The 54,258-nt window shown below is 74.6% G+C and carries 50 protein-coding genes and 2 pseudogenes (1 of these 52 running past the window's edge); 31 read left to right on the plus strand and 21 right to left on the minus strand.

The window, feature by feature from the left end:
- From kdpB to ABGB16_RS11935, 5 genes are all read right to left on the minus strand, one after another.
- Window positions 1-1,836 carry the 5' portion of a potassium-transporting ATPase subunit KdpB gene (gene kdpB, locus ABGB16_RS11915; RefSeq protein ID WP_347668063.1) on the minus strand. Its footprint begins 372 nt before the window's first position, so only the first 1,836 of its 2,208 coding nucleotides appear in the window; its start codon is at window positions 1,834-1,836; the stop codon falls past the left edge of the window.
- A gap of 20 nt (window positions 1,837-1,856) precedes the next feature.
- A complete protein-coding gene (gene kdpA, locus ABGB16_RS11920; RefSeq protein ID WP_347668064.1) occupies window positions 1,857-3,512 on the minus strand; it encodes a potassium-transporting ATPase subunit KdpA in 1,656 nt (551 codons plus the stop codon).
- Window positions 3,512-3,601, minus strand: a complete 90-nt coding sequence (gene kdpF, locus ABGB16_RS11925; RefSeq protein ID WP_347668065.1) for a K(+)-transporting ATPase subunit F — start codon at window positions 3,599-3,601, stop codon at window positions 3,512-3,514. The genes kdpA and kdpF overlap by 1 nt, the downstream gene beginning before the upstream one ends.
- A 259-nt stretch (window positions 3,602-3,860) precedes the next feature.
- A complete protein-coding gene (locus tag ABGB16_RS11930; protein WP_347668066.1) occupies window positions 3,861-4,967 on the minus strand; it encodes a CapA family protein in 1,107 nt (368 codons plus the stop codon).
- A gap of 101 nt (window positions 4,968-5,068) precedes the next feature.
- Entirely contained in the window at window positions 5,069-5,974 is a 906-nt protein-coding gene (locus tag ABGB16_RS11935) for an ABC transporter substrate-binding protein (RefSeq protein WP_347668067.1), read from the minus strand.
- A 266-nt stretch (window positions 5,975-6,240) separates the two neighbouring features.
- Here ABGB16_RS11935 and ABGB16_RS11940 point away from each other — a divergent pair, with 266 nt between their 5' ends.
- Together ABGB16_RS11940 and ABGB16_RS11945 are read left to right on the plus strand one after the other, a co-directional pair.
- Entirely contained in the window at window positions 6,241-7,179 is a 939-nt protein-coding gene (locus tag ABGB16_RS11940) for a hypothetical protein (protein ID WP_347668068.1), read from the plus strand.
- Window positions 7,176-8,027 (plus strand): hypothetical protein, encoded by an 852-nt coding sequence (locus tag ABGB16_RS11945; RefSeq protein ID WP_347668069.1) that lies wholly within the window; start codon window positions 7,176-7,178, stop codon window positions 8,025-8,027. The genes ABGB16_RS11940 and ABGB16_RS11945 overlap by 4 nt, the downstream gene beginning before the upstream one ends.
- A gap of 776 nt (window positions 8,028-8,803) precedes the next feature.
- On the opposite strand, the gene ABGB16_RS11950 is transcribed toward ABGB16_RS11945, so the two are convergent.
- From ABGB16_RS11950 to ABGB16_RS11965, 4 genes and pseudogenes are all read right to left on the minus strand, one after another.
- Entirely contained in the window at window positions 8,804-9,613 is an 810-nt protein-coding gene (locus ABGB16_RS11950) for a response regulator (protein WP_347668070.1), read from the minus strand.
- Window positions 9,614-9,722: 109 nt separating this feature from the next.
- Complete coding sequence (locus ABGB16_RS11955) at window positions 9,723-10,175, minus strand: ATP-binding protein (RefSeq protein WP_347668071.1); 453 nt, start codon at window positions 10,173-10,175, stop codon at window positions 9,723-9,725.
- A gap of 66 nt (window positions 10,176-10,241) precedes the next feature.
- The gene (locus tag ABGB16_RS11960) at window positions 10,242-10,952 is read right to left on the minus strand and encodes a DUF305 domain-containing protein (RefSeq protein ID WP_347668111.1); all 711 of its coding nucleotides are present in this window, start codon (window positions 10,950-10,952) and stop codon (window positions 10,242-10,244) included.
- Window positions 10,953-11,084: 132 nt separating this feature from the next.
- Window positions 11,085-11,362, minus strand: a pseudogene (locus tag ABGB16_RS11965) (lytic polysaccharide monooxygenase); the annotation flags it as partial.
- 897 nt (window positions 11,363-12,259) lie between these two features.
- Here ABGB16_RS11965 and ABGB16_RS11970 point away from each other — a divergent pair.
- The 9 genes from ABGB16_RS11970 to ABGB16_RS12010 all read left to right on the plus strand — a co-directional run bounded on the left by ABGB16_RS11970 (window position 12,260) and on the right by ABGB16_RS12010 (window position 21,085).
- Window positions 12,260-13,591 carry an aminotransferase class I/II-fold pyridoxal phosphate-dependent enzyme gene (locus ABGB16_RS11970; RefSeq protein WP_347668072.1) on the plus strand — a complete coding sequence of 444 codons (1,332 nt, stop codon included), beginning with the start codon at window positions 12,260-12,262 and terminating at the stop codon, window positions 13,589-13,591.
- Window positions 13,588-14,754 (plus strand): MFS transporter, encoded by a 1,167-nt coding sequence (locus tag ABGB16_RS11975; protein WP_347668073.1) that lies wholly within the window; start codon window positions 13,588-13,590, stop codon window positions 14,752-14,754. Before ABGB16_RS11970 ends, ABGB16_RS11975 begins: the two co-directional genes overlap by 4 nt.
- Window positions 14,751-15,794, plus strand: coding sequence for a sulfotransferase (locus tag ABGB16_RS11980; RefSeq protein WP_347668074.1), 1,044 nt, complete (start codon window positions 14,751-14,753; stop codon window positions 15,792-15,794). Before ABGB16_RS11975 ends, ABGB16_RS11980 begins: the two co-directional genes overlap by 4 nt.
- Window positions 15,795-15,799: 5 nt before the next feature.
- Window positions 15,800-16,627, plus strand: coding sequence for an SDR family oxidoreductase (locus ABGB16_RS11985; RefSeq protein ID WP_347668075.1), 828 nt, complete (start codon window positions 15,800-15,802; stop codon window positions 16,625-16,627).
- Between the two features lie 156 nt (window positions 16,628-16,783).
- Window positions 16,784-17,623 carry a methyltransferase domain-containing protein gene (locus tag ABGB16_RS11990; RefSeq protein WP_347668076.1) on the plus strand — a complete coding sequence of 280 codons (840 nt, stop codon included), beginning with the start codon at window positions 16,784-16,786 and terminating at the stop codon, window positions 17,621-17,623.
- Between the two features lie 76 nt (window positions 17,624-17,699).
- Window positions 17,700-18,575: a family 3 encapsulin nanocompartment shell protein gene (locus tag ABGB16_RS11995; protein ID WP_347668077.1), complete on the plus strand. Its 876-nt coding sequence runs from the start codon at window positions 17,700-17,702 to the stop codon at window positions 18,573-18,575.
- Window positions 18,576-18,585: 10 nt separating this feature from the next.
- The gene (locus ABGB16_RS12000; protein ID WP_347668078.1) at window positions 18,586-19,887 is read left to right on the plus strand and encodes an FAD-dependent oxidoreductase; all 1,302 of its coding nucleotides are present in this window, start codon (window positions 18,586-18,588) and stop codon (window positions 19,885-19,887) included.
- Window positions 19,884-20,588, plus strand: a complete 705-nt coding sequence (locus ABGB16_RS12005) for an aspartate/glutamate racemase family protein (protein WP_347668079.1) — start codon at window positions 19,884-19,886, stop codon at window positions 20,586-20,588. Before ABGB16_RS12000 ends, ABGB16_RS12005 begins: the two co-directional genes overlap by 4 nt.
- Before the next feature lie 290 nt (window positions 20,589-20,878).
- A complete protein-coding gene (locus ABGB16_RS12010) occupies window positions 20,879-21,085 on the plus strand; it encodes a hypothetical protein (protein WP_347668080.1) in 207 nt (68 codons plus the stop codon).
- A gap of 25 nt (window positions 21,086-21,110) precedes the next feature.
- Here ABGB16_RS12010 and ABGB16_RS12015 read toward each other — a convergent pair whose 3' ends face one another.
- The 7 genes from ABGB16_RS12015 to ABGB16_RS12045 form a co-directional block, all read right to left on the minus strand.
- On the minus strand, window positions 21,111-21,854 hold the full coding sequence (locus tag ABGB16_RS12015) for a dihydrofolate reductase family protein (protein WP_347668112.1): 744 nt from the start codon (window positions 21,852-21,854) through the stop codon (window positions 21,111-21,113).
- A gap of 77 nt (window positions 21,855-21,931) precedes the next feature.
- Window positions 21,932-22,585 (minus strand): GTP cyclohydrolase II, encoded by a 654-nt coding sequence (gene ribA, locus ABGB16_RS12020; RefSeq protein ID WP_347668081.1) that lies wholly within the window; start codon window positions 22,583-22,585, stop codon window positions 21,932-21,934.
- A gap of 12 nt (window positions 22,586-22,597) precedes the next feature.
- The gene (locus ABGB16_RS12025; protein ID WP_347668082.1) at window positions 22,598-23,563 is read right to left on the minus strand and encodes a lysylphosphatidylglycerol synthase transmembrane domain-containing protein; all 966 of its coding nucleotides are present in this window, start codon (window positions 23,561-23,563) and stop codon (window positions 22,598-22,600) included.
- Window positions 23,560-24,399, minus strand: coding sequence for a methyltransferase domain-containing protein (locus tag ABGB16_RS12030; protein WP_347668083.1), 840 nt, complete (start codon window positions 24,397-24,399; stop codon window positions 23,560-23,562). Before ABGB16_RS12030 ends, ABGB16_RS12025 begins: the two co-directional genes overlap by 4 nt.
- A gap of 64 nt (window positions 24,400-24,463) precedes the next feature.
- Window positions 24,464-25,504, minus strand: a complete 1,041-nt coding sequence (locus tag ABGB16_RS12035; RefSeq protein WP_347668113.1) for a glycosyltransferase family 4 protein — start codon at window positions 25,502-25,504, stop codon at window positions 24,464-24,466.
- Window positions 25,505-25,542: 38 nt separating this feature from the next.
- Complete coding sequence (locus tag ABGB16_RS12040) at window positions 25,543-25,941, minus strand: 6-carboxytetrahydropterin synthase (RefSeq protein ID WP_347668084.1); 399 nt, start codon at window positions 25,939-25,941, stop codon at window positions 25,543-25,545.
- Between the two features lie 4 nt (window positions 25,942-25,945).
- Window positions 25,946-26,947 (minus strand): dehydrogenase, encoded by a 1,002-nt coding sequence (locus tag ABGB16_RS12045; RefSeq protein WP_347668085.1) that lies wholly within the window; start codon window positions 26,945-26,947, stop codon window positions 25,946-25,948.
- Between the two features lie 109 nt (window positions 26,948-27,056).
- Here ABGB16_RS12045 and ABGB16_RS12050 point away from each other — a divergent pair.
- Window positions 27,057-29,563, plus strand: a pseudogene (locus ABGB16_RS12050) (CDP-alcohol phosphatidyltransferase family protein).
- Between the two features lie 47 nt (window positions 29,564-29,610).
- On the opposite strand, the gene ABGB16_RS12055 reads toward ABGB16_RS12050, so the two are convergent.
- Window positions 29,611-29,928 carry a hypothetical protein gene (locus ABGB16_RS12055; protein WP_347668086.1) on the minus strand — a complete coding sequence of 106 codons (318 nt, stop codon included), beginning with the start codon at window positions 29,926-29,928 and terminating at the stop codon, window positions 29,611-29,613.
- A 317-nt stretch (window positions 29,929-30,245) separates the two neighbouring features.
- On the opposite strand from ABGB16_RS12055, the gene ABGB16_RS12060 reads away from it, so the two are divergent.
- Window positions 30,246-31,538, plus strand: coding sequence for a DUF1343 domain-containing protein (locus ABGB16_RS12060; RefSeq protein ID WP_347668087.1), 1,293 nt, complete (start codon window positions 30,246-30,248; stop codon window positions 31,536-31,538).
- Between the two features lie 73 nt (window positions 31,539-31,611).
- Here the strand turns inward: ABGB16_RS12060 and ABGB16_RS12065 are convergent, their stop codons facing one another.
- Complete coding sequence (locus tag ABGB16_RS12065; RefSeq protein ID WP_347668088.1) at window positions 31,612-32,355, minus strand: GntR family transcriptional regulator; 744 nt, start codon at window positions 32,353-32,355, stop codon at window positions 31,612-31,614.
- A gap of 272 nt (window positions 32,356-32,627) precedes the next feature.
- Between ABGB16_RS12065 and ABGB16_RS12070 the strand changes: the two genes are divergently transcribed.
- From ABGB16_RS12070 to ABGB16_RS12100, 7 genes are all read left to right on the plus strand, one after another.
- On the plus strand, window positions 32,628-33,734 hold the full coding sequence (locus ABGB16_RS12070; protein WP_347668089.1) for an ABC transporter substrate-binding protein: 1,107 nt from the start codon (window positions 32,628-32,630) through the stop codon (window positions 33,732-33,734).
- A gap of 52 nt (window positions 33,735-33,786) precedes the next feature.
- Complete coding sequence (locus ABGB16_RS12075; protein WP_347668090.1) at window positions 33,787-35,415, plus strand: sugar ABC transporter ATP-binding protein; 1,629 nt, start codon at window positions 33,787-33,789, stop codon at window positions 35,413-35,415.
- Window positions 35,412-36,371 carry an ABC transporter permease gene (locus tag ABGB16_RS12080; protein WP_347668091.1) on the plus strand — a complete coding sequence of 320 codons (960 nt, stop codon included), beginning with the start codon at window positions 35,412-35,414 and terminating at the stop codon, window positions 36,369-36,371. The genes ABGB16_RS12075 and ABGB16_RS12080 overlap by 4 nt, the downstream gene beginning before the upstream one ends.
- Window positions 36,371-37,390: an ABC transporter permease gene (locus tag ABGB16_RS12085; RefSeq protein ID WP_347668092.1), complete on the plus strand. Its 1,020-nt coding sequence runs from the start codon at window positions 36,371-36,373 to the stop codon at window positions 37,388-37,390. Before ABGB16_RS12080 ends, ABGB16_RS12085 begins: the two co-directional genes overlap by 1 nt.
- Entirely contained in the window at window positions 37,383-38,267 is an 885-nt protein-coding gene (lsrF, locus tag ABGB16_RS12090) for a 3-hydroxy-5-phosphonooxypentane-2,4-dione thiolase (protein ID WP_347668093.1), read from the plus strand. Before ABGB16_RS12085 ends, lsrF begins: the two co-directional genes overlap by 8 nt.
- Window positions 38,268-38,333: 66 nt before the next feature.
- A complete protein-coding gene (locus ABGB16_RS12095) occupies window positions 38,334-39,995 on the plus strand; it encodes a glycerol-3-phosphate dehydrogenase/oxidase (protein WP_347668094.1) in 1,662 nt (553 codons plus the stop codon).
- Window positions 39,992-41,521: an FGGY-family carbohydrate kinase gene (locus tag ABGB16_RS12100; RefSeq protein ID WP_347668095.1), complete on the plus strand. Its 1,530-nt coding sequence runs from the start codon at window positions 39,992-39,994 to the stop codon at window positions 41,519-41,521. The genes ABGB16_RS12095 and ABGB16_RS12100 overlap by 4 nt, the downstream gene beginning before the upstream one ends.
- Before the next feature lie 116 nt (window positions 41,522-41,637).
- On the opposite strand, the gene ABGB16_RS12105 is transcribed toward ABGB16_RS12100, so the two are convergent.
- Window positions 41,638-42,201 (minus strand): snapalysin family zinc-dependent metalloprotease, encoded by a 564-nt coding sequence (locus ABGB16_RS12105; RefSeq protein ID WP_347668096.1) that lies wholly within the window; start codon window positions 42,199-42,201, stop codon window positions 41,638-41,640.
- Between the two features lie 332 nt (window positions 42,202-42,533).
- On the opposite strand from ABGB16_RS12105, the gene ABGB16_RS12110 reads away from it, so the two are divergent.
- From ABGB16_RS12110 to ABGB16_RS12120, 3 genes are all read left to right on the plus strand, one after another.
- Window positions 42,534-42,890, plus strand: a complete 357-nt coding sequence (locus ABGB16_RS12110) for a hypothetical protein (protein WP_347668097.1) — start codon at window positions 42,534-42,536, stop codon at window positions 42,888-42,890.
- The gene (locus tag ABGB16_RS12115) at window positions 42,890-43,543 is read left to right on the plus strand and encodes a nucleotidyl transferase AbiEii/AbiGii toxin family protein (protein ID WP_347668098.1); all 654 of its coding nucleotides are present in this window, start codon (window positions 42,890-42,892) and stop codon (window positions 43,541-43,543) included. Before ABGB16_RS12110 ends, ABGB16_RS12115 begins: the two co-directional genes overlap by 1 nt.
- Before the next feature lie 179 nt (window positions 43,544-43,722).
- The gene (locus ABGB16_RS12120; protein WP_347668099.1) at window positions 43,723-43,881 is read left to right on the plus strand and encodes a hypothetical protein; all 159 of its coding nucleotides are present in this window, start codon (window positions 43,723-43,725) and stop codon (window positions 43,879-43,881) included.
- Between the two features lie 115 nt (window positions 43,882-43,996).
- On the opposite strand, the gene ABGB16_RS12125 is transcribed toward ABGB16_RS12120, so the two are convergent.
- Window positions 43,997-44,704 (minus strand): RraA family protein, encoded by a 708-nt coding sequence (locus ABGB16_RS12125; RefSeq protein ID WP_347668100.1) that lies wholly within the window; start codon window positions 44,702-44,704, stop codon window positions 43,997-43,999.
- 200 nt (window positions 44,705-44,904) lie between these two features.
- On the opposite strand from ABGB16_RS12125, the gene ABGB16_RS12130 reads away from it, so the two are divergent.
- Together ABGB16_RS12130 and ABGB16_RS12135 are read left to right on the plus strand one after the other, a co-directional pair.
- Window positions 44,905-45,315, plus strand: coding sequence for a VOC family protein (locus ABGB16_RS12130; RefSeq protein WP_347668101.1), 411 nt, complete (start codon window positions 44,905-44,907; stop codon window positions 45,313-45,315).
- 132 nt (window positions 45,316-45,447) lie between these two features.
- Window positions 45,448-47,598 carry a glycogen debranching N-terminal domain-containing protein gene (locus tag ABGB16_RS12135; RefSeq protein ID WP_347668102.1) on the plus strand — a complete coding sequence of 717 codons (2,151 nt, stop codon included), beginning with the start codon at window positions 45,448-45,450 and terminating at the stop codon, window positions 47,596-47,598.
- Between the two features lie 139 nt (window positions 47,599-47,737).
- On the opposite strand, the gene ABGB16_RS12140 is transcribed toward ABGB16_RS12135, so the two are convergent.
- Window positions 47,738-48,091: a helix-turn-helix domain-containing protein gene (locus ABGB16_RS12140; protein ID WP_347668103.1), complete on the minus strand. Its 354-nt coding sequence runs from the start codon at window positions 48,089-48,091 to the stop codon at window positions 47,738-47,740.
- Between the two features lie 95 nt (window positions 48,092-48,186).
- Between ABGB16_RS12140 and ABGB16_RS12145 the strand changes: the two genes are divergently transcribed.
- From ABGB16_RS12145 to ABGB16_RS12170, 6 genes are all read left to right on the plus strand, one after another.
- Window positions 48,187-49,458: a sugar ABC transporter substrate-binding protein gene (locus ABGB16_RS12145; RefSeq protein WP_347668104.1), complete on the plus strand. Its 1,272-nt coding sequence runs from the start codon at window positions 48,187-48,189 to the stop codon at window positions 49,456-49,458.
- A gap of 1 nt (window position 49,459) precedes the next feature.
- Entirely contained in the window at window positions 49,460-50,392 is a 933-nt protein-coding gene (locus tag ABGB16_RS12150) for a sugar ABC transporter permease (RefSeq protein ID WP_347668105.1), read from the plus strand.
- Window positions 50,393-50,402: 10 nt separating this feature from the next.
- A complete protein-coding gene (locus ABGB16_RS12155) occupies window positions 50,403-51,299 on the plus strand; it encodes a carbohydrate ABC transporter permease (protein ID WP_347668106.1) in 897 nt (298 codons plus the stop codon).
- A gap of 11 nt (window positions 51,300-51,310) precedes the next feature.
- Window positions 51,311-52,870 (plus strand): glucoamylase family protein, encoded by a 1,560-nt coding sequence (locus ABGB16_RS12160; protein WP_347668107.1) that lies wholly within the window; start codon window positions 51,311-51,313, stop codon window positions 52,868-52,870.
- 218 nt (window positions 52,871-53,088) lie between these two features.
- Window positions 53,089-53,682, plus strand: a complete 594-nt coding sequence (locus ABGB16_RS12165) for a hypothetical protein (protein ID WP_347668108.1) — start codon at window positions 53,089-53,091, stop codon at window positions 53,680-53,682.
- A gap of 242 nt (window positions 53,683-53,924) precedes the next feature.
- Entirely contained in the window at window positions 53,925-54,188 is a 264-nt protein-coding gene (locus ABGB16_RS12170) for a hypothetical protein (protein ID WP_347668109.1), read from the plus strand.
- Window positions 54,189-54,258 lie beyond the last annotated feature (70 nt).

Consider the following 54,258-nt stretch of genomic DNA (forward strand, 5'->3'; position numbering starts at 1 on the left):
CTCGATCAGTTTGGTCGGGTCGGAGTCGAGGTCGACCATGTTGCCGGCCTCCTTGGCGGCCGACGTGCCGGTGTTCATCGCCACGCCGACGTCGGCCTGCGCGAGGGCGGGCGCGTCGTTGGTGCCGTCGCCGGTCATGGCGACCAGCCGGCCCCCCTCCTGCTCCCTGCGGATCAGCGCGAGCTTGTCCTCCGGCGTCGCCTCGGCGAGGAAGTCGTCCACGCCGGCCTCGTCCGCGATGGCCTTCGCGGTGCGGGGGTTGTCACCGGTGATCATCACGGTCCGGATCCCCATCCGGCGCATCTCGTCGAACCGCTCCCGCATGCCGGCTTTCACCACGTCCTTGAGGTGGACGACCCCGAGCGCCCGGGCCGGCTCCCCGGCCACGTGCTCGGCCACCACCAGCGGCGTGCCGCCGATGCCGCTGATCTCGTCCACCAGCCGACCGACCTGCTCGGTCGGGTGACCGCCGTTCTCGCGTACCCACTTCAGCACCGCGGCGGCGGCACCCTTGCGGATCCGCCGCGCGGGTCCGGTGGCGCCTCCGCCGGCGGTCGCGTTCGGGGTCAGGTCGACGCCGCTCATCCGGGTCTGCGCGGTGAACGGGACGAAGGTGGCGTGCGGAATCAGGCCGGGCTCGCGTTCCCGCAGGCCGAACTCGCGCTTGGCCAGCACCACGATCGAGCGTCCCTCGGGGGTCTCGTCGGCCAGGCTGGACAGCTGCGCGGCGTCGGCGACCGCCGCCGCCCCGAGACCGTCGACCGGGAGGAACTCGGCGGCCTGCCGGTTGCCCAGGGTGATCGTTCCGGTCTTGTCCAGCAGCAGGGTGTTGACGTCGCCGGCCGCCTCGACGGCGCGGCCGCTCATCGCCAGCACGTTGCGCCGCACCAGCCGGTCCATGCCGGCGATGCCGATCGCGGACAGCAGCGCCCCGATGGTGGTCGGGATGAGGCAGACCAGCAGGGAGGCCAGCACGACGCCGGTGACCCCGGCGTCGGTGATCGCGCCGGTGTCCGGCGCGGCGGCCTGGAAGTTCTTGGCGGAGATCGCCAACGGCTGGAGGGTGACGACGGCCAGCAGGAAGACGATCGTCAGCGCGGCCAGCAGGATGTTCAGCGCGATCTCGTTCGGGGTCTTCTGCCGGTTGGCGCCCTCGACCAGGGCGATCATCCGGTCGATGAAGCTCTCCCCCGGCTTCTGGGTGATCCTGACGATGATCCGGTCGGAGAGCACCCTCGTGCCGCCGGTGACCGCGCTGCGGTCCCCGCCGGACTCCCGGATGACCGGGGCGGACTCGCCGGTGACGGCGGACTCGTCGACGCTGGCGATGCCCTCGACGACGTCCCCGTCGCCGGGGATGATCTCGCCGGCCGCGACCACGACGATGTCGCCCTGCCGCAGCTGTGGCGCCGGGACGCTCTCGGTGCGGCAGGCGCCGGGCGCGGCGCCCGCGGTCCAGTCGGGGACGCGGGTGGCGACGGTGTCCGTCTTCGCCCTGCGCAGGGCGGCGGCCTGGGCCTTGCCGCGGCCCTCCGCGACCGCCTCGGCGACGTTGGCGAAGACGACCGTCAGCCACAGCCAGACGGTGATCGCCCAGGCGAACACCGACGGGTCGGCCACCGCGAGGACCGTGGTGAAGGCCGCGCCGATCTCGACGATCAGCATGACCGGGTTGTGCCACAGGGTCCGCGGGTCGAGCTTGCGCAGCGCGTCCGGCAGGGACCGGACGAGCTGCGCCGGGTCGAGCAGCCCGCCACCCCGGCTGCCCCGGGTGGCCGGCGTGCCGGCGGTCGCCGCGTCGGCGGTGCCGTGCGGCGCCGGCGTGGAGGTGGTCATGTCCTTCTCTCTCACGGTGGTCACAGCCCTTCGGCCAGGGGGCCGAGCGCGAGGGCGGGCAGGAAGGTCAGCGCGACGAGGATCACCGTGACGCCGACGACCATCCCCACGAACAACGGCCGGTGGGTCGGCAGAGTGCCCTCGGAGGCGGGGGTGGGCTGCTGGCGGGCCAGGGAACCGGCCAGCGCGAGCACGAGGACGATCGGCAGGAACCGGCCGAGCAGCATGCACAGCCCCAGCGCGGTGTTCCACCACGGCGTGCTCACCGTGATGCCGGCGAACGCGGAGCCGTTGTTGTTGCTCGCCGAGGTGAACGCGTAGACGACCTCGGACAGGGCGTGCGGGCCGGTGTTGAGCGCGGTGGAGTTGTTGCCGGTGGCGACGGCTGCCGCCGCGCCGATCAACACCAGCGCGGGAGTGACCAGGAAGTACAGCGAGGCCAGCTTGATCTCGCGCGCGCCGATCTTCTTTCCGATGTATTCCGGGGTCCGGCCGACCATCAGGCCCGCGACGAACACGGTGGTCACCGCGAGGATCAGCAGGCCGTAGAGGCCGGCACCGACGCCGCCGGGGGCCACCTCGCCGAGCATCATGTTGACGAGCGGCATCATCCCGCCGAGCGCGGTGTAGGAGTCGTGGAACGAGTTCACCGCGCCGGTCGAGCTGAGCGTGGTCGCGGCGGCGAAGGTCGCCGAGCTCGACACGCCGAACCGGACCTCCTTGCCCTCCAGCGCCGCGCCGACGGCCTGCGGCACCGTGCCGTGGCCGGACAGCTCGAAGGCGTTGGTCAGGGCAATGCCGGCGATCGCCAGGATCCCCATGACGGCGACGATCGCGTACCCCTGCCGGAGCTGGCCGACCGTACGACCGAACACCCGGGGCAGGCTGAACGGGATCACCAGGAGCAGGAAGACCTCCAGCCAGTTGGTCCAGGCCGTCGGGTTCTCGAACGGGTGGGCGCTGTTGACGTTGTAGAAGCCGCCGCCGTTGGTGCCCAGTTCCTTGATGACCTCCTGGCTGGCCACCGGCCCGCCGGTGATGGTCTGGGTGCCGCCGGTCAGGGTGGTCACGTCGCCGCCCGCCGACAGGTTCTGCACGACGCCGCCGACCATCAGGGCGAGCGCGCCGACCACGGAGATCGGCAGCAGGACGCGCAGGGTGATCCGGGTCAGGTCGACCCAGAAGTTACCCAGTTCGCCGGTGCGGCTGCGGGCGAATCCGCGCACCAGGGCGACCGCGACGGCGATGCCGACCGCGGCGGAGACGAAGTTCTGCACCGCCAGGCCGGCCATCTGCACCAGGTGGCCCATGGTCGACTCACCCGAGTACCACTGCCAGTTCGTGTTGGTCACGAACGACACGGCCGTGTTCCACGCTCCGTGCGGGGCCACCGGGTCGAAGCCCAGCGACAGCCACAGGTGGTTCTGCAGCCGCAGGAACCCGTAGAGGAACAGGATCGACACGGCGGAGAAGGCGAGCACGCTGCGGGCGTACACGCCCCAGGACTGCCCGGCCGTCGGGTTCACCCCGACCAGGCGGTAGACGCCCCGCTCGAAGCGGGAGTGCCGGGTGCCGGCGACCACCCGGTACAGGTAGTCGCCGAACGTCGTGTGCACGGCGGCCAGCGCCACCAGCAGCGAGAGGACGAACAGCACACCGGCGGTGGCCGTGCTCATCAGAATCGCTCCGGGAACAGCAGGGCGACCACCAGGAACACGGCCAGGCCGGCCGCCAGCACCAGACCGACGGCGTTGACGACGCTCACAGCCTCTCCACCCCCCGCACGACGAGGGCGAGCGCCGCGAACAGCGCCACCGTCAACCCCACGAACACCACGTCAGGCACGTCTGACTCCTCACCGGAACGGTCGTCACGGCCGCCTACCGGCCGCGCCGAGCAATCACAACGCCACCCGCTCCTCGGTGACAGGGGCTATAACGCGACCATCACGCCGGTCCGGCGTTTCTTAACGCCCTCTTCACGCCGCCTCCCCGTCGGGTGTCCCGCCCGGCACGGACACGGGGTCAGCGGGAGCGCAGGGACAGCAGTCCGTCGGGCGCGACGGCGAACCCGGGCGTGCACGGCGGGCCGAAGCCGCCGAGCAGTTCGGCCAGCCAACGGGCCTCCTCGGGCGCGGCCCGTTGCAGCCGCATCCGGCGCATCCGCAGCGGCGCGGCCCGTAGCCGTCGCAGCGCGCCGGTGGCCGGGTCGAGAGTCGGTAGCCACAGCAGCCGCAGCTGCGGCCGGTACTCCTCCCGTCCGTGGATTCCCTCGTAGTCGTCGATCAGGTCGCCGCAGCCGTAGAGGACCAGCCGGTCGCGGTACACCTCCACCGGCCTGGGGTGGTGCGAGGAGTGGCCGTGCACCACGTCCACGCCGGCGTCGATGAGCCGGTGGGCGAAGTCGACGTGCTCGGGCGGCACGTCGTACCCCCAGTTGGTGCCCCAGTGCACGGAGACCAGCACCCGGTCCCCGGGCCCGGCCACGGCGGCGATCCGCCCGGCCAGCGCGTCGGCGGAGGCGGCCGAGACCTCCGGCAGGTACGCCACCCCGGGCGCGTCGGCGGTGGCCGCCCAGGACGGGGGCACGCCGCTGGACGGCGCGGCCACCGACCAGACGAGCAGGTCGTGGCCCTGGCCGAGCGGCACCCGGGCGGGTCTGCCGGCCGACGCCGCGTCCCGGCCCGCGCCGGCGGTGGCGATGCCGGCGCCGGCCAGGGCGTCGAGGGTGTCGGTGAGCCCCACCGGGCCGAAGTCGAGGACGTGGTTGTTGGCCAGCGCGCACACGTCGAGCCGGGCCGCGGTGAGGCAGGCCAGGTTCGGCGGGTGCATCCGGTAGTGGATCGCCTTGGCCGGCGCGTGCGCGCCCCGGCCGGTCACCGCGGTCTCCAGGTTGACCACCCGGACGTCCGGCCGCAGTTCGTCGAGCAGGTCGAGCGCGTCGCCCCAGGGCCAGGCCGGGGGTGCCGGGCACGGGACCGGCCCGTTGGCGGCCTCGGCGAGGTCGACGTAGTCGCGGGCGTCGCGTACCGCCGGCTCGCGCAGCTCGGGCGGGCCGGGCGTGGGCAGGATCGCGTCCACACCCCGGCCGGTCATCACGTCGCCGCCGAGGAAGAGGGTCAGGTCGGGCATCCGGCCGCTTTCCCGGCCACGCCGCCGGCTCACCTGCCGGTGGTCCCTGCCGCGCCACGTCGGGTGGCGCTCTCGACCCGGCTCGGTACGTGCGGCGCCTGCTACGCCGCGCGGCCGTGCCGGTCCACGCGCCGGGCCCGCCGATCGGGTCGACCGGCCAGAACGGCGGCGAGGATCTCCGCCCCGTCGACGACACGTGGGCCTGGCCGGTTGAAGTAGGCCGGCCCGTCGACCACCCAGACCTGCCCGTCACGTACGGCCGGCAGATCCGCCCAACCGGGTTGAGCCATGGCCACCGACAGCTCGTCGAAGGTCCGCTCGGGCGGGAAGCCACACGGGCCGAAAACCACCACGTCGGGGGCCAGGTCCGCGACCACGGACCACTCGTGCGGACGGCTGTGCGCGCCCGGCCCGAGCAACAGCGACCGTCCGCCGGCGCGGGAGATCTGCTCCGGCACCCAGTGCCCGCCGGGCATCAGCGGGTCGAGCCACTCGACGAACAGCACCGTCGGCGCATCTGCCGCCGGCCCGGGCAGAGCCGCCAGACGCCGATCCGCGTCCGCCCTGACCCGCGCCGCCTGATCCTCGGCGCCGAGCAGCGCCGCCACCGCGTCGACGGTGTCGAGGATCCCGCCGATGGTGCGCGCCTCCAACGACAACACCCTCGTGTCCAGGTCGATCACCCGGACCGCCTCGTTGACGCGCTCGTACGAGACCGCGCAGACCGCACACAGATCCTGGGTGAGGATCAGATCCGGACGTAGCCGGTCCAGCAGGGCGACGTCGAGCTGGTACAGCGACGAGCCACGATGCTCGCCGCCGGCGGTGGCCGCCGAGATCTCCCGGCTCGTCAGGTGTTGCGGCAGCATCGTCCCGGTCACCACCGGAACGCCGGCCACCTGCTCCGGCGGCCAGTCGCACTCGTGCGTACGACCGACCAGACTGTCGGCGTGACCGAGCATCGCGACGATGTCGGTGGCCGCCGGCAGGAGTGAAACGATCCGCACGCCTGCCTGCCTACCAGCCCTGGTCCATGGATGTCCACACCGCGATGCGGACGCGTCCGGACGGCCGCCCGCGTGGCTCGGTTTACCTTGGTTGTCCTGAGCCGGCGGACGACCGTCCACTTGCCTCACTCCCTAGAATCGGGGGACCGCCGGAGCCCGTTCGAGGGGGACATGTGCCGCCGTCCAAACCCAGCAAGCGGCCGGGTCGGCGCCGGCCGCAGGCAGCCCCGGCCACGCCGACGCAGGACCCGGACGGAAGCACCCCGGTGGCGGGAAGCGAAAGGCGCTCCGGCCGGGCCGGCCCACGGCGGCGGGACACCGCGGCGCCGGGCGGCGCGGGCAACCCGCCCGCTCAGGTGGACAACCAGGCGCCGTTCTCGCGCCGGAGCCTGCTGTGGGCGGCCGGCGGCGGGGTCGCGACCGCGATCGTCAGCGCTCTGGTCTCCGAGCTGGACGACCGGCTCACCTCGCCCGGGCAGGCGGTGCGCGACGACCGCGCGGTGGAGGCGGCCAAGCGCGAGGAGGCCCGGCGGAAGGCCCCGCTGTCGCTGAACGCCTACTACTACGACCGGTCCGACGACGCGAAGATCTGGGTGGCGGCGAAGCCGCTGACCGCCGAGGTCCGGCGGAGGCTCGGCGCGGCGGCGTTCTGGCCCGACGACGGCTTCGAGGGCGGCATCCGCGCGGCGCTGGGCGCCAGCGACGAGCACCCGTACCGGCTGTTGACCCGGGTGCGACTGTCGGTGGTCGGGCAGTGGGCCGCCCCGGTCTTCGTCACCCAGATCCGGGCCCGGGTGCTGCGCCGCTCGGCGCCCCTGTCCCACGCGTACGTGTTTCAGCAGAGCCAGGGTGGCGGAGAGCCGTTGAAGATCGGATTCGACCTCGACGAGCCCGACAGCGTCGCGCGGGTCACCGGACCCGACGAGCGCCTCGGCGGGGCGTACGTGGACGACCGGTCGCTGACCCTGGCGCCGGGTGAGCCGCTCACCATCGATGTGCAGGCGCAGACGGACCGGTCGTACTGCGAGTGGGTCGTCGACTTCGACCTCGACCTCGACGGCGAGAGGCGAGTGGTCACCGCCGATGACGACGGACAGCCGTTCCGCAGCACCAGCCTGGCCCGCCACTACCAGGAGCGGTACCACGCCAGCCTCACCGGCGGCCTCGTCCCCGACGGCGCCGGCCCGTTCGCGGCGCGGCTGTGAGCGTCGCCTGGCGCCGGCGGGCCCTGCTCCTCGCCACGTGGGCGCTGTCCTGCGCACTGTCGTTCGCCTTGCTCCAGGCCCTGCTCGACGTCACCGGCCGCGACCGCCCGACCGGGCCGCCCGGGGCGGCGGCCCCCGGCGGCCCGGCGTCCCCCGGTACGACGGTGAGCAGCGCCGACGCGGTCGAACTGACCGCCACGCTCGCGGGCACCCGGTACAGCGACGAACTGACGTTCGAGGTGCCGGAACGGCAGGCCCGGACGGTCCCACCGCCGCAGGTGCGGGACTGCCGGCAGTTCGCGTCGTGGGCGCGCCGGAACGGGGCCGTTCCCGTCGGCGGCGAACCCGTGCACCTGCTGACCGTGCACGCCGCGCGCAGCGTGGACGTGGTGATCCACAGCGTCGTGGCGGTGCCGGTCGCGCAGGTCCCGCGGGACCAGGAGCAGGGCCCACGGGTCGAGTTGGCCTGCCGCGAGTCCCGTCCCACCCCCACGGTCACTCCCGACGTCCGGACGGATCGCGGGCCGCACGTGCTCGCACCGGGGCAGACGGTCCGGCTGCTGGTCGACCTGGCCGACCCCGAACCGGCCGGCCTCTCGTTCCCGGCCGGCGTGTCGCGCTACCACCTGCGCGTCGACCTGGAGGTCGACGGGGTGACGCAGGTCCGCGAGCTGCGCGACGAGGCGGGCGGATACTTCCGCTGCTGCGGGCGTATCACGTTCATGGGTTACCAGGCCGCTCGGTACGAGTGGACCCTCTCCCCCACCCCCACGCTCCGCTACTGCCCGGAACTCCGGTACGCCGACGAGCCGCCGCCGCGGGTCTGTCAGCCGCGGGAACCGGGCTGAGCCCTGTCTCCGTCCCGGCCCGCCCTGGTAGAACGGCCGGATGGATGAACTGACCGACCCGCTGGCCGGGCTCGACGAGGTCCCCTGGGGGTCGCTGTGCCACGCGTACGGGCCGGCCACCGACGTACCGGACCAGTTGCGGGCGTTGCGCTCTGCGGAGGCGCCGGTCCGGCGCCGTGCGTTGTCCGAGCTGTTCGGCAACGTCTACCACCAGGGCACCCGGTGGGGCGCGAGCTGCCACGTGGTGCCGTTCCTGGCAGCGCTCGCCGACAGCCCGGACACCCCGGACCGGGCGGCGGTGGCCGCCCTGCTCCGCTCGGTGGTGCTCGGCGACCGACGCGACGACGAGCTGCCGTTCGACCCGCGGCGGGCCTTCGCCGCCGCCTCGGGGATCACCGACGAGCAGGCGGCACTGGTGCAGCGGCATCTGGCGGCCGAGGACCTGTTCGAGCACGAGGAGGCCGCGAAGCTCGCCGACAACGTGGCGGTCCGCTGGGCGGCCGACGCGTTCCACGCTGGAGCCCGGCACACCGACCGGTACGTCCGCTGGCTCACCGATCCAGACCCGCGGCTGGCCGGGTACGCCGCCGAACTGCTCGCCTGGTTCGCACCCGCCGAGGCCGCCCTGGCCGGGCTCGTCGCGGTCCCCGACGACGAGGCCCGCGCCGCCGCCCGGGCCAGCGCCAATCTGAGCCTCGGCCACTGGCCGGGCGGCGCGGAACGGATCGACGCCTGCCTCCGCGGGCTGCTGGCCGCGAACGCTGCGGTCGTCCGCGTCACCGCGGCGGTGGCGTTGTCGTACCGGCTCGGTGACGAGCTGCCCGACCGGGCCCTCGACGTCCTCGCCGGCGCCCGCGGCTCGGACTTCGATGCCGACGTGCCCGGCTGGGACCGGCCGGTGCGCGGCTTCGTGGCGCTCGCGTTGCACCGGCTCGGTCTCGGCTGACGACGGCGGAGCTGGCCGGGCGACCTGCCGAGCGGCCGTAGGTCGAGGTGGGCGTGCCGGTCAGGAGCCGAGCCAGCGGTGGATGCAGGTCAGCAGGTCCTCCGCGTCCACCGGCTTGGTGACGTAGTCGGTCCACCGGCTTGGTGACGTAGTCGCTGGCGCCGGAGGTGATGCTCTTCTCCCGGTCGCCGTGGATCGCCTTCGCGGTGACCGCGATGATCGGCAGGTCGGCGTAGCGCGGCATCGCCCGGATCGCGGCGGTGGCGGCGTAGCCGTCCATCTCGGGCATCATCACGTCCATCAGCACCAGGTCGATGTCGTCGTGGCGCATCAGCGTCTCGATGCCCTGGCGGCCGTTCTCCGCGTACACGACGTCCATGCCGTGCAGCTCCAGGATGTTGGTCAGGGCGAAGACGTTGCGCGCGTCGTCGTCGACCACGAGGACCTTGCGGCCGGCCAGCTCGGTGGCGTAACCCTCCGCCGCCGGCGCGATCTCCCGTGCCGGGCGGGCGAGCGGCACGACGTGCTCGGGCAGCGCCGCGGTCAGGCCGGCCAGGAGCTGCCGCCCGCCGGGGTCCGTCACGGGGCCCGCCGGGTTGGGAACCGTGGCGCCGCGCCGTACCGCCGACCGCTCGACCATCGCAATCCTCCGGACCGGACCAGCCGGGCGGGCCGGCCTCGGCGGTGAGAGCAAGTTCGGCAAGTATGCCTGCGGGCCGGGTCGGGACGGTAACGCGGCGCGGGTGTCGTCACCCGCCGGCGGCCCCGGCGGAGATGCGGGCGGTGACCCGGGCGGTCGTGCCGCGGTCGTCGCCGTGGATCTCCAGGCCGTCGGTGAGCTGCTGGGCCAGCCACAGGCCGCGGTGACCGACCTCGGTGGGCGCGGGCAGCGCCACCCGTACGTCGCCGAGGCCGGGGCCGTTGTCGCTGATCTCGCAGCTGAGCACGTCGCCGTCGCGGCGCAGCCGCAGCGCGCCCCGGCCGCCGCCGTGCCGGACGACGTTGGTGACCAGCTCGTGCACCGCCAGCACGAAGTCCTCCAGGGCCACGCCGGTCAGCCCCGCCCCGCGGGCCGCGGCGGCGACGGCGTGCCGCAGCCTGGTCACCGCCTCGGCGGTGATCGTCGCCGCCAGCAGGGCCACCCCGGCCCCCGCCGGGGACGCGCCCGGCGTCGCGCCGCCGTCACCCGCACCGCTGCCCATGGCCGGACCGTACACGGCCGACACCCGCCACGGGCCGGCCCGACCGCCGTACCACCCGTGGGCGGGTCACCGCCCCGACGGCGTCGCGCCCGCGGCGGGCAGCCGGGACATCAGCGCGATCTGCGCGGTACGCGAGCGGTCGATGCGGTCGGCGAGATCGCGTACCTCGGGGCTGACCGCCACCGGCAGGTGGCCGTGGGCCAGCGCGGCGGCCGTGCGCTGGTGGGCCGTGAGCACCTCGATCAGTACGGCGTCGAAGCGCCCCGGCGCGGCGGACCGCAGCCGGGTCAGGTCGGGGTCGGCATGCGCCCGGTGGCCCTCGTCGGCGGCGTCGCCGTGGGCGCCGACCCGGCCGTGATCGCCGGGCTGGGCGGGATGCCCGGAGTGCCCGCCGGCCTGGGCGGGGTGGGCGGAGTGGGCGGAGGGCCCGCCGGGCTGGGCGGAGGGCCCGCCGGGCTGGGCGGAGGGCCCGCCGGGCGGCGGCGCGGACAGCCACCGGCGGATCGTGGCGAGCTCGTCGGTCTCGGTCGCCTCGACCGCGGCCACCAGATTGCGCAGTTCCCCGTCGGTCACCCGCCCCGCCGCCGCCCGGGTGATCGCCAGGGTCCGCTCGTGGTGGGCCGCCATCGCCGCCAGGAACGGCACGTCGGCCGCGCCGGGGCGGACCGCCGAAGCGGACGCCGACGCGGCCGGCGGGGCGGTGGGGCCGGTGTGCCCGCCGCAGCCGGCGAGCGCGAGGAGCAGGGCGAGCGGCAGGGCCGCCCCGTACCGTCTCATGCTGTTGCCTTCCGTCGGGGCGGGCGCGGCCCGGCGGGGACCGCGCCCGCCGGGGTTGCTACAGCCGGGCCCAGAGGGCGGGCACGTTCGGCGGCTCCCAGCCGGGCAGCGCGGTGTGCGCCTGCAGGCACCGGTGCTGCCGACCGAGGTGGCCGGCCAGCCCCGGCCGTCGTCGTCCAGGACGGCGAACTGGGCGATCCCGGCGCTGCAACTGTGCAGCCCCTTCGGGCCTTCGACGCTCTGCGGCTCGTACTGATCTGACCGCAGTCGGGCACCCTGCCCTGGGCGCAGAGCGCCTGCCGGCTCGGCGGCCCGGACACGTAGCCGTGTGCCTGGGCGGGCACGGCGGCGGCCAGTGAGGCGACGACCGCACCCGTCGACGCCAGCGGGAGGACGATTCTTCGACGCACGGGGTCCTCCTACTTCTCGGGCGGGCGCCGGCGCGCCACCGAACGGGCGCGCGCCCACCGAGGCTGATGCGACGAACATAAAGTAAGCATTATTAACAGTAAATACCCAACCCGCCCCCACCCCACCCCACCGCGACCCCGTCGATCAAGAAGTTTGCGTCACCCACCAACCCGAACCGCGACAGAAATCTCTTGATCACGCATTCCCGGTCGATGCCCGAGCTCCACCGCCCCCCGCCACGACGATCATGGATCTGACGGCAGAATTGATCTCTCCGCCCGCCGCCAACTCCATGATCGCCGGAGCGGGCGGGGGCAAGGCGGGGTGAGGTTCCCATTCCGTTTCGCCCCGACCAGCGCAAACCCCCCAATCCGCGCCCAATGCGCGATTGTCGCCCACCACCTACCACGGCGGGCGACCTGAAAGGAAAATCCGCATCTCCGATCGGAAAAACGGGCTTATTCGCGACGCGCAAATTCCGATCTTCCTCGGTCCACCCGCTCGCGATGACGAAGCGTGATCCACGCCCCTCCACCCCGGGCCGGTCGGCCACACGTCGCGGCAGTTCAGCCCCACCGCCACCCGATCGACGACGAGAGCCCGACCGCCACCCACGGTCAGCGGACGCCATTTCAGCCGACCCGACACGCCGGCTCGCCAAATAAACGACTTGACGCGTCGCGTTCCTCAACGCAATCATTGCTGTCACTGGATATCGATTTTCACGATTCCGGATTGATGATCCTTCACAACGTTCGGCGGGGCCATTCATCACGCGCCCGGAACGCGGTCCGAACGCGGTCCGAACGCGCCGGAACGCGCCCGCCACCCCGCCCACGGCAACACCCGGAAGTGTCATCGGAACACCCGCCAGCAGACGAGCGAGGAGTCCCCCGGTGAACGGGAACGACGAAGCTCCCGCGCCACCCCGGCCACTGCCGACGGCGCGGCACGACCGACCGGAGGACCGGCTCGCCCTGCACGGCGGGACACCCGTGCGCCGCGCCCCCTGGCCCACCTACGACAAGGGCGCCGTCTTCATCCACCCGGAGGACGAGGAGGCCGCCTGCCGGGCCGTCCGCAGCCACCTCTACTTCCGGTACGACCACCGCCCCCACCAGGAGACCGAATGCGGCCGGTTCGAGGCCGAACTGTGCCGCTACTTCGGCACGCGACACGCCCTCGCCGTGTCCAGCGGCACGGCGGCCCTGGCGCTGGCGCTCATGGCGGCCCGGGTGCCGCCGGGCTCGCTGGTCGCCTGCCCCGGCTTCACCTTCGTCGCCACGCCGAGCGCGATCGTCATGGCCGGGTGCCGCCCCTTCCTCGTCGAGGTGGACCGGAACCTGCGGCTCGACGCCGACGACCTGCGCCGCCGCTGGGACCCACGGATCAGGGCCATCGTGGTGGTGCACATGCGGGGGTTCGCGGCCGACGCCGAGGCCCTCGCCCGGCTCGCCGCCGAGATGGGGGTGCCGCTGGTCGAGGACGCGGTGCCGGCCCTCGGCGCCGAACTGCACGGCCGCAAGCTGGGCACGTTCGGGGTGGCCGGCGCGTTCAGCACCCAGTCCGACAAGGCGCTCAACTGCGGGGAGGGCGGCTTCCTGGTCACCGACGACAGCGCGCTGTTCGCCCGGGCGGTGGCGCTGTCCGGCGCGTACGAGGGACGGCTGCGGCGGCACTTCCCCGACGGCGAGCCGCCGCTGACCGGGCTGGAACTGCCCCTGCTCAGCCTGCGGATGGACGAGATCCGGGCCGCCCTGCTGCGCGCCGAGATGACCCGGCTGCCCGGGCGCCTGCGACTGTTCCACCGCAACTACGAGCACGTCAGCGCGGCGCTGGCGGACCTGCCGGGCATCGCGATCCGTCAGCCGGTCGCCCCCGGGGCGTACCTCGGGGAGGCGTTCGTGTTCCGGGTGCCCGGCGGCGACGCCGGCTGGTTCGCCCGCGCCCTGTGCCGGGAGGGCATCGACGCCCGCAACATCGGCAGCGACGACGACGTCAACGTCCGCGCGTTCTGGAACTGGCGGTTCGCGTACGACACCGACGACGTCGAGGCGATCCGCGCCCTGCTCCCGCACACCACCCGGTACCTGCGGGAGGCGGTGGACGTGCCGCTGTCGTCCAACCTGACCCTCGACGACTGCGCCGACCTCGTCCGGGCGGTACGCAAGGTCGCGGCAGAGCACGCCGGGCGGACGCCGGCCGGCCCGGGACCGGTGGGCCGATGACGGCCACCGACACCCGCACCGTCCCGCGGCTGACCCTGGTCGGGATCTTCGGTGGGCTGTTCGCCGGGTACCTCGGCCTCACGGCGGTGATCCCGGTGCTGCCCGGGTTCCTGCGGGACCGGCACGCCGCCGGCGACCTGGTGGTCGGGCTGGTCGTCACGGTGACCGCGCTGACCGCGCTGCTGGTGCGGCCGTTCGCCGGGGCGCTGGCCGACCGGTACGGACACCGCGCGGTGATGCTCACCGGGGCGCTCGTCGTGGCCGCCGGCGGTCTGCTGTACTTCCTGCCGCTCGCCGTGCCGGTGCTGGTGGCGGTCCGGCTGCTGCTCGGCGCGGGGGAGGCCGCCCTGTTCACCGCGGGCGCGGTGTGGACGGTGTCGCTGGCCCCGCACCACCGCCGCGGCCAGCTCATCGGCCTGTACGGCGTGAGCATGTGGGGCGGCATCTCGGCGGGCACGTTCCTCGGCGCGACCCTGCAACAGGTCTCGTACGGCGCGGTCTGGGCGCTCAGCGCCGCCGCTCCCCTGCTGGCCGCCGCGCTGGTCGCCCTGGTCCCCGTACCGTCCCGGGCCGGCGCGCCGGGCGGGGGCGGCGGGGCCGGCCTGCTGCTGCGGCCGGCGCTGCTGCCCGGCGTCGCGCTCGCCCTCGGCGCCGCCGGCTACGCCGGCCTGGCCGCGTTCGTCGTGCTGCACCTGGACGCGCGCGGGATCGGCTCCGGCGTGGTGGTGCTCAGCTGCTTCAGCGCCGTGTACGCCGGCACCCGGCTGGTGATCGGGCACCTGCCGGACCGGCTCGGCCCCCGGCGGGTGGCCGCCTGGTCGGCGGCCGGCGAGGCGGTCGGCCTGGCGATCGTCGCGGTCGCGCCGAACCTGCCCGTCGCCGTGACGGGCGGGCTGGTGATGGGAATCGGCTTCTCCCTGCTGCACCCGTCCCTGGCGCTGATGGTGATGGACCGCGCCGAGCCGACCCGGCAGGGGGCGGCGATCGGCGCGTACACCTCGTTCTGGGACCTGGGGCTGGCCGTGTGGGGGCCGGTGGCCGGCCTGGTCGCGGCGGCCTTCGACTACGCGGCCGTCTTCGCCGTCGGCGCGGCCTGCGCCGTGGCGGCGGCGGTCATGGCGGTGTGGATCGGCCGCCCCGAGCGGAGCGAGGTGGTCGCATGAGTGACCTGACCGTCCTGTGCGTCACCGGCTGGTGCCGCAACGGCAGCACGATCATCGGCAACGTCCTCAACGAGGTGCCCGGCTTCTTCCACGTCGGGGAGCTGCACTTCCTGTGGAAGAACTCCACCGGCCGGGGCGTCAACGACCTGTGCGGCTGCGGCGTCCCGCTGACCCGCTGCGAGCTGTGGTCGACGGTGCTGCCGGTGGGCCGACCGGCGGGCGTGTCGGCGGACGCGCACGCCGAGGCGGTGATCCGCCGGCAGCGCTCCCGGGTGCGCACCCGGCACACCTGGCGGGTGCTGCGCCGGGGCCTGCACGACGACGAGATCCGCGCCCACGCGGAACTGATGACCCGGGTCTACCATGCCGTCGCCGAGCGCACCGGCGCCCGGACCATCGTGGACACCACGAAGATCCCCGGGGAGGCGGCGCTGCTGCCGTACCTGGACGGGATCACGCCGTACTACGTGCACCTGGTGCGCGACCCCCGGGCGGTGGCGCACTCGTGGCGGGAGCCCAAGCAGTATGTCTACGCCATGTCCGCCGCGCGCAGCACCGCGTACTGGCACGGGTTCAACCTGGCCTCGGCGGCGATCACCCGGCGGCACCCGCGGCGGTCCGTGCTGCTGCGCTACGAGCGGTTCATCGCCGACCCGGCCGGCACCGTGGACGCGCTGCTGCGGCTGTGCGGCGCCGACCCGGCCGGCAATCCCGTCGACGGCCGGCGGGTCGAGCTGCACACCAACCACACGGTGACCGGCAACCCGGACCGGTTCCGCACCGGGCCGACCGTCCTCCGGGACCGCGACGACGCCTGGCGGAGCACGCTGTCCCGCGCCGACCGGCTGGCCGCGACGGCGCTGGCCCGGCCGCTGTTCGGCCGGTACGGCTACCGGGGCGACGGACCGGCCGGCGACGGACCGGGCGGCGACGGACCGGCCGGCGCCGGATCGGGCGAAAAGCGGGGCGATGGATCGGACCGGACGGGCCAGCCCGGGGGCGCCGACAGGGTGCCGCCGGCCAGCGGATCAGGGAGGTAGCGGGCGTGGAGCTGGGACTCAAGGGCCGGGTGGTCCTCGTCGCGGGCGGGTCCAGCGGGATCGGGCTGGCCTGCGCGCGGGAGTTCGCCGCCGAGGGCGCGCACGTGGCGGTCTGCGGGCGGGACCCGGACCGGCTGGCCGCCGCCGAGCGGGAACTGACCGCGGTCGCCACCGGCCGGGTCAGCGTCGCCGGCGTGGACGTCACCGACGGCGACGCGGCCCGCCGCTGGGTGGACCGGGTGGCCGCCGACCTGGGCGGGGCGCACGTCCTGCTGGTCAGCGGCGGCAGCCCGCCGGTGGGCACGGCCGCCCAGTTCGAGGCGGACGACTACCGGGCGGCGGTGGACAGGGTGCTGCTGCCGGCGATCGGCCTGGCCCTGGCGGTGCTGCCGCACCTGCGGGCCGCCGGATGGGGGCGGCTGCTCTTCGTGGCCTCCGAGACGGCGAGCGTGCCGATCGCCCCGCTGACGCTGTCCGGGGTGACCCGGGCGGCCCTGGTCCGCTTCGCCCAGGGCCTGGCCGTCGACGTGGCCCGCGACGGGATCACCGTCAACGTGCTCGCCCCGGGCGGGGTGCGGACGCCGCCGATGGAGCGGGCCGCGGCCCGGCTGGCCGGCGACGGCGACGTGGAGGCGCGGTTGGCGGCGATGGGCCACCACAACGCGCTGGGCCGGCTGGCCCGCCCCGAGGAGGTCGCCGCGGTGGCCGCGTTCCTGGCCAGCGAGCGGGCCTCGTTCGTCACCGCCGGCGTGCACCTGATCGACGGCGGCGCCAGCGCCACCGGTCCCGAGCTGCCGCACCTGACCGGCGTCCGCAAGGACACGTACGCCTGACCCGACCCCGCCACGCCGCCGGCCTCGGCCCGACCCCGCCACGCCGCCGGCCTCGGCCCGACCCCGCCACGCCGCCGGCCTCGGCCCGACCCCGCCACGCCGCCGGCCTCGGCCCGACCCCGCCACGCGGCCGGCATCAGCGCGAAGGAGTGCGCCATGTCCAGCACCAGCCAGACGTTCACGGAGCGGGACGTCTCCGAGTTCTTCGACGAGACCACCCAGACGTACCTGAGCTTCTGGGACAGCGAGGGCGTCCTGCACACCGGCTACTTCGCCGACGACGCCGACACCGACTACCACGCCGCCGCCGACCGCACCTCCGACATCCTGGCCGCCGAGGCGGGCGTCGACGCCACCTCGACGGTGCTCGACGTCGGCTGCGGCTGCGGCAACTTCCTGTTCCGGCTCGCGCAGCGGCACGGGTGCCGGGGCGAGGGGCTGGACCTGAGCGTCGAGCGGGTCAGGTTCGCCCAGGCCAGGCTGGCCGAGCGGGCCACCCCGGGGATCGGGTTCCGGCACGGCTCGGCCACCGCCCTGCCGTACGACGACGGCAGCTTCAGCCACGTCGTCAGCCAGGACGCGCTGTTCCTGGTGCCCGACAAGCCGCGCAGCCACGCCGAGATGCACCGGGTGCTCGCCCCGGGCGGGATCCTCGCGGTCACCGACTTCCTCCAGCCCACCACGGAGATCAGCCCGGCGGCCCGCCGGCACGTCTATGACCGGGTGCGCTGGAGCAGCGGCTACTCCCTCGACGGGTACCGGGCCGCGCTGGCCGGGGCGGGCTTCGAGGTGTTGTCCGCCCGCAGCCTCGACCCGCACATCCGGCAGACGTACCGGGTGCTCGGCGAGACCGCCCGACGGCGGGCCGCGAGCACCGACGACCCGGCCGCCCGGCAGTGGATCGCCGGGTTCGCCGAGTCCTGCGGACAGATCCAGGCCGCCATCGACCGGGGCGAGTTCGGCTGGGGCATGTTCGTCGCCCGCAGGCCGGCCTGAGCCACCCACGAGTCCGCCCCAGTCGCCCGCGAGCCGGCCCGAGTCGCCCGCGAGCCCGCCCGACAGGAGGATCACCGTGCAGCGCACCGACACCATCAAGCGGACGATCGCCGAGGTCGTCGCCGACCGGAAGAAGCAGATGTCGCCGGGCGGGATCTTCGTCGACGCCTTCGCCGAGCACGGCTTCGACACCCGCGTCGAGTACGACGTCACCATCACCGACTCGCTGACCAGTTCCCGGCGCAAGCCCCGCTACCCGTCCCGCAACATGCTCAAGGTGGTGGACCTGTCCCGCGAGCCGCAGGACCACTACTGGCACGAGAGTCCGCCCCGCTCCGGCGACCCGGCCGTGGACGGCGCGGACCTGCGCCGGGAGGCCGCCAACCACTTCCACCGCTCCCCCGTCCCGCCGCTGCTCACCACCAAGGCGTGGGTGCAGGTGCCCGACGGGCTGTGGGAGGACCCGAGGAGCTTCGCGGAGTTCATCAACTACCGCCTGGTGGTCCGGCTCGCCACCGCCGAGAACGTCACCATCCTGCGCGGCGAGGGCGGCCTGCTGAACATGCCCGACATCGCGCGGCTCACCGACCCCGGACCGTTCGGCTCCACCATCCTGGCCGCCTGCAACGAGGTGGAGCAGATGGGCAGCACCGCCGACGGGCTGATCATCAACCCGGCGGACTACTACCGGCTGCTCGGCTCCGGCCACCTGATCCGGGACGTGGAGGACAACGGCGTGTTCGTCGTCCGGACCCGGCTGGTCGACCCGGGCACCGCGATCGTCGGCGACTTCGGCCACGGCGCGCTGCTGTTCGACGCCGGCCGGTCGGTGATCGGGTTCGCCGAGCCGCCACCCGGCACGTTCGCCGAGCCGGGCCGCGCGCTGACCGCCGAGATCTACGAGCGCGTCGTGGTCAACCTGCCCACCTGCTTCTTCGTGGTCACCCTCTAGGGCGGCCGGCATGTCGACGCGGGACGACCCCGACGTGCTGGTCGTCGGCGCGGGCGTCGTCGGGCTGTTCTGCGCCTGGTTCCTGGCCCGCGACGGGCACCGGGTCACCGTCGTGGACCGGGGGGAGATCGGCGACCCGGCGGCCTGCTCGTCGGGGAACACCGGCTTCGTCGGCACCCAGGGCTCCGCCCCGCTCGCCGAGCCGGGAGTGCCGGCGAAGGGGCTGCGCTGGCTGCTGGACCCCGAGAGCCCCTTCCACGTCCGGCCCCGCTGGGACCCGGCCCTGCTCGCCTGGCTGTGGCACTTCCGCCGGGCCTGCACGGAGGAGAGGGCCCGGGCGGGCTTCGAGATCCTGCTGGCGCTCAAGCAGCGCAGCCTCGCCATCCTGCGCGAGGTCTGCGCGGCGGGCCCGCTCGCCGACACCCTCACCGCCCGGGGCATGCTGCTGGCCTGCAAGACCCCGGAGGGCTTCGCGCAGGCCCGCCGCTCGGTGCCGGCGGCGGTGGCCCGGGGCGTACCGCTGCGGGTGCTCGAACCAGGCGAGCTGGCCCGCCTCGAGCCGGGCGTCGAGTTCGACGTCGCCGGGGCGCTGCTCAACGCCGAGGGCGCGGCGCTGCGCATCCCGGCGTTCCTGGTGGAGTTCGCCCGCGCGCTGCGGGACATGGGCGTGGACATCCGCCCGCACACCGAGGTGCACGACTTCGCCACGGCCGGCGGCCAGGTCCGGGCCGTCCGTACGAGCCGGGGGGACCTGCGCCCCGCCGAGGTGGTGATCGCCGCCGGCGTCTGGTCCCGCGCCTGCGCCCGCCGGCTCGGCATCGAACTGGTGCTCCAGCCGGCCAAGGGCTACACGGTCACCGTCGAGGCCCCACCCGCCGCGCCCCGGCTGCCGGTCCTGCTCAGCGAGGGCAAGGTGGCCGTCATGCCGCTCGGCGACCGGCTGCGCCTCGGCGGCACCCTGGAACTGACCGGGATGGACGCCTCGGTGTCGCCGCGCCGGGTCGACGGCATCGTCCGCACCGTGCGGTCGTACCTGCCGGGGCTGGACACCGACCGGCAGGTGCAGGTGTGGAGCGGGCTGCGCCCCTGTACCCCCGACAGCCTGCCGCTGCTCGGCCGCGCCGGGGCGTACCGGAACGTCTGCGTCGCCGCGGGGCACGGCCACATCGGGATGGGACTGGCCCCGGCCGGCGGCCGGCTGATCGCCCAGCTCGTCGGCGGCCGGCCCCCGGAGCTGGACCTGGCCCCCTTCGCCGTCGACCGCTGGCGGCGCCGCTTCCCGCGCCGCCCGACCCGAGGGGGTACGCCGTGACCGACGCCCCGATCGGGGTGCTCTGCCTCGACACCTCGTTCGAGAAGATCCCCGGGCACATCCGCAACCCGGGCACGTTCGACTTCCCCGTCGTCTACCGGGTGGTCCGGGGCGCGTCGCCGCGGCGGCTGGTCCGCGAGGCCGACCCGACCCTGCTGGAGCCGTTCGTGCAGGCGGCGCGGGAGCTGGCGGCGGACGGGGTCGCCGGGATCACGGGCGCCTGCGGGTTCCTCGCCCTGTTCCAGGCCGAGCTGGCCGCCGCCGTGTCGGTGCCGCTGTGGTCGTCCAGCCTGCTCCAACTGCCCCTGGTGCACCGGATGGTCGGCCCGGAAAGGCCCGTCGGCCTGCTGGTCGCCGACGAGGCGGCGCTCACCCCGCGCCACCTCACGGCCGTCGGGGCCGCCTCCGTGCCGGTGCGCGTCACCGGGATGGCCGACCAGCCGGAGTTCCGCGAGGTGATGCTGGAGGGCCGCCGCGACGCCCTCGACGCGGACCGCCTCGAACGGGAGGTGCTGGGCCGGGTGGACCGGCTGGCCGAGACCCACCCGGACCTCGGCGCACTGGTGATCGAGTGCACCGACCTGGTGCCGTTCGCCCACGCGATCCAGGCCCGGCTCGGCCTCCCGGTGTTCGACATCGTCACCCTCACGAACATGCTCCACGCGACGCTGACCCGACGCCCGTACGCGCGCAGGCCCTGACGGCACCCCCACCTCCGTAATCTTGCAGTTTTGGCCCCAACGAAGCGGACAAAAGCCGTGAGCGAGGAGCGCAAGTGCAAGATCGCGGAACCGGTGTGCTTGCGGCGGGCGGCGATGCTCATGAAAGCGGCAGCCAACCGATGAGAGGGACGCCTGATGATCGGCGATGAGGAGTACGTCCGGCAGCTACGGGAGACCTCTCCGCCTACCACCGGGCGGTAGCGAGCTTCCGCGGGCTCATCCTCGGACTCCTCCTCGCTCTGGGCATCATCCCGCTCGGGCTCTTCGGCGTGTCGCCTGACGTCGTACGTGCCTTGGCCGCGGCCATGTTCGTGGTGGTGGTGCCGTCGATTTTGATCGGCTGGACGGCCGTCATCCCGCTGACCCTCAAGGGCCGGGCGCTGATGCCCGGCAACGACCTGGACACGACGGCCAGGCGCTCCGCGCTCGGTATCCGGGCGATCCTGCGTGACCTGCCCCCGGGCCGGAGAAGCTGAGGGCGCCGAGCCGCGGACCGTCGAATCACACGTGACCTGGGTCGCTCCCGCAGTGGCCGGAGAGGGCGTAGCGCAGCAGCACGACGTCGCCGATCTGGCGGGCCTCCGCGAGGATCGCCCGCCGGCCCGGGTGCCACGGGAACCGGCCGTCGCCGGGGAACCGGGGCGCGCGGCGGTCGCCGACGAAGAACGGGGCGACCACCAGGTGCAGCTCGTCGACGAGCCCCGCGCCGAGGAACTGCGTGTGCACGCCCGCGCCGCCCTCGACCATCAGCCGCCGCACCCCCCGGGCGGCCAGGTCGGCCAGCACCCCGGCACAGCCGAGCGGCTCACCGGCGTCGGGGCCGTCGGCTGACCCCACGCCGCCCGCCGCCTCGGCGCAGCCGGGCGGCACCTCCACGACCGTGGCCAGCCCGGCCAGGCGGTGCCGGGCCTTCCCCAGCGCCGCCGGCGCGCAGTAGACGATCCGCTCGGTGTCGCCGACGGTGAAGAACCGGGCCGCCGGGTCGAGATCGCCGGTGGCGGTGACGGTGACCTTCGTCGGCGACGGGGGCAGGCCGCGGGCGACCCGCCGCTGCTGACGCTCCGGCGAGCGCACCACCAGCCGCGGATCGTCGAGGCGGACCGTGCCGGCGCCGACGAGGATGGCGTCGCACCCCGCCCGTACGGCGTCGACGCGGTCCAGGTCCGCCTCGTTGGACAGCAGCAGCCGCTGGTCGGTGGCGTCGTCGATGTAGCCGTCGATCGACATGGCGCAGGACAGCAGCACGTACGGCCGGTCCGGCGGCGCGCCCGCGCCGTCCGCGACGGTGGAACCCGGGCGCGCGGGGTCCGGTGCCGTGGCGGTCACGGGACGACGGAGAGGTCGATGGTGTGGGCCGCCCGGCTGGCCTTGGCGGCCAGGTATCCGGCGTTCGCCGGGGACAGGTGCAGCGCCGTGGGCACCCGCTCGACCACCTCGATCCCGAGCCGGCGCAGCTGCTCGGCCTTGTCCGGGTTGTTGCTGAGCAGGGCCACCCGGCCGGCCCCGAGGGCCACCAGCATCTGGGCGGCGACCGTGTAGTCCCGCTCGTCGGCGCCGCGGCCGAGGGCCAGGTTCGCCTCGTAGGTGTCCAGCCCCGAGTCCTGCAGGGCGTACGCGTCGAGCTTGGCGTACAGGCCGATGCCCCGGCCCTCCTGCCGCAGGTAGAGCACCAGGCCGCCCGGGTCGGCGATCCGCTCGACCGCCTCGCGCAGCTGCGGACCGCAGTCGCAGCGCTGGCTGCCGAACACGTCCCCGGTCAGGCACTCGCTGTGCGGGCGGACCAGCGCGGGCGGCCCGCCGGCGGCGGCCCGGTCCAGCGCGGCCTGCCAGTCCCCGACCCCGAACGCGAGGTGTTCGCGGCCGTCGGCCAGACCGTGGAACGAGAACACCCGGGCGGTCGCGGCGTAGCCGTCGGAGAAGCGCAGCGGAACCGTCACCTGCGTCCGGACGGTGGCGCTCGGCAGTGCTCGGGACATGACTCTCCTTCGTCAGGCGGTCAGCCGCTCGGGGCGCGCCGGCCGGGTGACGGGCCCCGGGCGGCGGCGGGCCAGCAGCACCACCGCCCCGGGCAGGCTCGACACCAGGACCAGGACCCCGTACACCGTGGCGGTGGCGACGCCCTGCGCGGCGGTGAGGCCCGCGGCCCCGAACGCCCAGGCCGCCACCCCCTCGCGCGGCCCGAACCCGGCCACGTTCAACGGTATGCCCATCGCGAGCAGCGCGAGCAGGGTCAGCGGCAGCAGTCGGGACAGCGGCGCGGTCGCCCCCGCCGTACGCGCGGCGACCAGGAAGGTGGCCAGGTGGCCGGCGACCACCGCGGCGGAGGTCAGCAGCACCCCGCACCAGGTGCGGCGGGCCAGCAGGCCGGCACGGACGTCGGCCACCGCCGCCCGCAGCGCCCGCGCCCCGGCCGACGCGCCGAACCTCGGGGCCGCCCGGGCCAGCAGCACCGCGCCGACCGCCCCGGCGGCGAGCAGCGCCACGGCCGCCGGCAGGTACGGCCGCACCGGCGACGGGAACGCGGCCAGCACCACCACCGCGATCACCGCCTGGACCGCCTGGCCGGCGGCGCGCTCCCACACCACCGCCCGCACACCCCGGCCGAGGTCGCCGGCGTCGCGCCCGTGGCGGACCGCGCGGTCCACGTCGCCGAGCACCCCGCCGGGCAGCGTCGCGTTCAGGAACACGGCCCGGTAGTAGCGCGCCACGGCCGCGCCGAGCGGCAGCCGTACGCCGAGCCCGCCGGCGACGAGGCGCCACCGCCACGCCGCGCAGACGGTGGTGAGCAGGCCGGCGCCGAGCGCCACCGCGAGCGCCGGGCCGTCGATCAGGCGCAGCCCGGCGACGAACGGGCCGCCGCCCACCTGGCGCAGCAGCAGGGCCAGCACGGCCACCCCGGCGAGGGCCCGTGCCCACCGCCAGAACGGCCGGGGCAGCCTCGGCACGACGCTCATCGGCAGCCGGCGAGCAGGTCGCGGTGGTCGACGAGGACGCCGAGCCGGCCGGCCCGCGCCTGGGCCAGCCGCCGGCGGCCGTACGCCTCCGCGGGGCCGGCCAGCTCGGGCCGCTGCTCGCGGGCGGCGCCGAGCCAGCCGGTGAACCAGTCGGCCGCCAGGTCCGCCTGTCGGGGGCCGAGGCGCCAGGGGCTGGGCCGGACGATCGCCGACACGCCGTGCCGGGCGAACGCGGCGACGCAGGCGTCGAGGGCGTCGGGGCCGAGCAGTGTACGCCCGGCGACGCCGCGCCGCTGGTGGTCGTTGAACGCCGTGGCGACCTCGTCGTCGAGCGGGTCGGGCGGGGTCAGCTCGACCCGGCCGACCACCGAGAGGGTGAGCAGGGTGGGGCGTTCGGCGCAGGCGCCGACGATCCGCTCGACCTCGTCGGCCGTGAGCATGTCCAGCAGCGCGGACGCGGTGACCAGCGAGGCGTCGGCGAGGTCGGCGGCGGTCAGTCGGGTGATGTCGGCCCGCCGGGTCTCCACGGTGACCGGGACGCCGTCGGCGGCGGCCGGCGGGGCGGCGCGGGCGCGGGCGAGCAGGGCGGGGTCGCGGTCGTGCAGGACCCAGTGCTGCGGGCCGGGCAGCCGGGGGGCGAGCCAGCGGCCCATCGACCCGGTGCCCGCGCCGAGGTCGTGGATCACCGTCGGCCCGCCGGCCGGGAGGTGTCGACGCAGCGGTTCGAGCAGGTCGGCGGCGCGCGCCGCCGCATCGGCGGCCTCCCGCAGCCGCAGCCAGCGGGCGAAGGCGCCCGGGTCGTGACTGACCCCGGTCGGGTCGTAGCCGTCGCTCATGTCGCCGCCTCGCTGCGCTGGGCGCCGTCATGAGCCGTGGCACCGAGTTCGCTGGCCCGCCCGCTCATGTCGCCGCCTCCGCCAACGCCGCGGCGAGGGCCGCCGCGGTGGCGTCCCAGCCGGCCAGGGTGTCCCGGCGGGCGCGGGCGGCGCGGCGCAGCCGCTCCCGCAGGCCGGCGTCGCCGAGCCAGCGGCGCAGGGCGGCGGCCAGCGCCGCCGGGTCCTCGGGCGGCACCAGCAGGCCGGGCCGCTCGCCGTCCGGGGCACGCCCCAGCGCCTCGGGCAGGCCGCCGACGTCGCTGGCCAGCACCGGTACGCCCCGGGCCAGCGCCTCGGTGACCACCATCCCGTACGTCTCGCCGCGCGAGGCCAGCACCAGCAGGTCGGCGGCGGCGTACGCGGCGGCCAGCCCGGGGCCGGTACGCGGGCCGACCAGCCGTACCCGCCCGGTCAGGCCGGTCCGCTCGGCCAGCCGGCGCAGCCCGTCGGCGAAGTCCGGGGCGCGGGTCGTCGCGCCGACGCAGACGCAGCGCCACGGCAGGTCGGCGACCGTGGCCAGGGCGGCCAGCAGCACGTCGTGGCCCTTGTGCGGGGCGACCGCCGCCACGCACAGCAGCTCGGTGCCGGCGGGCGTCCCGGTGGCCGGCGGCGCGGGGTCGACTCCCGGCGCGGCGACGCGCACCCGGTCGGCGGGCAGCCCGTACCGGTCGAGCAGCCGGCGGCGGGCCCAGCCGCTGGTCGCCACGACGGCGGTGGCGGCGGCGAGCGCGCGGGCCTCGGCGGGGTCCTCGCGGGGCAGGTGCACCAGCACGACGAGGCGCAGCCGGCCGGCGTGCGGCGCCAGCGCCTCCGGCGCCACCGAGGCGACCAGCCCGTCCAGCAGCACCACCGCGCCGTCGGGCAGGGCGGCGAGGCGGCCGGCGAGCGCGGCCCGCCCGGCCGGGGTGGGCGCGGGCCAGCCGCCGGGCACCGGGTGTTCGCGGACCCGCCAGCCGGCGGCGGCCAGTCCCCCGCAGACCCGCCGGTCGTAGTGGTTGCCGCCGCTGGGGGTGGCCGGGTCGTCGATGTCGTCGGGCAGCACCACGTGCACCTCCCGGACGCCCACGCCCGCCGCGGCCACCGCGGACGCTCGCAGCCGGTCGGTCACAGCGGGCGCTCGTAGCTGGCCCAGGCGACGTGCGACTCGTGCAGGGTGACGGTGATCCCGGTCAGCCCGCGCGCACCCTCGCCCAGGTCGCCCGCGCGCACCCGGTCGGCGAGCCGGTCGGCCACCGTCCGGGCCAGCACCTCGGTAGTGGTGTTCGTCCCGGCGAACGCCGGCTCGTCGTCGAGGTTGCGGTACGTCAGCTCGCCGAGGATCGCCTTCAGGGCGTCCGTGGCCCGGCCGATGTCGACGACGATCCCGTCGGCGTCCAGGTCGGGCCGGCGGAAGGTGGCGTCGACGACGAACGTGGCCCCGTGCAGGCGCTGCGCCGGCCCGAAGACCTCGCCGCGGAAGCTGTGGGCGATCATCATGTGGTCACGGACGGTCACGCTGAACACGTTGTCACTCCTCCTGGTAGGTGATGAGGTGGCACAGCGCGGGCAGGCGTCCCGCGCTCAGTGCGGCGAGCACGTCCGGCAGCTCCGCGAACGGCGAGCGGCCGGTGATCAGCGCGTCGAAGGCCGGGTCGGCGAGCAGTTCCAGGGCCAGCGCGAGCCGGTCGGCGTACGTGCGGCTGCCCCGGCGGGCCGGGGCGACCCGGCCGACCTGGCTGCTGCGCACCGTCAGCCGGCCGGAGTGGAACGCCCCGCCCAGCGACAGGGTGACGGGGCGGTCGCCGTACCAGCTCAGCTCCAGCACCGTGCCCTCCGGGGCGAGCAGGTCCAACGCGCGCTGCAACCCGGCGGAGCTGGCGCTGGCGTGCACCACCAGGTCGCGCCCGCCCGTGGCGTCCCCGGGCGGGGCGAAGTCGACGCCGAGCGCCGCGGCCACGGCGGCCCGGCCGGGGTCCGCGTCGACCAGCTCGACCCGCACCCCGGGGAAGCGGGCGAGCAGCGCGGCGACGCAGGCGCCGACCATGCCGGCGCCGACCACGCTCACCCGGTCGCCGACCAGCGGCGGGGCGTCCCACAGGGCGTTCACGGCGGTCTCCACGGTGCCGGCGAGCACCGCGCGGGCCGCCGGCACCCCGTCCGGTACGGGCACCACCGCGTCGGCGGGCACCACGTACGCGGTCTGGTGCGGGTGCAGGCAGAAGACGGTACGCCCGCGCAGCGCCACCGGGCCCTGCTCCACCACGCCCACACTGAGGTAGCCGTACTTGACGGGAGCGGGGAAGTCGCCCTCCTGGAACGGGGCGCGCATGGCGGCGTACTGGTCGACGGGGACCCGGCCGGCGAAGACCAGCGTCTCGGTGCCCCGGCTGACCCCGGAGTAGCGGGCGCGGACCAGCACCTCGTCGGGGCCGGGCGCGGGCAGCGTCGCCTCCCGGATCTCCCCCGCCCCGGGCTCGCGCAGCCAGAACGCGTACGCCCGCGAGGCGTCGGTCGTCCCCTCGTGGCGCACCTCGTCCTCCTCGTGATTTCCCGGCGGTCCGAACCGTCCGGGCCCGCCGTTCGTGGTGTGTGTCGACGGACCGTCGACGGTCGTCCCGTCGATCATCAATCACGGAGGCGTGGTGTTCAGGGTTCAACGGGGTCCGATCACCGGACTGGTCGTCCAGTTCGTCGTCCTGGCGGGCCTGCACGCGGCCGTCGGGCTCGGCCCGGCCGGCTGGTGCGCCGGGCTGGCGTACGGGATCGTCGTCTGCGCCCTGCTGGCGCGGGGCCTGCGCCGCGCCGGGGCGGCCGGCCTGGGGCCGGGCGACGTGGTGACGTTGGGCCGGGCGATCCTGGTGGGCGCGGTGACCGCGCTGGTCGTGGACGGGTTCGGCGGGGGTACGCCCATCCCGCTACTGGTCGGGCTGACGGCGGTGGCGCTGCTGCTGGACGCGGTCGACGGGCAGGTGGCCCGGCGCACCGGCACGGCCAGCGCGCTCGGGGCGCGCTTCGACATGGAGGTCGACGCGTACCTCATCCTGCTGCTGGGCGCCCACCTGGCGCCGGCGCTCGGGGGCTGGGTGCTCGCGATGGGCGCGATGCGGTACGCCTTCGTGGCCGCCGGGTGGGCGCTGCCGTGGCTGCGCGGGACGCTGCCGCCGCGCCGCTGGCGCAAGGTGGTCGCCGCGACGCAGGGCGTGGCCCTCGCGGCGGCCTCGGCCGGGGTGCTGTCCCCGGCCGCGGCGAGCGTGCTGCTGGCCGGCGCGCTGGTCCTGCTCGTCGAGTCGTTCGGCCGGGACGTCGGCTGGCTCTGGCGGCGCCCGGCGCGGCCACGCCCTGTGATCGGTGCCGGCCGTCGCGTAGGGCGCGCACATCCGGCGCGACCAGACCCGAGCACGGAGCCCACCCCCGTGCCGCCTGGGGTGTCGGCATGAAGGGCGACGCGACGCCGGGAACCCAGGGGCGCGGCGGGTGGCGGCGCCTGCGGGCGGGCGTGGCAAGCGGGCTGGCGGGGCTGCTCGTGCTGGCCGTCCTCGCCGCGCCGGTGCGGCCGCGCGAGCTGACCCCGTGGGCGTTCCTGCGCCTGCCGGTCGAGGCCCTGCTGGCCGCCGCCGTGCTGCTGGCCCTGCCGGCGCGCGCCCGGCGTCCGGTGGCCGCGCTGGCCGGGGCGGGGCTCGGCCTGCTGGGCGTCCTGAAGCTCGCCGACCTGGGCTTCTCCGGCGCGCTGGGCCGGCCGTTCGATCCGGTGTCCGACTGGGCGCTGCTCGACGACGCGACCGGCTTCCTCGCCGACTCGGTCGGCCGGGCCGGCGCGACCGCCGCCGCCGTCGCCGTCGTGCTGCTCGCCGTCGGGCTGCCGGCCGTGGGGGCGCTGGCGGTGCTGCGGCTGGCGGTGCTGCTCGCCCGGCACGAGACCGGCGCCACCCGGGCCGTGGCGGCGCTGACCGTCGGCTGGGTCGCCTGCGCCGCGTTCGGCGTGCGGGTCGCCCCCGGCGTACCGGTCGCCGACTCCGGCGCCGGCGCCCTCGTCCGCGACCACGCGGCGCGGGTGCGGGCGGGCCTGGCCGACCGGGACGTGTTCGCCGCGCAGGTCGCCGCCGACCCGTTCCGGGACACCCCGGGCGAGCGGCTGCTGACCGGCCTGCGCGGCAAGGACGTCGTCGTCGCGTTCGTGGAGAGCTACGGGCGGGACGCGGTCGAGGACCCGGAGTTCGCGCCCGGGGTCGGCGCGGTGCTCGACGCGGGGACCGCGCGACTGCGGGCGGCCGGCTTCGGCGCCCGCAGCGCGTACCTCACCTCGCCGACGGCGGGCGGCGGGAGCTGGCTGGCCCACGCCACGCTGCTGTCCGGGCTGTGGATCGACACCGAGCAGCGCCACCGGAGCCTGCTGGCCGGGGACCGGCTCACCCTGGGCGGCGCGTTCCACCGGGCGGGCTGGCGCACGGTCGGCGTGATGCCGGCCGCCATGCAGGACTGGCCCGAGGGCCGCTTCTACGGCTACGACCAGTTCTACGACAACCGGGCCCTCGGCTACCGGGGGCCGGCGTTCGGCTACGCCCCGATGCCCGACCAGTACGCGCTGTCGGTCTTCCAGCGTCGGGAGCGGGCCGGCACCGGCCGGCCCCCGGTGATGGCCGAGATCGCGCTGACCTCCAGCCACTCCCCGTGGACCCTCGTTCCCCGGCCGCTGGGCTGGGACGACCTCGGCGACGGCTCGGTCTTCGCGCACGCCGTGACGGTCACTCCCGACGGACGGGACGCGGTGCGCCGCTCGGCCGCGCAGGTGCGCGCCGGGTACCGCAGCAGCGTCGAGTACACCCTGGAGACGCTGATCTCGTACGTCGAGACGTACGGCGACGACGACCTGGTGCTGGTCTTCCTCGGCGACCACCAGCCCGCCCCGGCCGTCACCGGCGCGGACGCCGGCCGGGACGTGCCGGTCACCGTCGTGGCGCGCGACCCGGCCGTGCTGGACCGGATCGCCGGGTGGGGCTGGCGGGACGGCCTGCGTCCCGGCCCCGGGGCGCCGGTATGGCGGATGGACAGCTTCCGGGACCGGTTCCTGACCGCGTTCGGGTCGCGGGCGGGCCCGGCGGGATTGCCGCCGCCCGGGCGGTCGCCGGGTGCTGCCCCGCACCGCTGACCGGCGTCAGGCGGCCTCGCGTCCGCTCCCGTCGGGGCAGCGATCGCTCAGGCCGCCTCGCGCTCGGCCCCGGCGCCCCGCTGCGCGGGGACCGGCGTCGCGGGAAGGGCCAGGGGCGCGGAAGCCGGCTCGGCCGGCGACTGCACCGGCGCGCCGCGCCGGGACAGGCCGAGCGCACGCTCGGCGTTGGCCAGCGCCGCGCACGGCGAGGGCTGGCCGGCGCAGAGCAGGTTGCGGCAGCGGCCGTTCTCGTCGGGCTCGTGCGCGCTGGCGACGTCGTACCCCAGTCGCCACAGCAGCGGGTCGATCACGTCGTCCGGTGGAACTGTGCCGTCACTGGCCCGGTGGCGTGGTGTCTCGGACACGTGTGACCCCTCTCGTTCGTCGCTGGCCCCCACTCTTCACCGGCCGGCGGCGCCGCTAAACCTGCCGGTCACGGCGATTTTCCCGCACGGCCACACCCCCGGGCCAGGGGGGACGCCCGGAGGTGCCGCCGCTCACGTCGGCGGGCGCGGCGGCGTCGTGGCGGGACCGGCTCCGCCACGTCCTCGGCCGGCCCGGCTGGCAGCCCGCCCGCTGAACCGGCGCCCCGGTCGTGCGACGCGCGGCCGTAGCTAACTTTCCTTGACCAGCCATCGCCCTGTAGCTAAGTTTCGATGAACCGAGCTGCCTGGAGGGCCTGATGGAGCGCAGAACCTTCCTCGCCGGCGCCGGGGCGGTCACCGCCGGCGCCGTCGCCACCACCGTGACCGGCTCGCCCGCCGGCGCCGACCCGGGGATCCGCCGGGTCGAGACGGGCCTGGACGCGCTGGTGCGGTCCGGCTTCGCCGACCTGCGCGGGCAGCGGGTGGGGGTGATCTCCAACCCGACCGGCGTCGACTCGGCGTACCGGCACCTGGTGGATCTGATGCACGGCTCCGGTCAGGTCGACCTGGCGGCGGCGTTCGGCCCCGAACACGGCTTCCGGGGCTCGGCCCAGGCGGGCGGCAGCGAGGGCACCGGCACGGACGCGCGCACCGGCATCACCGTCTACGACGCGTACGGCGCGTCCCAGGCCAGGTGGGAGGCCATGTTCACCGAGTCCGGCACGGACACGGTGGTCTTCGACATCCAGGACGTGGGGGCGCGGTTCTACACCTACATCTGGACGATGTACACGTCCATGGTCGCCGCGGCACATCTCGGCAGGCGGTACGTCGTGCTCGACCGGCCGAACCCGGTCGGCGGCCGGGCGTACGGCCCGATGATGACCCCCGGCTACACCTCCGGCGTGGGGCTGAAGGAGATCGTCCAGCAGCACGGCATGACCGTGGGCGAGCTGGCCCGCTTCTTCAACGCCGAGTTCCTGCCCGCCGACGCGGGCGGGCCGGTCGACCTGCACGTGGTGCGCTGCCGGCACTGGAAGCGGGACATGCTCGCCGCCGACACCGACCTGCCCTGGGTGATGCCCAGCCCCAACATGCCCACCCCGGACACCGCGCTCGTCTACCCGGGCACCTGCCTGTTCGAGGGCGTCGCCTCGATCACCGAGGGGCGGGGCACGACCCGCCCGTTCGAGCTGGTCGGCGGCCTGGCGACCGACTTCGACCACCACTGGGGTGACCGGCTCGACGCCCGGGGCCTGCCGGGGGTGGAGTTCCGCGAGGCGTACTTCTCGCCGACCTCGGCCGGGCAGAAGCCGGCGCTGCTCAACAAGCTCTGCGCGGGCGTGGAGGTGAAGATCGTGGACCGCGACGCGTACGACCCGATCCGCACCGGGGTGGCGATGCTGGTGGAGGCGCGGAGGTACCCGGCGTTCGCCTGGCGGCAGGACGCGTGGGACCGCGAGCGCCCGTACTGGATCGACAAGCTCACCGGGTCGCCCCGGCTGCGCACGATGATCGACTCCGGCGCCGACGTGGCCGACGTGGTGGGCGCCTGGGCCGACGAGCTGGCGGCGTTCGACCGGCAGCGCCGGCCGTACCTGCTCTACTGACCGGGCCGGGCGCGGCGGCCGGGCCGACCCCGGCCGCCGTCCCCGGGGGACCGTCGCAAGGGGAGGGTCCCCGTCAGCGGATGCCCACGTAGAACCGCGTCTGGTCGCTGCGGTGCAGGGCGTAGTACGCCTCGAAGCGGGTGCCGTCGGGCAGCCAGGCCACCGACTCGATGCCGAGCAGCGGCGTGGAGGCGGTGACCTCCAGCAGCGCGGCGTCCTCGGGCTCGGGGAAGACCGCCTCGATCCAGCGGTCGGCCGCGGCGGCCTCCAGCCCGTACCGGCGGCGCAGCACGTCGTACAGGGACTGGTTCTCCAGCACGGCCCGCTCCAACCCGGGCACCAGGGCGGCCGGCAGGGCGGTGTCGACGAGCAGCCACGGCTGGCCGTCGACGCTGCGCAGCCGGCGCATCCGCACGACCGGCGCGCCCTGCGGCAGCCGCAGCAGGTCCGCCTCGCGCTTGTCCGCCTCGCCGAGACTCTGGCTGACCGTGTGGGTGGTGACCCGGCGGCCGGACTCGCGCAGGTCGGCGGCGGAGCCGGAGACGGAGCCGACGAAGCGCAACTCCGTCTTGCGCGGGGCGACGAAGGCCCCCCGCCCCTTGACTTTGTAGATCATCCGCTGCTGGACGAGCTCGCGCAGCGCCTCCCGGACGACCGTCCGTGACACGCCGTAGATGTCGCTCAGCTCCGCCTCCGAGGGCAGCGGCTGGTCCGGGCCGATCTCACCCGCTTCGATCTGCCCGCGCAGCGTCCGCATCAGCTGCATCCACAGCGGCTCGCCCCCGTCGCGGGTGAGCCGCCGGTACGTCATCGTCATGGATTCCCTTTCCCATCGACCGGCCACAGCATGCCACGGCTGTTTCGAGATGTCATGACAGGCTCGCCGCCCTCGGTTGAGGGAAGCCGCAGGTGGTCGCGACTCCGCAACATGCACGACTGTGATCTGAAACACGTTTGTGACTTCCATCTAGCGCGCCTGTCACTACAGGTCTGTAATGACTGGCACGCCGGCTGCGGTCCCCTGCCGGGCCGGCGCAACCCGACACCACCACTCCCGCTCCGGCGGGTCCGCCCGATGGAGGCCCCACCATGCGCACCACACCCCCGCCCCGGCGTCGACGGGCCGTGCTCGCCGCCGCCCTCGCCGTGGCCCTCGGCGCGACGGCGACCGGCTGCGGCTCCGGCGACTCCGGCGGCGCCGCCGCGGGCTCCGGCGGTGACAAGCCGTTCATCGCCCTGAGCAACGGCTTCATCGGCAACGGCTGGCGGCAGACGATGATCGCCAAGTTCGAGGCCGCCGCCACCCAGGCCCAGAAGGACGGCCTGATCAGCAAGTTCAAGGTCGTCAACGCGCCCGGCGAGAACTCCGCCACCGAGCAGGTCGCCCAGATCAAGAGCCTGCTGCTGCAGAAGCCCGACGCCCTGCTCATCGACCCGGCCTCGCCAACCGCCCTCAAGCCGGTGATCGAGCAGGCGTGCAACGCCGGCATCAAGGTCGTGGTGTTCGACTCCGCCATCGACGCCCCGTGCGCCCACGTCCTGCTCAACAGCTTCAAGGACTGGGCGACCGCCGCCGCCCAGCCGCTGATCGACGGCATCGGCGGCAAGGGCACCGTCATCGTCAGCCGCGGCGTGGTCGGCTCCCAGCCGGAGGCCGAGATGTACCAGACCACCCAGGACATCCTCGCCAAGTACCCCGACGTGAAGGTCGCCGCCACCGTCAACGGCCTGTGCGACGGCGCCAAGGCGCAGAAGGCCGTCCTCGGCGTGCTGTCCAGCGTGCCGCAGGTCGACGGCGTCATCGGCTGCGGCGACGGCTACGGCGTCGCCCAGGCGTTCACCACCGCCAACAAGCCGATCCCGGCGCTGACCTTCGAGACCAACGGCCGCGCGCTGAACTACTGGAAGGACAGCAAGCTCGACAACGGCTCGGTCGCGGTCATGTCCGACCCCGGCCAGTCGGTGGCGGCGCTGTGGGAGGCGCTCGACCTGCTCGCCGGCAAGGACGTCCCGAAGGAGCTGACCTTCCCCATCGTCCTGGTCGAGCAGAAGGACCTCGCCGCCTGGGCCGGCGCGCTCAAGCCCGACGAGTACGCCGCCTGGCCGTGGACGCAGGAGCTGTTCCGCCAGCAGGTGGAGGCCGTGAAGTCCGGCGGCGCCCCGGTGCGCCCGCCGATCCCGACGGCCGCCAACTGACCCAGGGCCGTCGAAGCGGCCCTGGTCGCCCTCACCAGAGGAGAAGCGGATCATGCACGTCGACAACCCCCCGCCGGGGTCCGTCGCCGCCCCGCCGCGCGGCGACCGGCCCCCCGCCGCGGCGCGACCGGTGGTCACCACCCGGCGGGTGACCAAGACGTACGGACGAACCCGCGCCCTCACCGGCGTGGACCTCGACGTCCGCACGGGCGAGGTGCTCGGCCTCGTCGGCCACAACGGCGCCGGCAAGAGCACGCTCATGCGCGTCCTCGCCGGCCTGGAACCCTGCGACGAGGGCACGGTCGTGGTGGGCGGCAGGGAGGTGACGCCGCGGGACGTCGGCCCGGGCGCCGCCGCCTTCCGCGCGGTGCGCATGGCGTACCAGGAGACCTCGCTGTGCCCCGACCTGACCGTCGCGGAGAACATCTGGCTCTCCTCCCGCCACTGCCTGCCCCGGCTGGGCTGGCGGCGGGCGGCCGGCGCGGCGGTCCGCCGCCGGCTGGACGAGATGTTCCCCGGGCACGGGGTGTCGCCCCGGGACCGGGTCGCGGACCTGTCCATCGCCCGGCGGCAGATGGTGGAGATCGCCCGGGCCAGCCTGGTCGACCGTCTCGACCTGCTGATCCTGGACGAGCCGACCGAGTCCCTCGGCCCGGACGCCGCCCGCACCCTGTACGACCACGTCCGGCGGCTCGCCGCCCGGGGCACCGCCGTCCTGCTCATCTCGCACCGCATCGGCGAGGTCCTGTCCGTGTCCGACCGGGTCGCGGTGATGCGCGACGGCGCGGTGGTGGCCGAGCGGCCCGCCGCCGGCCTCGGCGAGCGCGACGTGCTCGTGCTCATGGGCGCCGAGGTCGCCGAGTCCGCCGCCGTCACCGCCCCGGCCCGCGCGAGCGCCGACCGGCCGGTGCTGGCCGAGCTGCGCGGCGCGACCGGGCAGGGGCTGCGCGACGTGTCGATCCGGGTCGGCGCGGGCGAGGTGGTGGGCCTGGCCGGCCTCGCCGGTCAGGGTCAGCAGGAGGTGCTGGAGCGGCTCTGGCGCCCGGCCCGCCGGGACACCACGGTCCGGGGCACCCGGGCGTACGTGCCGGGCGACCGGCAGCGCTCCGGGGTGCTGCCCCTGTGGTCGGTGGCGGAGAACCTGACGATCACCGCGATGCGCGGCCTGGCCCGGGGCGGTTTCCGGCGGATGGCCGAGGAGGCCGCGACCGTCCGCGGCTGGGTCGACCGGCTGGCCGTGCGCGGCGGCGCCGACGCCGCGATGACCGAGCTCAGCGGCGGCAACCAGCAGAAGGTCATCGTCGCCCGGGCGTTCGCCTCGACGGCGGACCTCGTCCTGCTCGACGACCCGTTCCGGGGCGTCGACGTGCACACCAAGACCGACCTGTACGCGCTGATCCGCGAGGAGGCGGCCAGGGGCCGCAGCGTCGTGTGGTACTCGAGCGAGAACGCCGAGATGGCGCACTGCGACCGGGTCTACGTGCTGCGGGCCGGGCGGGTCGTCGCCGAGCTGAGCGGCGGCGAGATCTCGGAGGAGCGGATCATCGCCGTCTCCTTCGCCGAGTCCGAGTCCGGATCCGAGTCCGGGTCCACATCCACGCCCGGGTCCGGGCCGGCGTCCCCGGCCCCGTCCGGGGCCGCGTCCCCTGCCACGCCCGAGTCCACGGGAGCACCGCGATGACCAACCTCGTCGCGGCGGCCGTGCCGCCGCGTGCCCTGCTGCGCCGCACCGCGCCCGCCGTGGTCAGCGCCGTCGCCCTGGCCGCGATGGTCGCCGTCTGCGCGTCGCTGCAGCCCGGCGTGCTGACCGTCCCCGGGCTCACGCTGATCCTCTCGGCCACCGTCCCGCTGGTCGTGGCCGCCCAGGCCCAGATGGTGCTGATGTCCGTCGGGGACATCGACCTGGGCATCGGCAACTTCGTCGGCCTGGTGACCGTCGTCTCGGCCACCACGCTGGTCTCCTCCCCCGGCGTGGGCGCGCTGGTGCTGCTCGGCCTCGTCGCCGGGTACGCCGTCCTCGGCGCGCTGATCCACCTGCGCCGGGTGCCCTCGCTGATCGCCACGCTCGGCGCGTCCTTCGTGTGGCTGGGGCTTGGCCTGTTCCTGCTGCCCACCCCGGGCGGCAGCACCCCGGCCTGGCTCGCCACCTTCGGCTCCTGGCAGCCGGCCGGCTTCCCCGCGCCGGTGCTGCCGATCCTGGTCGTCTCGGCGCTGGTCTGGCTGCTGTCCTCGCGCAGCTCCGTCGGGGTCCGGGTCCGCGCGCTGGGCAGCAACCCCGTGGCGCTGCACCGGGCCGGCCTGCGTCCGCTGGCCGCGCGGGTGGTCGCGTACGCGGCGGCCGGCGTCCTCGGCGTGCTCTCCGGCCTCGTGCTCGCCTCGCAGACCGGCGGCGGGGACGTGTCGTCGGCCACCAGCTACACGCTGATCAGCGTCGCGGCCGTGATCCTCGGCGGCGGCTCGTTCGCCGGTGGCACCGCGGTGCCGTGGGGCGTGGCCATCGGCGGGGTCACCCTCGGCCTGGTCAGCGTCGTCCTCAGCCTGCTCGACGTGCCGTCGAACATGCAGTCGGCCGTGCAGGGCGTCATCGTGCTGGCCGTGCTCGCCGGCCGCGTCGTGGTCGGAAAGGTGCTCCGCTGATGATTCCCCGTACCCTCGCCCGCCCCTGGATCTGGGGCTTCCTGGCCGCAGTCCTGGTCTGGGTCACCATCCTGGCCATCTCCTCCCAGGGCGGCGGGCAGACCGTGTCGCTCGCCCTGTCCCTGGCGCCGTACCTGGTCGTCGTGGGCCTCGGCCAGATGCTGGTGATCACCGCCGGGCCCGGCAACATCGACGTGTCGGTGGCCTCGGTCGTCTCCCTCGCCGGGTTCGTCTCGGTGCAGGTCGCGGCGACGACCGGCTCGGTGGCCCTGGGCATCCTCGCCGGGATCGGCACCGGCCTGGCCATCGCGGTGATCAGCGTGGTGGCGATCCTCGGGCTGTCCGTGCCGCCGATCATCGCCACCCTGGCCTCCGGGCTCGTCGCCTCGTCGCTGACGCTGTCGCTGGCCGACGGGTTCACCGCCGTGCCCGACGAGGGCCTGCGCCGGCTGCTCAACCTGCGGCCGGCCGGCGTGCCCGTGCTCGCCGTCGCGGTCGCCGCGCTGACCGCGCTCGTCGTGGTCCTGCTCCGGCGCACCACGTACGGGCGGTCGCTGCTCGCGGTCGGCCAGAGCCGGCCGGCCGCGGAACGGGCCGGTGTCCCGGTCGCCCGGATCATCGCGGTCACGTACCTGGCCAGCGGCGCCCTCGCCGGGCTGGCCGGGGCGCTGCTCGCCGCCTACATCGCGCCGTCGCCCGACCTGGGCACCCGCTACCTGCTCGACTCGGTCGCCGTCGTCGTCATCGGCGGGACGCTCATCTCGGGCGGCCGGGCCGTGCCGGTCGGCATCTGGGGCAGCGCGCTGTTCTTCATCCTGCTCGACGGCCTGGTCAACCTGGTCGGCTGGAGCACCGCCGCGCAGAACCTGCTCAAGGGCGGTCTGGTGCTGTTCGTCCTCTTCCTCGCCGGTGGCGGCGCCCTGCGCGGCCCCGCCACCGGCTCCCGAACCCGTCGCCGGTCGCGCCCCGCGGCCGCGACCACCCCTGCAACGATCACAGGAGACACCACGCATGGCTGACACCGACGGTCTGCTCGACGCCCGCACGTTCACCGGGGGCGGGCGCCCGGTCACCGGCTTCCACGTCAAGGGGGCGCACGCCCAGGACTGGGGTCTGCAGAACCGGCTGTCCCGGATCTTCCAGCCCAACGGCCGCACGGTGATGCTCGCCTTCGACCACGGCTACTTCCTCGGCCCGATGGCCGGCCTGGAGCGGATCGACACCATGATCGCCCCGCTCGTGCCGGACGCCGACGCGATCATGATGACCCGGGGCGCGCTGCGCACCAGCATCCCGTCGCACAGCACCGCCGGGGTGGTGCTGCGCGCCAGCGGCGGCCCGAGCGTGCTCAAGGACCTCTCCGACGAGCACATCGCCCTGGACATCGAGGACGCGGTGCGGCTCAACGCGGCGGCGCTGGCGATCCAGGTGTTCATCGGCGGGGAGCACGAGTCCCGCTCGGTGGCGAACCTGGCCACCCTCGTCGACGCCGGGCAGCGGCACGGCATCGCGGTGCTGGGGGTGACGGCGGTCGGCAAGGACATGGTCCGCGACGCCCGCTACTTCCGGCTCGCCACCCGGATCAGCGCCGAGATGGGCGCGCACATCGTCAAGACGTACTACGTCAACGAGGGCTTCGAGACGGTCACCGCGAGCTGCCCGGTGCCGATCATCGTCGCCGGCGGCAAGAAGCTGCCGGAGCTGGACGCGCTGACCATGGCGTACCGGTCGATGCAGGAGGGCGCCGCGGGCGTCGACATGGGCCGCAACATCTTCCAGAGCGAGCACCCCGCGGCGATGCTCGCCGCGGTCCGGGCGGTGGTGCACGACGACCTCAAGCCCGCGGAGGCGTACGAGCTCTTCCAGGACCGGGCGGCCGGTTCCGCAGCCTCCTGACCGTCTCCGAGGGGCGCGGGACCGTCCGCCGGTCCCGCGCCCCGCACCCCCTCCCGGGAGCCACCCATGCCACACCCGCAGACCGGCACCGGTGACGTCGTCGACCTCGTCGTCATCGGCGCCGGCATCAACGGCCTTGCCATCGCCCGAGACGCCGCCGGCCGCGGCCTGAGCGTCGTCGTCGTCGACCGGGGCGACGTCGGCGCCGGCACGACGGCCACCTCCAGCCGGCTCATCCACGGCGGCCTGAAGTACCTCGAACGCTACGACTTCACCCTGGTGCACGAGTCGATCCGCGAACGGCACCTGCTGTTCCGCAACGCCCCGCACCTCGTGCACGACTACCCGATGCTCATCCCGTTCTACGCCGGCGACAGCCGGCCGGGGCCGCTGATCCGACTCGGCCTGGCCGCGTTCGACGTGCTGGCCGCCGGGCGGGGGCGCGGGCGCAGCCGGGGGATGTCCACCCGGGCGATCGGCCGGCGCTGGCCGCACCTGTCCCAGCAGGGGCTGCGCGGCGGCGTGCTGTTCAACGACGCCCAGGTGCCGTGGGCCGAGCGGCTCTGCGTCGAGCTGCTGGTCGACGCCGAGCGCCTGGGCGCCACCGTGCTGACCTACACCACGGTGACCGGCCTGATCGTCGACGACCGCCGGGTGCTCGGGGTGCGCACCCGCGACAACGACACCGGCGCGGCCGGCGAGGTCCGGGGCCGCCTGACGATCAACGCCGCCGGGCCGTGGATCGACCGGATCCTGGACGGCCAGGTCGAGAGCCGGCGCCTCAACGGCGGCACCAAGGGCAGCCACGTGATCGTCGACCCGTTCCCGGGCGCCCCCGACACCTGCATCTTCTTCGAGGCCGCCGCGGACCAGCGCCCCATCTTCGTCTTCCCGTGGGAGGGCCGGTACGTCCTCGGCAGCACCGACCTCACGTACGAGGACGACCTGGACGAGGTCGTCGCCAGCGACGCGGAGATCGACTACCTGCTCACCGAGGCCAACCGGCTGTTCCCCGACGCGAACCTCACCCCGGAGGACGTGCTCTACAGCGTCGCCGGCGTCCGGCCGCTGCCGTACACGGCCGGGGTGTCGGACAACGCGAAGATCAGCCGGGGGCACACGGTGCTCGACCACGCGCCCGCGTACCGGGGGCTGCTCACGATCATCGGCGGGAAGCTGACCACCCACCGGGCCCTGGCCGAGGACGCCGTGGACGAGGCGCTGAAGGTGCTCGGCCGCCCGCGCCGCCGGTGCGCCACCCGCACCCGGCCGCTGCCCGGCGCGGACACCGCCGACTGGCCGGCGTTCCGGGCCGAGTTCCTGCGCGCGCCGGCGCCGTTCACCCCGGAGCAGGCCGCCCGGCTGCTGGCCGTCTACGGGGTCCGGGCGGGCCGGGTCCGCGAACTCGTCGTGGCCGACCCCGCGCTCGGCGAGGTCGTCGACCCCCGCACCGGCGCGGTCGCCGCCGAGGTGGTGCTCGCCTTCCGCGAGGAGGGGGCCCGGACCTTGGCGGACGTGCTGCTGCGCCGTACGCTGGTCGGCCTCGGCCCCGACATGGCCCTGTCGGCGGCCGTGACCTGCGCGGACGTCGCCGTGCGGCACCTCGGGTGGGACTCCGGGCGGGCCCGCTCGGAGGTGGCCGCGTACCGGGCGGAGCTGCGCCGGTTCCGCCCCCGCGTGCTGCGCCTCGCCGAGGCGGCACCGACCAGTGACAGGAGGGCGTCGTGACGGCCGCGAACACCTGCTACCTCGGCGTCGACGTCGGGCTCACGGCCACCAAGGCCGCCGCGTTCGACGAGGCGGGCCACGAGTTGGCGGTGGTGCACGCCCGCACCCCGCGCACCAGCGTGACCGCCCACCGGCACGACGTGGACATGGCCGCGCTGGCCGACACGGTGCTGTCGCTGCTCGCCGAGATCGGCGGCAAGCTCGCGGCCGACGGGTACGCCCCGGCCGGCATCGGGGTCGCGGCCCACGGCAACGGGCTGTACCCGGTCGACGCCGAACTGCGCCCGGTCGGGCCGGCCATCGCCTCGTCGGACAGCCGGGCGCAGCACGTCGTCGCGGCGATTCCGGCCGACGGCGCCCGCCGGCTGGCCCGGGAGACCGGCTCGATCCCCTGGGCGGCGCAGCCGGCCGTCCTGCTGCGCTGGCTGCGCGACGCCGAGCCCGCCGCCTACGCGGCCACCCGGTGGGCGCTGTCCTGCAAGGACTGGGTCACCGCCCAGCTCACGGGCGCGCCGAGCGCCGACTACAGCGACGCCAGCGCCTTCGGCCTGGTCGGCCTCGACACCCGCGCCTACACGCCGACCGCGCTGGAACTGGTCGGCCTGCCGGCCGCCGACCTCGACCGGTTCCCGCCGCCGCGCCGCTCCGACGAGGTGGTCGGCGGGCTCAGCGCGGCGGTCGCGGCCCGCACCGGGCTCCCGGAGGGCCTGCCGGTCATCGCCGGGTGCATGGACTGCGTCGCGGCGACCCTGGGGGCCGGCGGCCGGGAGGTCGGGGACGGGACCATCATCGTCGGCACGTGGGCCATCAACGGGGTGGTGGTGCCCGCGCGCAGTCCCGCCCCCGAGGTCACGCTCAGCGCGTTCATGCCCGACCCGGCCACCATGCTGGCGATGGAGGTGGCGCCCACCTCGGCGGCGAACCTGGACTGGCTGGCCTGCGCCGGGGTCCCGCACGCCCAGGCGGGCGGCGTCCCCGCCGCGGACCTGCTGCGGGAGGCCGCCGAGGTGCCGCCGGGCGCCGAGGGGCTGCTGTTCCTGCCCTTCGTGAACGGGGCGCCCGAGCACCCGTCGGCGTCGGGCACCTTCCTCGGCCTGTCCAGCAACCACCGGCGCGGGCACCTGGCCCGGGCGGTGATCGAGGGCGTGGCCCAGTACCACCGGGTGCAGCTGGACCGGGTGCTCGCCAGCGGCGCGGACGTCGGCGACCGCCCGTGGCGGCTGGCCGGCGGGGGCGCCCGCTCGGCGGTGTGGGCGCAGATCTTCGCCGACGTGCTCGGCCGGCCGGTGCGCCGCCAGCTCACCAGCGAACTGGGCGCCCGGGGCGTCGCCTCCCTACTGCCCGGCGCGCTCGGGCACGACGTACCGCCGTGGACGGTGGACGAGGCGGACGACCTGTGCGTACGGCCGGGGCCGGACCGGGCGGCGTACCTGGCGCACGCCGAGGTGTTCGACCGCTGCCTCGCCGGCATGTCGGCGGTGTGGTCGGAGGTGGAGCGCTACCGCACGGGCGGCGGGAGCGCCTGAGCGGCCCGGGACGAGCGGCGGGGCCGGCGGTAACCGCCGGCCCCGGAGGCTGCGACACGCCCGGCCGGGGTCGGCTGAACGCCGACCCCGGCCGGGACGTCACCGCTGGCGCGGCGTCAGCGCTGGGCGCCCGCCGTCGCGGCGGCCGGCCAGCTGTCGCTGAAGACCCGCGTGCTCTCCGCACCCGGCGACGCGGACCGGAACCACGAGTCGACCGCGGCGGCCTCGGTGTAGTGCGGGTACGGGTTGGTGCAGCCGGTGCCGGCGCTGCCGCCGGACATCAGGAGGGCGCAGTTGCCGTTGTAGTTGTCGGCCAGGCCGAGGATGTGCCCGATCTCGTGGGTCATGATCCGCAGCGGGCTGTACTGCTGGGCCTGGTAGTAGTCGATGACCACGTAACCGTTGCCGAGGCTGTAGCGCACGGCGTACGAGCCGCCGCCGTAGGTGTAGTAGATCATCAGGTTCGAGCCGCACTGCGACATGTTGATGTTGTTGGTGTAGGCGTTCCAGATCGAGGCGGCCTGGTTGGCGTACCCGCCGAACGGGCCCGCCTGGCTAATGTTGTAGCAGACGTTGGTGATGGCGAGGGCCGGCGACGCCTCGACGGCGACGACGCCGAGCGACGCCATCGTCGCGGCGGCCAGGGTGGCGAGGATCCGGGACAGCTTGGGCATACGCATCGCTCACGCTCCATATGGGGACGGGTCGAGCGGGACCAGGCAAGCGTATTGATAGAAATAGATCGATATCAACACCTCTAACAAACTTTATCGATACCCGGTGCGGGCGACGGCCGGCCGGAGGTACTGGTCGACGGGTACGCGTACGGAACGCTGTCGATGACCGCGTACACCCTCGGCCTGGCCCCGCCGCCCAGCGAGCCGGAGGCGGGGGCGCCCGCGCTGCCGGCCGACGTGCCGCCCGACTCGGCCAACATCTGACCGCCCGGGGCGATCACGACACAACGCCTGCGTGAGCGACGGCTCGGCTTTTGAGGTCTACCCTGTAGGGCATGGAACCGACCCGCTCCGTGCGCAGGTCACGGGGGCTGCACGAGGCCCGGCCTGGGCGCCCGGCGGTCGTGGTCTCCGACCTGCACGAGCTACGCGGTCCGACCGGCGGAGTCGTCGAGCTTCCGCACCGGCTGTTCTGGCAGCCGGACCGGCACGTCGATCTCGACATCCCCGGCCTGCTCGCCTGGATGTACGAGACAGTGCTCACCGAGGCCGTCCGCCCCGACGAGCTGCGCACCTGGTTGCACGGACCCACCCTCGTCCGGCTGTGGCCCCAGCTGCACCTTCCCCGCGGCGTCCGACGCGCCTGGGAAGATCGCCACTCCGTGCTGCGCAGCCGGGACATCGCTGCCTGATGCCCGCCACCGATCTGTTCCAGATCGAGGTCGCCCGGCTCGCCCTCGTTGTGGCTCGCCAGCACGGCTTCGCCCTCGCCGGAGGCCAAGCCCTCATCGCGCACGGTCTCGGCGCCCGGCCAACCGAGGACATCGACCTGTTCACCGACGTCAACGGGGGTGTCACCGCCGCCGCCGGGCTGGTCCGGCGCGCTCTGCTCGACGCCGGACTCGACGTCGAGACGATCCCCGATCCCACCGAGCTCGACGATGTCTTCTACGGTTTCGACCACGACATGACCGAATTCGAGGTCCGCCGCGGCGAGCAGGCCGTCCGGCTGCAACTCGTACGTTTCGCGCGCGGCAACAGCCCCGTCCTCCTCGACATCGGCCCGGTCCTCCACCTCGACGACGTGATCGGCACCAAGGTCGCCGCGATGGTCACCCGCGCCCAGCCCCGCGACTACATCGACATCGCCGTGGCGCTCCATCGCTTCAGCCGCGATGACCTGATCGCGCTCGGCCGCCGCGCGGACCCCGCCCTCACCGACGAGGAGTTCCACGAGGCCATGCAGCGCCTCGACCGCCTGCCGGAAGCGGTCTTCGCGCTCTACCGTTTCACGCCGGACCAGGTACGCGGCCTGCGCGCCGCCTTCGCCGACTGGCCGCGGTGAACCCGGCGCCGTCGCCGCTTGAAGCAACCCCGCGTCCGAATCCCGGCCGACGTGCCGCCCGACTCGGCCGACATCTGACCGCCCGGGGCAGCCACGGTTTGCGCCTGGCGCCGCCGGGAAGGCTCCTGTCTCGACGCGTGGGAGGCGTTCCCGCGCCGGGCCGGACAGGGGAGGTCCAGATGGCTGACCGCGAGCAACTGCACGAGCTGCGCCAGCGCGCCCACGAGGCGGGCATCGAGGGCAACTCGAAGATGACCGAGGGCCAGCTGCGCGACGCGCTGAAGAAGGTGGGCCGCGGCGTCGATCCGCAGACCGCGAAGCAGCAGAGCAAGCGCTGACGGCCGCGTCCAGCGCCCGGTGATCATGGAGTTGACGGCGCGACACGCCGAAGGGGCGGCCGTCAACTCCATGATCACGCGGGGCGGGCGTCGACGAGACCGCGCGGGGTGTCGCCTACTCCTCCACCGCGCCGCCGATGGCGCGTAGGTGCGCGCGGAACGTCAGCGCCGGCTCCCGCTCGCGTCGGGCCAGGTACGCGCCGAACCGGAGCTGGTCGCGCAGCGACTCGCCACCCCGGATCCGCTCGGCCTGCCGCCGCTCGGTGTCCCGGATGCCCTCGGCCAGCGTGACGATCTCCCCGGCGCGGTCGGCGGGGAGGAACAGCGCGCCGTCGTCGTCGGCCACGACCACGTCGTCGGGCCCGACGGTCCACTCGCCCACGGTCGCCCGGTCCAGGGCGTCGTCGGCGCGGTCGGACAGCCGCAGCGGCCCGGCCGGCAGCGCGCCGAGGCTGAACACCGGCAGGCCGATCGCGAGGATGTCGGCGGTGTCGCGGTGCAGGCCCCACACGACGAGGCCGGCGAGCCCCGCGGCGGCGGCCTCCCGGACGACGAGGTCGCCGACGCACGCCTCGTCGAGCCGGCCGGCGTTGTCCACGACCAGCACGTCGCCCGGCCCGGCGCGCTCGATCGCCTCGAGAAAGACGTCCACGCTGCCGGCGTGCCGGGCGGGCAGCACCCGGCCGGCGAGGCGGCTGCCGGGCACCACGGGGCGGGTGCCGGCGGGGGCGCAGCGGACGGTCACCCCGGCGCGGACGCACGCGTCGGCGAGGTGGGCGGTGGTCAACGCCGCGAACCGCCCGGAGGGCCACTGATCGGTCATCGCCGCATCATAGGAGCGTGCGGCGCCCGTCGACGCGAGTCCATCCGGCCACTTCCCGGGGCATTCCGGCCAGGCGGGCGGACGGAACCGGCCCGCGCCGAGCGGAGTGGGGTTGCGCCGTGCCCGTTTGCGTGTACGCCCAGCGCAGGGACGGTGGCGGTGCGACGATGGGCGCCGACCACCGAGTCAGGGAGGGTCCTGTGGCCTCGCAACTCAACCCGTACCTCAACTTCGACGGCAACGCCCGAGAGGCGATGGAGTTCTACCACCAGGTGTTCGGCGGCGACCTGTCGCTGACCACGTTCGGCGAGTACGGGGGCGACCCGGCGATCGCCGACCAGATCATGCACGGCATGCTGCGGACCCGCAGCGGCTACGTGCTGATGGCCTCCGACACGCCGCCCGGCATGCAGCTCCAGCGGGGCAACGCCGTCACCGTGTCCATCAGCGGCGACGACGCCGACGAGTTGCGCGGCTACTGGGAGCAGCTCAGCGAGGGCGGCGTGGTGGCCGTGCCGCTGGAGAAGCAGATGTGGGGCGACGTGTTCGGCCAGTGCGTGGACCGCTTCGGCACCGCGTGGATGGTCGACATCACCCCGCCGCAGGGCTGAGCCCTCCCCAGGGCCCGGCCGCGGCGCGGCGGTCCCGGGTGTATCGGCGGCGTGGGCGGGTACGGACGGCTGTCCGACGCCGCCCGGGACGCACATCCCGGGGCGGAGCCATCCGCCGGGGAGGTGCGGCCCATGAGCAGGATCCGGGACCTGCGGGTCCGTCCCGACCTGCTGTACGTGGCCAGCGGGTGGAGCGCCCTGGTCACGGACGTGCACGGCCGGATCACCGGCGCCGGGCCGCAGGGTTTCTTCGCGCGCAACACGCGGGTCCTCAGCGCCGAACACCTCACCGTCGACGGCCGCGAGCCCGTCCCGTTCAGCACGGCCAGCGTCCAGGCGCACGCCCAGTTGTCGTACGCCGAACTCGCCGAAGGCGAGGCGCTGCCCTCCCGGGCGGCGTACCTGCTGACGGAGCGCTTCGTCGGCGCGGGCCTGCGCACCCGGCTGACCGTCCTCAGCTACGCCGAGCGGCCGCTGGACCTGCGGCTGGGGCTGCGGCTGGCCGCCGACTTCGCCGACACCGGCGAGGCCGAGACGGGCCGGCGCGTGCAGCACGGCGGGGTCGGCGCGGCCTGGGACCCGGCGGCCCGGGAACTGCGCCTGACCTACCTGCGCGACGACATCGACCGCGCGGTCGCGGTCCGCGTGCACGCCGAGGGGCCCGTCGCGTACGCCGACGGGGCGCTCGCGCTGCGGCTGCGCGTGCCGGCGCGCGGGCGCGGCCGGGTGGAGTTCCTCGTCGAGCCCGTCTTCGACGGCGAGCGGCTGGCGGCCCCGCCGGCGACGTTCGCCGAGCCCGGCGGGCGGGCCGCCGCCGCCCGGTCCCGGCTGGCCCGCGAGTTCACCCGGATGCGCAGCAGCAACTTCGACGTCGAGGCGGCGTGGCGGTGCGCGGTCGACGACCTGGCGGTGCTGCCGCTGGGGGAACCGGCGGGGCCGGCGGCGCCGATGGCCGGGCTGCCGATCTACCAGGAGGTCTTCGGCCGGGACACGATGACCGCCTCGTGGCAGGCGCTGCTGGCCGGGTCGACGATGCTGGCGGACAGCCTGCGGCTCAACGCCCGCCGCGTCGGGCGGCACATCGACCGGTGGCGGGACGAGGAGCCGGGCAAGCCGCTGCACGAGGCCCGCCTGGGCCCGGTGTCCGTGCTCGGGTTCGACCCGTTCACCGCGTACTACGGCGACTGGTCGACCGCGCCGGACTTCCTGGTCTTCCTCGGCCAGTACCTCGCCTGGACGGGGGACCTGGCCACGCTGCGGGACCTGCTGCCGGTGGCGCGGCGGGTCCTGGAGTGGATCGACCGGTACGGCGACCCGGACGGGGACGGCTTCCTGGAGTACCACTGCCGCTCCCGAGCGGGTCTGAAGAACCAGGGCTGGAAGGACTCGGACACCGCGATCGTCGACGAGCACGGGCGGGTGGTGCCGAACCCGATCGCGACCAGCGAGCTGCAGGCGTACTGGTACGCGGCGCTGCGGCACGCCGCCGTCGTGTTCACCGCCACCGGCGACCCGCGCACCGGCGCCGTCCTGGTGGCCCGCGCGCACGCCCTGCGCCGCCGGTTCCACCGCGCGTACTGGATGCCCGAGCGGGGGTGCCACGCGATGGCCCTGGGGCCGGACAAGCGCCAGGTGCGGTCGGTGAGCTCCAACGACGGGCACCTGCTGGCCACCGGGATCGTGCCGGCCCGGATCGCCCCCGCCGTCGCCCGCCGGCTGCTGGAACCGGACATGTTCAGCGGCTGGGGCGTGCGCACCCTGTCGGCCGACCACCCGGCGTACAACCCGTTCAGCTACCACCGGGGCAGCGTCTGGCCGGTGGAGGCCGGCACGATCGGGATCGGCCTGGCCCGATACGGCTGCTGGGAGCAGTTGCACCGACTCGCCGAGGGCATGTTCGCCGCGGCGGCGCTGTTCGAGGGGCACCGCCTGCCCGAGGCGCTCGGCGGGCTGCCGCGCGACGCCGAACACCCGCACCCCGGCGTCTACCCGAACTCGTGCTCCCCGCAGGCGTGGTCGGCCAGCGCCGTCGTCGCGGTGGTCCAGGCGCTGCTGGCCCTGCGCCCGGTCGCGCCGCTGCGGACGATCCTGGTGGACCCGCACCTGCCCGAGTGGCTGCCCGACCTGACGCTGGAGGGCGTGCAGGTCGGCCGCGCCACCGTCGACCTGCACGTGCGCCGTCGGCGCGACGGCCGGGCGTCGGTACGCGCCCGCGGCGACCGGATCGCCGTGGTCCGCCGGCCCACGCTCCAGGCGACCGCCGCCCGCCGGCACCGGTCCTGAGCCTGGTCACGGGCGATCGGCGCGCCGATCCGGATCCGGCGGAAACCCGCCACACGCCACACCGGTTGTGGAGTCGGACATCCATGCCTATGGTGCTGCTGTAATCGGTTTCAGCCACCGAACGCGGAGCGCAGCGGAGCTACCACCACACGACGGCCGCCATCCCCGAGGAGGCGCATTGGCATCCTCCGCCGCCTTGAAGGGCGGGGATTCCCTCGGTCGCCCGACACCCCTCCCGCCCGCGGAACGCCGACCGGGTGTACTCGGCCGACGCCCGCGATCTGCGCTTGGACTTGAACCGCGGATACCGGGCACGCCTGTCCCAGAACGCGACGAACCCAGCCTGCAGGTGCACCGCCCACGCCCGGGTACGCGCCTCCAAGGCCCGGTTGTACACCAGCCGCACACACCCGAACGTCCGATTCAACTGCTCGGCCTGCTGGGGCGACGGGTAGAAGCGGTACTTGAACGCCCGCTCCACCACCCCACTCACGCTTCACCTTCTCGCATCCATGCAAGACGATCATCCGAAAGGAGGGAGCGGCGTGTCATCCCCGCTCAAGCGAGGGTATCCACGCCGCGATTCCGATGAGGCACTGGAGACACGCGACGGCCGTCGCGCTCGCGCTCGCGCTGGGCGTGACCGGCTGCGGCCGGGACGGCGGCGGCTCCACGACCGGCGGCCAGCCCGCCGGCAAGGGCATCGCCGAGGGCAAGGCCACGGGCGAGATCACCGTCTGGGCGATGGGCGCCGAGGGGGAGAAGCTGACGGCCCTCGCGTCCGACTTCACCAAGGAGAACCCGGACGCCAAGGTCACCGTCACGTCGTTCCCGTTCGACGCCGCCCACGACAAGATCGCCACCGCCATCGCGGGCCGGCAGACGCCGGACGTCAGCATGATGGGTACGACCTGGATGGGCGAGTTCGCCAAGACGGGCGCGTTCGACCCCACCCCCACCGGGCTGTTCGACCAGAGCAAGTTCTTCGAGGGCGCCTGGAACACCACCGTCGTCGACGGCACCTCCTACGGCGTCCCCTGGTACGTCGAGACCCGGCTGATCTACCACCGCAGCGACCTCGCCGCCAAGGCGGGCGTGCAGAAGCCGACCAGCTGGCAGGGGCTCACCGACTTCGCCAAGGGGATGAAGGACTCCGGTGGCGCCAAGTGGGGCATCTACCTGCAGCCGGGCGGCACCGGCTCGTGGCAGACGTTCATGCCGTTCGCCTGGCAGGCCGGCGCGGACATCATGCGGGACGGCAAGTTCACCCTCGACACACCGGAGATGCAGAAGGCGCTGGAGTACTACGCCTCGTTCTTCAAGCAGGGAGTCGCACCGGCGCAGCTGGCCCCCGAGGCCATGGGCCCCGGCTTCCTCAGGGGTGAGATCGGCGCCTTCGTGTCCGGCCCGTGGCACATGGGCATCCTGCGCGAGGACGGCGGCACGGCGCTCGAGGGTAAGTGGGATGTCGCGCAGATGCCGCGCGAGAAGGCCGGCACGTCCTTCATCGGCGGCTCGGATCTGGTGGTCTACAAGGATTCCAAGAACCGCGACACGGCCTGGAAGTTCGTCCAGTACCTCAGCACCCCGGCGGCCCAGCAGAAGCTGTACGACCTGGTCGGCAGCCTCCCGGCGGTGCAGGAGAGCTGGCAGTCCGGCAAGCTGGCCGCCGACCCGTTCCTGAAGGCGTTCGGTGAGCAGCTCAAGGACGCGAAGTCGGCGCCGGCGATCGCCACCTGGGAGCAGGTCGCCGACGTCATCGACGACGGCATCGAGCGGGTGGTCCGCGGCGTCTCCGATCCCGCCACCGCCACGAAGGAGATGCAGGCCAAGGCGTCCTCGATCGGCACCGGGAGCTGACATGACCTCCGCCACCGCGCGGCGAGCCACGCGCACCGGCGGCAAGCGGGAGGCCACGGGCAGGCGGCGGGAGGGCGTCGCAGGTTGGGGCTTCGCCCTTCCGTTCCTGCTCGTGTTCGCCGTGTTCATGGCCGGCCCGGTGCTGGCCTCGCTCGCCATGAGCTTCACCGACCTGCGCAGCGCCGACATGCGCGACCCCCTCGGGGTCAACCCGGTCGGCCTGGACAACTACGTCAAGCTGTTCGGTGACGACACGTTCCGGCAGGCCGCCCTCAACACGGCGTACTTCGTGCTGGTCGGGATCCCGCTGACGATGGTCCTCGGGCTCGCGGCCGCGGTCGGCCTGGACGCGGGGATCACCAGGTTCCGGACGTTCTTCCGGGTCGGGTACTACCTGCCCGTCGTCACGAGCATCGTGGCCGTCGCCGTCGTCTGGCGCTTCGTGCTCGAGCCGGACAGCGGCCTGGTCAACACGCTGCTCGGTTACGTCGGCATCGACGGCCCGAACTGGCTGACCGACCCGACGACGGCGATGCCCGCGCTCATCCTGATGGCGGCCTGGCGGAACACGGGGTACCTGATGGTCATCTTCCTGGCCGGGCTGCAGGCGATCCCCCGGGAGCTGCACGAGGCGGCGGCCATCGACGGCAGCGGTGCATGGTCGCGGTTCCGCCACGTCACCCTGCCGCTGATGCGGCCGACGCTGCTGTTCGGCGGCGTCATCACCGGCATCGGCTACCTGCAGTTCTTCGAGGAGCCGTTCGTGATGACGCAGGGCGGGCCGCTGGACCGGACGACGTCGGTGGCCTTCTACATCTACAACCAGTTCGGCTTCGGCAACTACAGCTACGCCGCGGCCATCAGCTACGTCCTGTTCATCGCCATTCTCGTCCTCACCCTGGTGCAGTTCCGGCTGCTCCGGTCGAAGACGTGAGGGAGTCGTCATGACCACATCCGTGCACACACCGGCCTCGTCCACACCGCCCCGTGCCGGCAGGCGGCACCGGGTGGTGGGCGGCGCGCCGGAGGCCCGGGGCCACCTGTGGGTGTACACCGTCCTCACCGGTGGGCTCGTGCTCCTGGTCGGTCCGTTCGTCTGGATGCTGCTCGGCTCGTTCAAGACCAACGCCGAGGTCCGCCAGGTGCCCCCCACCTGGCTGCCCGAGTCCCCGACGCTGAAGAACTACCGGGACCTGTTCACGCAGTTGGACTTCCCGCAGTTCTTCCTCAACAGCACACTGGTGGCCGTCGCCATCACCGCGGGCAATCTCGTCTTCTGCTCGATGCTCGGCTACGCCCTGGCGAAGCTGCAGTTTCCCGGCAGACGGGTGGTGTTCGCGCTCGTTCTCGGGATGCTGATGGTGCCCGGCATGGTCTACTTCGTGCCGCTGTTCATGCTGGTCAGCCAGCTCGGCATGGTGAACAGCTACGCCGGGCTCATCCTGCCGTGGCTGGCCCAGCCGCTCGGGGTGTTCCTGATGCGCCAGTTCATCCTGGGCCTGCCCGACGACCTGATCCATGCCGCCCGGGTGGACGGCGCCGGGGAGTGGCGGATCTTCGCCCGGGTCATCCTGCCGCTGTGCGGGCCGGCCCTGGCCACGCTCGGCATCCTGCAGTTCCTGGCCACCTGGAACAACTTCCTCTGGCCGCTGGTCGTCGCCCAGTCCGAGGACAAATACACCCTCCCGGTGGCACTCGCGCTCTACGCCATCGGGGAGAACAACACCCGGTACGGCCTGCTGATGGCCGGTTCCGTCGCCGTCATCGTGCCGATCCTGATCGTGTTCGTCCTGCTGCAGCGGTACTTCGTCCAGGGCATCGCCATGACCGGCCTCAAGTGAGGAGCCCCCTCGTGCGATCCACGTCCCGTCTGTCCGTCACCGCCGGGGTGATCCTGTCCCTCGGACTGGTCGCCGCCGGCGCCCCCGCGTCGGCCGCCGCCCCCGTGGCCGACTCCCCCGCCGATTCCTCCGGCGCCGCCCGCGCCGCCGTCCTGCGGCAGTACGCCGCCGACACCTGGCGGTCGTTCGCCGCCATGGTCGACCCCGGCACCGGTCTGGTGGCCGACAACGTCGGCGGCGACCTCGACCCGGCCGACCGGTCCGCGTACACCTCGCCGACCAACGTCGGGGCGTACCTGTGGAGCACCGTCGTGGCCCGGGAGACCGGGCTGATCCCGGCCGGGCAGGCCCGCGACCGCATCGCCCGCACCCTGGACACGCTGGGCCGGCTGGAGATCCACGAGGCGTCCGGCATGTACTACAACTGGTACGACCCGGCGACCGGGCGGAAGCTCACCACCTGGCCGGCCGACGGCAGCACGGTGCACCCGTTCCTGTCCAGCGTGGACAACGGCTGGCTGGCCGTCGGGCTGGAGATCGTCAAGGACGCGGTGCCGGAGCTGGCTGCGCCAGCCGACGCGCTGCTGGGCCGGATGGACTTCGGCTACTACTACAACCCGGCGGAGCGACAGATCCGCGGTGGCTTCTGGGTGCAGCCGCCGCCCGGCTGCTCCGTGGCCGGCAACTACCGCGGCGGGCCGGACGTCTACTACACCTGCCACCACTACGGCGCGTTCAACACCGAGCCGCGCATCGCCAGCTACCTCGGCATCGCGGCCGGCCAGATCCCGCCGGAGCACTACTTCGGCACGTTCCGCACGTTCGCGCCGGAGGGCTGCGACTACGCGTGGACCGAGCAACGGCCGGTCGGCGAGTGGCGCACCTACCTCGGCGTGCGGGTGTTCGAGGGAGCCTACCGCTACCGCGGGCTACAGCTGGTGCCGAGCTGGGGCGGGTCGATGTTCGAGGCGCTGATGGTCCCGCTGTTCGTGCCCGAGGAGCAGTGGGGCCCGCGCAGCTGGGCGATCAACCACCCGACGTACGTGCGGGCGCAGATCGAGCACGGGCTGAACGAGGCCGGGTACGGCTACTGGGGCTTCTCCCCCTCGAACAACCCCGCCGGCGGGTACCGGGAGTACGGCGTGGACCCGATCGGGATGGACGGGGCGGGCTACACCTCCGACCAGGAGCGGACCACGGTGGACTACGGGTACGGCGAGTGCCGCCCCGCGCAGCCGCTGCCGGCCCGGTACGGCCACGGCGTGGTCACGCCGCACGCCTCCTTCCTCGCCCTGCGCTACGCCGAGGGCGACGCGCTGCGTAACCTGGCGAACCTGCGGCGGGACTTCGACGCGTACGGCCCCGGTGGGTTCTACGACGCGGTCGACGTGACCGCCGGGCAGGTGTCGAAGCGCTACCTGGCGCTGGACCAGGGCATGGTGATGGCGGCGCTGGGCAACGCGCTCGCCCACGACGTGCTGCGCCGGCCGTTCAGCGGCGGCGCGATGAAGCAGCGCGTCGCGCCGCTGATGCGGATGGAGGAGTTCTCCGTGGCGCGCGGGCGCAACTGACGTCCGGCCGGCCCCGGGACGGTCGCGGCGGCCCGCCGGACCGTCCGGTGCCGGGGCCGGCACCACGTGGGAAGGACGCCCCTCTCGATCACAAGCATCGAGAGGGGCGTCCTTCCTTGTGGCTGCGCGAGTCCGACGCCATCCGGCAGGCTGCCCCCGGAAGCGGGTTATGTCAACAGAATGTTGACATCGGTGTGACGGGCTGACAGGGTCAGGGCGTGGACGCCCCCGACGAGTTGTCGCGGCTCATCGCGCCGGGCGCCGGGGCCGAGGGCTCCGGCGCCGAGGCGGCACTCGCCGCCCTGGGTCGCATTCCCGAGGCCCGGGCCCTGCTCGACGACGCCGAGCGCCGCCTCATCGACGAGGCTCGTCGACAGGGCGCGACCTGGGCCCAGGTGGCCGGGGCGCTCGCCCTCACCTCCCGGCAGGCCGCCGAACAACGCCGGTCCAGGCTCGGCCCCGCCTCCGACGAGGGCAAACGCGCCGGTGGCACCGCCGCCGGAGCGGAGGTGACGGCCGTCCGCGCCGCGGTGTCCGGGCTGGTCGACGCGCTCGACGCCGACGCCGGATGGGAGCGGCGGTTTCCCCGCGCGGCGCTGGCCCGGGCCACCCTGCGAGCCGCGCTTCCGGCGCCTCCGGGCGCGCTGCTGGACCTCACCGCACAGGCGCTGGACGACGTGGCGGGCGCCGCGCCCGCGCGACTCCCCCGCCCGGTGCGGACCGCGCTCGACCGGCTCCGGCGCGCGACGCGGGAGGCGCGACCGGCCCCCCGGAAGACCGACGCGCTTGACCGGCGCCCGACCGCGCCCTAGGTTGAGTCGCAGTGGCTCAAGTTGGGGCCAGCGGCCACGGTGACTCTCCGCGCCTGGAGCGACCAGCGCTCCGAGCCGGCCAGGTCACCGGAGGCGCCGCCGTGGGACGGCGAGCGACGACAGGGAGCGACGCCGATGAGCGCAGGGGTGTCCCGTACGGGCGGTCGACGATTCGACGTGCTGCGGGAAGCCGGTTTCCGGTCGTTCCTCACCGGCTACACCACCTCGGCGTCGGCACGGCGATGGCAAGCGTGGCGCTGTCCTTCGCCATTCTGGACAGCACAGGCTCCCTGACCGACCTGAGCTACGTGCTGGCGGCGCGAATCGTGCCCATGGTGCTGTTCCTGCTCGGCGGCGGCGTGGCGGGCGACCGGTTCCCGCGGCGCTGGGTGATGATCGGCGCCGACACGGTACGGGCGGCGAGCCACGCCGCCCTCGCCGCCGCCTTCCTGTCAAGCCCCGGGTTTAATGGAGAGTTGGTTAGCTGGTTTTCAGGGGTGCGGTGACCGGGTGGGTCATCGCGTGGAGTGCCTCGTGTTCGGCGGGTGGGACGTGGCCGAGTTCGCCGTGCAGCCT

This window comes from Micromonospora sp. B11E3 (assembly GCF_039871625.1).
Lineage (GTDB): Bacteria > Actinomycetota > Actinomycetes > Mycobacteriales > Micromonosporaceae > Micromonospora.

Excerpts from the sequence above, each read along its gene's own strand:
- ABGB16_RS12000 (WP_347668078.1), top strand. The coding sequence starts at position 18,586 with ATGTCGACGCGGGACGACCCCGACGTGCTGGTCGTCGGCGCGGGCGTC.
- ABGB16_RS12070 (WP_347668089.1), top strand. The coding sequence starts at position 32,628 with ATGCGCACCACACCCCCGCCCCGGCGTCGACGGGCCGTGCTCGCCGCC.
- lsrF (WP_347668093.1), top strand. The coding sequence starts at position 37,383 with ATGGCTGACACCGACGGTCTGCTCGACGCCCGCACGTTCACCGGGGGC.
- ABGB16_RS12075 (WP_347668090.1), top strand. The coding sequence starts at position 33,787 with ATGCACGTCGACAACCCCCCGCCGGGGTCCGTCGCCGCCCCGCCGCGC.
- ABGB16_RS12095 (WP_347668094.1), top strand. The coding sequence starts at position 38,334 with ATGCCACACCCGCAGACCGGCACCGGTGACGTCGTCGACCTCGTCGTC.
- ABGB16_RS12155 (WP_347668106.1), top strand. The coding sequence starts at position 50,403 with ATGACCACATCCGTGCACACACCGGCCTCGTCCACACCGCCCCGTGCC.
- ABGB16_RS12120 (WP_347668099.1), top strand. The coding sequence starts at position 43,723 with ATGGCTGACCGCGAGCAACTGCACGAGCTGCGCCAGCGCGCCCACGAG.
- kdpA (WP_347668064.1), bottom strand. The coding sequence starts at position 3,512 with ATGAGCACGGCCACCGCCGGTGTGCTGTTCGTCCTCTCGCTGCTGGTG.
- ABGB16_RS12105 (WP_347668096.1), bottom strand. The coding sequence starts at position 42,201 with ATGCGTATGCCCAAGCTGTCCCGGATCCTCGCCACCCTGGCCGCCGCG.
- ABGB16_RS11960 (WP_347668111.1), bottom strand. The coding sequence starts at position 10,952 with ATGAGACGGTACGGGGCGGCCCTGCCGCTCGCCCTGCTCCTCGCGCTC.
- ABGB16_RS11930 (WP_347668066.1), bottom strand. The coding sequence starts at position 4,967 with ATGCCCGACCTGACCCTCTTCCTCGGCGGCGACGTGATGACCGGCCGG.
- ABGB16_RS12025 (WP_347668082.1), bottom strand. The coding sequence starts at position 23,563 with ATGAGCGTCGTGCCGAGGCTGCCCCGGCCGTTCTGGCGGTGGGCACGG.
- ABGB16_RS12085 (WP_347668092.1), top strand. The coding sequence starts at position 36,371 with ATGATTCCCCGTACCCTCGCCCGCCCCTGGATCTGGGGCTTCCTGGCC.
- ABGB16_RS12060 (WP_347668087.1), top strand. The coding sequence starts at position 30,246 with ATGGAGCGCAGAACCTTCCTCGCCGGCGCCGGGGCGGTCACCGCCGGC.
- ABGB16_RS12030 (WP_347668083.1), bottom strand. The coding sequence starts at position 24,399 with ATGAGCGACGGCTACGACCCGACCGGGGTCAGTCACGACCCGGGCGCC.
- ABGB16_RS11955 (WP_347668071.1), bottom strand. The coding sequence starts at position 10,175 with ATGGGCAGCGGTGCGGGTGACGGCGGCGCGACGCCGGGCGCGTCCCCG.
- ABGB16_RS12145 (WP_347668104.1), top strand. The coding sequence starts at position 48,187 with ATGAGGCACTGGAGACACGCGACGGCCGTCGCGCTCGCGCTCGCGCTG.
- ABGB16_RS12080 (WP_347668091.1), top strand. The coding sequence starts at position 35,412 with ATGACCAACCTCGTCGCGGCGGCCGTGCCGCCGCGTGCCCTGCTGCGC.
- ABGB16_RS11990 (WP_347668076.1), top strand. The coding sequence starts at position 16,784 with ATGTCCAGCACCAGCCAGACGTTCACGGAGCGGGACGTCTCCGAGTTC.
- ABGB16_RS12115 (WP_347668098.1), top strand. The coding sequence starts at position 42,890 with ATGCCCGCCACCGATCTGTTCCAGATCGAGGTCGCCCGGCTCGCCCTC.
- ABGB16_RS11980 (WP_347668074.1), top strand. The coding sequence starts at position 14,751 with ATGAGTGACCTGACCGTCCTGTGCGTCACCGGCTGGTGCCGCAACGGC.
- ribA (WP_347668081.1), bottom strand. The coding sequence starts at position 22,585 with ATGTCCCGAGCACTGCCGAGCGCCACCGTCCGGACGCAGGTGACGGTT.
- ABGB16_RS12110 (WP_347668097.1), top strand. The coding sequence starts at position 42,534 with ATGGAACCGACCCGCTCCGTGCGCAGGTCACGGGGGCTGCACGAGGCC.
- ABGB16_RS12125 (WP_347668100.1), bottom strand. The coding sequence starts at position 44,704 with ATGACCGATCAGTGGCCCTCCGGGCGGTTCGCGGCGTTGACCACCGCC.
- ABGB16_RS11975 (WP_347668073.1), top strand. The coding sequence starts at position 13,588 with ATGACGGCCACCGACACCCGCACCGTCCCGCGGCTGACCCTGGTCGGG.
- ABGB16_RS12065 (WP_347668088.1), bottom strand. The coding sequence starts at position 32,355 with ATGACGATGACGTACCGGCGGCTCACCCGCGACGGGGGCGAGCCGCTG.
- ABGB16_RS12170 (WP_347668109.1), top strand. The coding sequence starts at position 53,925 with ATGGCAAGCGTGGCGCTGTCCTTCGCCATTCTGGACAGCACAGGCTCC.
- ABGB16_RS12150 (WP_347668105.1), top strand. The coding sequence starts at position 49,460 with ATGACCTCCGCCACCGCGCGGCGAGCCACGCGCACCGGCGGCAAGCGG.
- ABGB16_RS11950 (WP_347668070.1), bottom strand. The coding sequence starts at position 9,613 with ATGGTCGAGCGGTCGGCGGTACGGCGCGGCGCCACGGTTCCCAACCCG.
- ABGB16_RS12135 (WP_347668102.1), top strand. The coding sequence starts at position 45,448 with ATGAGCAGGATCCGGGACCTGCGGGTCCGTCCCGACCTGCTGTACGTG.